Raw genomic sequence first — 57,671 nt, forward strand, 5'->3', positions numbered from 1 at the left:
CGCCGGGTTCGGTCGAACCTCCCTCGGGCTCGGTGGTCACCTGGCCGCACCCGCTGTCCTTCAGGCCCTTGAAGCCGACGGTGGCCTGGGTGTCGGACGGATCGAGCACCTCCAGCGAACTGGCCGAACCACCGCCGGTGGCCTCGACCCACACCTGGTAGGTCTGGCCCTGCGGCGCACCGGAGAGGTTGGTGAGCGTCAACGAGCCGGCGTCCAGGGACTGGGACAGGCGCAGGACCGCGTCGCCGCCACCGTCGACCGCGATCGTCTTCTCGGTGACGTCGGGCGCGGATTTGACCTCGCCTGCCACGTCGCGGGGCATGAGCGCCAGGACCAGGGCCACGATGCCGATCACGACCACCAGGGCGGCGCCGGCAACCAGCATCCACTTCTTGACCGGCGCGCTGCGGCGGGTGGACGTGTGCTGGGCGACGTCGTCGACCAGTTCCAGCCCCAGGTCATCCTGGGCGTCCTCGGGTGTCCCGTAGCGGAAATCCTCGGGCTCTCTGTGGTGCATGGTCCTCATCCCTGGCTGGTGGTGTGGCTTTTTCCCCCACCATCCAGCTTAGGGCAGGCCGGTCACCCGGACGTGGAGGACTTGGCCCGGCCGGTCGATCAGGCGCCTGTGAATCCCTGCTGCCGCCAGGCCTCGTACAGCACGATCGACGCCGAATTGGCCAGGTTCAGGGAACGCCGCGAGGGCAGCATCGGCAAGCGGACGCGGGCCGTGACATGCGGGTCGGCCTTCACCTCGGCCGGCAGGCCCACCGATTCGCGGCCGAACAGCAGCACATCCGAGGGCCGGTAGTCGATGTCCGTGTAGGTGACGTCGCCCTCGGCGGTGTAGGCGAAGACGCGATCCGGGGCCAGCACCTCCCACGCGGCCTGCAGGTCGGCATGGACCTGGACGACGGCGAGGTCGTGGTAGTCCAAGCCGGCGCGTTTGAGCTTGGCATCGGTGAAGTCGAAGCCCAACGGCTCCACCAGATGCAGCTCGGCGCCGGTGACGGCCGCCAGGCGAATGGCATTTCCGGTATTGCCGGGGATCTCGGGGTTCAGGAAAAGTATGCGGAACACCGTTAGATCCTATGCCCGGCAGGTCCCCGCCGGTGGACGGTCAGTACATGCCGCCCAGCAACCGGGCCAGGACGGGCACGTCCACCACGTTCGGGGTGGGACCGGTGCCCAGGAACATCTTGAGTTCGCGCACCAGGTTGGCGGCATTGACCACGTTGACTGTCGTGCCGGAGGCCGGATCCGCACCCCGGGCGTAGTCGATGACCGGTTCGTGCAGGTTGTCATCGCCGGAGTGGATGACCGTCCAGCCGGTGACGTTCAATTCCGGGAAGGCCTCCTGCATGCCGCGGACCATCCCCGCCATGCGCGGTGGCTCCAGATGCTTTCCATCACGCAGCAGCGCGTCCCCATCCCAGCGGTAGAACCCGCGCGGCAACAGCATGGAGCCGACCAGGCAGAGCCGATATCCGCCCAGCACCGCGTGGTCGATGAAACCGCGCTCCAGAGGCGAATGCAGGCCATTGACCAGGCGGGCTGCGGGAAGATGGGGGAGTACCTTGCCGGAGAGCAGGCGCACCGTCCGCGCCTCGCGCGCCAGCCGTGATTGCGAGGTGAAGAATCCGCGTTTGCGCGGAGCACCGTGGATCTGGCGGGCCGCCACCGCCTGCTCGAGGGCCGGTGGCGTGGTGGGGGAAAACGGCGGGACGTAGCGCAGCGGGTCCGTCGCCGTCGGGCGCCGCCCGCCTGGCGGATCGGCCCGCGTCCTGGTTCCGGCGTCGTCGGCGGTGTCCCCTGCTGCGGGGCGGTAGGCGGAGGCGGTTCCGTAGCTGCGGTCATACGTGGCCCGCGCCGTCGGATCCACGAGGGTCTGGTACGCCAGGGACACGAGGCGGAACTGGGCGGCGTCGCCGCCCTGGTCGGGGTGGGTCTGGCGGGCGGCACGCCGGTAGGCGGCCTTCACCTCGGCCACCGTGGCATCACGGGTGACGCCGAGGACCTCGTAATGGGTTCTTGCCGCGGACACGCCTGGCCTTTCAGTGGGCGCCGGGTGGCGCCTGGTGTGTTTTCCTCATCTTCGAACGAACGGCGCCGACCGGGGGTTCCGCTGCGGGTCCACCCTAGCTGGAGGAACTGTCCCGGACGCCGCTCCCGCGCCGGTACTCGGCGAACAGGGCGCCATCCTCCTCCAGCAGCACTGCCAGGTCGAGGGGGCGGAGCCCACCGGCTTCGCCGACGGCGATCCGCCGCTCCCCGCCGCCGACGAGCACCGGGCTGGTCGTCAGGCACAGGCTGTCCACGCGGTCGGCGCGCTGGAACGAGGCAAACAGCGTCGGTCCGCCCTCCGAATGCACCATCCGGTGGCCCCGTCCGGCCAGCAGCTCCACGACCAGTCCGGGATCGACGTCGTCCTGGCCCGCCGTGACGACGTCGGCGACGGATTCCAGGGCGCTGCGACGCGATGCATCGGCCGCCGCGGTGGTCAGGACCAGAACCGGAACGGGGGAGGCGGTGAAGAAGTCAGAGGCGGGGTCCAGATCCAGGGACCCCGAGACGACGGCGATGCCCGGGTGGCCGGGTAGCCCGCGGGCCCGGCGCCACTCCTGCGCCTGGTGATCGAGCAGTTCCCCGGCGTACCCCTCGGCGCGGATGGTCCCGGCCCCGACGAGGATGACGTCGGCATGGCGGCGCAGCAGGGCGAAGATGCGCTGGTCGGCCGCGGTGCCCAGTGGACCCGACGTGCCATTCGACGTCGCGGCTCCATCGGCGGAGGAAACGAAGTTGAACCGCACGAACGGGTCGGGCCCCGGGGCGGGGGCGTAGGCCGCCAGCAGCTGCTCATCGGTCAGGCCGGTGGCGACGGCGTCGGAACGGGTGGGGATCAATTGCTGGACCATGCAACCAACCTAGCCCCTGGCGGCGTGGGCCGGCTCGTTGGCATCGCCCATGTTGTGCCGCAGGTAGGCCGGTGCGCGCCAGCCGGCCACTGCCTCGAACAGGTGGGCGGTCTCCACCGATTCGGCGACCTGGTGCATGCGCAGGATCCGGGCGCCGTTCATCAGGCACATGGTCGCGGCGGCCAGGGAACCGGACAGGCGCCCCGCCTTCGGCCGGTCCAGGGTCTCGCCGATGAAGTCCTTGTTCGAGACTGCGGCGAGCACCGGGTAGCCCAGCGCGGCGATCTCGTCGAGCCGGCGCGTGATCTCCAGGGTGTGCATCGTGTTCTTGTTCAGGTCGTGTCCGGGATCGATGATGAGCTTCGAGTCATCGATGCCCAGCCCCCGGGCCAGCTCCACCTTTTCCTGCAGGAAGGCAGCCACGTCGGCGACGACGTCCGTGTAGGCCGGGCGCGGGTAGACGGTCCGCGGCCGGGCGAGCGAATGCGTGATGACCAGGTGCACCCCCGCGTCGGCCACCACCCGGGCCACCTCGGGGTGGCTGATGCCGGTGGTGTCATTGATGACGTCCGCCCCGGCGTCGATCGCCGCCGCGGCGACCCGTGGCTGGAAGGTGTCGGCCGAGATGACGGCGTCGGTCTGCCGGCGGATGGCCCGGATGACGGGGACCACCCGCTCCGCCTCCTCCTGCCAGGGCAGCTCCGGCCCCGGTGCGAAGGGCACGCCGCCGATGTCCAGCCAGGCGGCCCCGTCCTCCACGGCGTGCAGTGCTGCGTTGACCGCAGCGTCGAGCGCGAAGGTCGCACCGGCGTCGTAAAAGCTGTCAGGTGTCCGGTTGATGATGGCCATCACGGCAACTTCCCGGGAGAAGTCGATGGTCCGGTGGGCGAAACGGTGGACAGGGTGGATGAGCTCGGGCAGATACAGGCTCACGGGTTCACGCTCCTCGGGGTGGCTCCCTCAGTTCTACCAGCATCCCGGCTTGTAGGCTGGAGGGCATGGCCATGACGTTCGCCGGGGCAGCACCCGGACAGTGGATCGCCGACGCGCTCGCCGGGATCCTTTCCCAACGGCCCCCGGTCTCGACCGTGGCCGCACAGATCCCCGCGGGATTCCCCGCCTACGCACGGATCTTCCACCCGGCGGCCGACGAGGATGGCCACCCCATCCGCTGGTCGGACATCGCTGCTGCGCGGGGGACGGTGCTCCACGCCGGCGCCCAGTTCGCCGCCGTGTCGGGGATCGACGACACGGGCATGCCCTGGGCCGAGGACGCGTGGGACGGCGAACCTCCGAGGGGTGAGGGGCTGCCGGCCGCCGACCTGGCGGCCGTGGCCGACATCATCTCCCACCACGCCACCGGCGCCGCGTATCTGGCCCTCTGGGACGGCTACGCGTTCATCCGCGGCGGAGAGGCCGTGGAGGTGCTCACCACAGCCGAGCCCACCGGGAATCCCGAGGCGGCCGAACGCGAGCGGCTCCTGCGCGAACAGCTCAAGCGGCCGGCCTTCAGCGACGCGGTGCTCGACGGCGAACGCCTGGCCCTGGGGCCGGAGGGCTACCGCGGATACCACGTCTTCTCCGGCAGCCTGCAGGACGTGGCGTCCCCGGTGTGGAAGTCCGGCGACGGTTTCGCCGAACGCCAGGCGCCGAACCTGGCCTGGGGAGCGGACCGCTCATGGATGTTCTCCACCGAGCTGTACGAGGACTCCACCATCATCGGCGGTCCGGCGGAGTTGATCCGCGAGGTGGTCCAGGACCCGCGGATCGAGGCCCTGGCGGTGGACCTGGCCACCGATCTGGGCGTCAATGGTGACCGGATCAACCCCGCCCCGGAGATCGACGGGTACTGATTTGCGGGGTGCCGGCGGTAGAATCGTCCGGTGTCCACCACCCAGCCCGTGTATTTCGATCACGCGGCGACCACGCCGATGTCGGCGTCGGCACTCGCCGCGATGACCCAGGAATTGAGCCGTACCGGGAACCCCTCGTCCCTGCACGGTGCAGGCCGTCGTGCCCACCGCGTGGTGGAGGAATCCCGTGAACGGCTCGCCGCAGCCGTCGGCGCCCATTCCTCCGAGGTCATCTTCACCTCCGGCGGCACCGAATCCGACAACCTGGCGATCAAGGGCCTGTACTGGGCCCGCACGGCCGGGGCGCCGGGCCGCCGTCGTATTCTGTGCAGCACCATCGAACACCACGCGGTGCTGGACACCGTCGAGTGGCTGGCAGCCCACGAAGGTGCCGAGATCACCTGGATCGACGTGGACCCGACCGGGCGGATCCGGCTGGACCAGTTCGCCGCAGAAGTGGCCCGCGACCCGTCCTCCATCGCCCTGGCCACGCTGATGTGGGCCAACAACGAGGTCGGCACCGTCCAGCCGGTTGCCGAGGCGGTGGCCCTGGCTGCCGCCCACGGCATCCCCGTGCATTCCGACGCCGTGCAGGCCTTCACCGCCGTCCCCGTGTCCTTCAGGGACTCCGGGCTCGCCACCCTGGCGATCAGCGGCCACAAGATCGGCGGCCCGGTGGGCATCGGCGCGCTGCTGGTGCGCCGAGACATCGTGCTGACCGCCGTCCAACATGGCGGCGGACACGAACGCGCCCTGCGCTCCGGGACCCTGAACACCGCGGCGGCTGCTGCCTTCGCGGCGGCCGCTGAAGACGGCGCCGCCACGCTGGGCCAGGAAGCCGAGAGGCTCGCCGTCCTGCGGGACCGGCTCATCGCCGGGGTCCGCGCCGCGGTGCCCGACGCCCTGCTCTCGGGTGTCGAGGATCCCTCGCACGCGGGGCTGCGGCTGCCCGGCAACGCGCACTTCACCTTCCCCGGCTGCGAGGGGGACTCGCTGCTGTTCGTGCTGGACATGCTCGGGGTCCAGTCCTCGACCGGTTCCGCCTGCACGGCGGGGGTCCCGCGTCCCAGCCACGTGCTGCTCGCCATGGGCCATGACGAGGAGGCGGCCCGCGGGGCCCAACGGTTCACGATCGGGCATACGACGACCGCCGCAGACGTTGAGACGTTGGTGGCCGCCCTGCCCGAGGCGCATGCACGCGCGAAACAGGCAGGAATGGCCGCCAGGAAAAGCAGGATCCAAACGGCAGGAACGGGATTATCGGTATGAGGGTATTGGCAGCAATGAGCGGCGGGGTCGACTCCGCGGTGGCGGCGGCACGGGCCGTGGATGCCGGGCACGACGTCGTGGGCGTGCACCTGGCGCTGTCGCGCATGCCCGGGACCCTGCGCACCGGCAGCCGTGGCTGCTGCACCGTCGAGGACTCCAACGACGCCTGGCGTGCCTGCGACAAGCTCGGCATCCCCTATTACGTCTGGGACTTCTCCGAACGCTTCAAGGAAGACGTCGTCGATGACTTCATCGCCGAATACGCCGCAGGGCGCACCCCCAACCCCTGCATGCGCTGCAACGAGCGCATCAAGTTCGCTGCACTGTTGGAAAAGGCGCTGGCCCTGGGCTTCGACGCCGTGTGCACCGGACACTACGCCAAGGTCACCACCGACGAGGACGGCAACCCCGAGCTGCACCGGGCCGCCGACTGGGCCAAGGACCAGTCCTATGTGCTCGGCGTGCTCACCGGGGAACAGCTGTCCCATTCGCTCTTCCCGCTGGCCGACACCCCCTCCAAGGCCGAAGTGCGCGCTGAGGCCGAACGGCGCGGGTTGTCGGTGGCGAAGAAGCCCGACAGCCACGACATCTGCTTCATCCCCGACGGCGACACCCGTGGCTGGCTCGAGGAGCGCATCGAACTCTCCGAGGGCGAGATCCTGGACCATGAGGGCAATTCGGTCGGCAGCCACCCGGGTGCCAACGCCTTCACCGTCGGCCAGCGCAAGGGCCTGAAGATCGGCCGCCCCGCCGCCGACGGCAAGCCGCGGTTCGTCCTGGAAATCCGTCCCAAGGAAAACCAGGTGGTCGTCGGGCCCAAGGACCTGCTCGCGGTGGACCGCCTGCGCGGGATCAAGGTCAGCTGGGCCGGGCAGCCGCTGGCCCAGGCACTGGCCGGGGAACGCTTCGAATGCATGGTGCAGGTCCGTGCCCACGCGGATCCGGTGCCCGCCACCGCCTGGCTCGAGGAAGCCACCGGGGAGGACGGCGTCGCCACGCGCGAACTCGTCGTCGACGTCTCCGACCCGTTGCAGGGTGTCTCACCGGGACAGACCATGGTCATCTACCAGGGCACCCGCGTGCTCGGGCAGGCCACGATCGACACGGCCCGCAGCCTGGCCTGGGACCCGGCCAGCGTGTCCTGACGTCCGCGCCCCCTGGCGGCTGCCGGTTCTAGCTTCCGGCCTCGTCGACCACGCCGGTGAGGCGTCCGGCGACCTGCTCGTATTCGCAGCGGACGCGCCCGGCGGGAACTGCAGGCAACTCGCGCGGGGAGTGGGAGTCACAGAAGACGAAGTCGAAGTCCGGCCACCACTTCTTGGGGCGGGCGGCCTCTGACCGGCCGCAGACCGTGCACGTCAAATGGACCCACACCGGGCGCTTGCCCTGGCGGTTGGCGCGTGACTGGACGAGCCACGCGGGTGGATCGGCTTGCAGCCCGGCGAATTCCGTCTCCGACATGCGGGAGGGGATCCCGTGCCTGGTCGCCATTTCCAGGGGGATGTCCAGGGCAATTGCGGCGTCTCTTCTACTCATCATGGCCCTCCAACTGTAGGCCATGGGGCGTCCCCGTCCGTCGGCACCGATAGGGTGGACGTGCCCTGTCCCGCACAGATCGAGGTCTCCGCTCCATGTCGTCCCTGCGTCTTCGTCCGATCATCTGGTACGTGGTCCTGGCCTATGCGCTGGCCTGGCTGGTGGCGTTGCCGCTGTGGTTGGGTGGCCGGGGCCTCGGGGACCCGCTGTTCACCGTGTACGCCCTGGTGATGATGCTCACCCCCACCGTCGCAGCGGTGCTGGTGACCCGGTTTGCCGAAAAACCGGCGAACCGTCCCGGCGGGCCGGGGATCGCCCGCAGCCTGGGGCTGTGGCCGCTGAAACCCGTCGGGCCGTTCATTGCGTTCCTCGCCGCCGGCCTGCTGCTGCCGATCCTGTTGGTGCTGGGAGGATTGCTGCTCGGTGCCGCCGTGGGCCTCTACCCAGCGGATTTCGCGCAGCTGACGGCCCTGCGCTCCATCATGGCCCAACAGGCGCCCCAGGCCGCGGCCCAACTCAACGCCCTGCCCGCCTGGCTGCTCGTGGTCGGGCAGCTGTTCAATGTCCTGATCGGTTCGTTCATCAACCTCGTGCCCGCCCTGGGGGAGGAGATCGGGTGGCGTGGGTGGCTGGTGTCCCGGCTCGAACCGCTGGGCAGGACAGCCACCGGGCTTATCTCCGGAGTCATCTGGGGGTTGTGGCACGCCCCGCTGATCCTGCTGGGCTACAACTACCCGGGGGTTCCGGGCTGGCTGGGACTTGCTGCGATGGTGGGCTTCACCGTCAGTTTCGGAGCCGTTCTGGCGTGGCTGCGCCTGGCCTCGAACAGCGTGTGGCCGGCCGCCCTGGCCCACGGCGCCTTGAACGCGGCGGCCGGGTTGTTCCTGGTCTTCGCGGCGACCACCGACCTGGACATGCTCGTCGTCGCCCCGCTGGGATGGACCGGATGGATCCTGCCGATCGTGCTGGCCGGTCTCCTGCTGTGGAAGCTGCCCCGGCGGAATACCCACACCGCGTAACACCGCCACCTGGCACCATACCCACCCGTAGGATGGAAACATGAGCAACGAGCCGGACCCCCAGCCCCCCGTGGACGAGGATTACGACCCCGCCGCATCCTCCCTGGCCGGGAGCGTCGACCCAGCCGTCATGAACGAACTCCTGGATGTCCGTGGCAGCATCGACAACATCGACGCCACACTGATCTATCTGCTCGCCGAACGGTTCAAGGCCACGCAGAAGGTCGGCCACCTCAAGGCCGAACACCAGCTGCCCCCGGCCGATCCGAGTCGGGAAACGGCGCAGATCGCCCGGCTGCGCCGCTTGGCCGCCGAGGCCCATCTGGACCCGGCGTTCGCCGAGAAGTTCCTGAACTTCGTCATCGATGAGGTCATCCGCCACCACCAGGCGATCTCCGCCTCGCGCCTGCCCGGGGGAGGCGACGCACGCTGAGCGGTGTCCGCGTCACCGGCCAGGGCCCGCTGCCGGGAACCGATGCGCCGGAGGCGAACCGCATCGTCCGCGGGGAACTGGGACAGCCACACCTTCCCCACCTGGTGCAGCTGCCCGATCGCGGTGTCGGCTCCGATGCCGTAGGCCGCACCGTGGGCCTGCTGACCGAGCTCTACGCCGACGTCCAGCCCCATGGATGGCGTCTGGTCGACCGGCCCGGCGCCGACCACCGGCGGGCGGTCTCCGCCCTCTCCAGCGATGTCGGCGTCCTGGCCGATGTCATCGGCGAAGCTGGTGTGCCGGCGGGGGCGCTGAAGCTGCAGCTGCTCGGTCCCTTGTCGCTGGCGGCTGCCGTCTCCCTGCACCACGGTGAGAAGGTCCTCTCCGACGCCGGTGCGCGCCGGGATCTCGCCGAGTCCCTCGCGGACGGGGCGGCGGGGCACCTGCGCCACGTCCAACGGGCCACCGGCTCCGCACCGCTGAGCGTCGTCGTCGAGGACGGTGACAGCGCCGGGGTCCTCGGCGGCACCATCCCCACCGCGAGCGGCTACCAGAGCCTGCGCGCCCTCCCACGGCACGAGGCCACCGGTCAGTGGGCCGGTCTGGTCCGGGGTCTGCGCGACGCAGGGGCCGAAACCGTCGTGCTGCGCCCCGGCACGGGATTCCCCTCCACCAGGACCACCGGCGGCACCACCTGGCGTGAGCTCGTCGGCGACGCGCTGGCCGCCGGATTCGACACGGTCATGCTCCCCTTCAACGCCGACGTGGGCGCGTGGGAGCGGATGGCCGAACTCGTCGACCAGGGCGGGGACCTCTGGGTCGAAGCCCTCGCCCCGGGCGTTGACCTGCCCGGTGTCACGGAAGCGGTACAGCGCATCCACCGGCCCTGGCAGATGATCGGCGTACCCGACGCCCAGTTGGGTGCGCTCACGCTCCTGCCGGCCCCGGGACTGGAACGCGGCACCCCGGAGGCGGTCCGCCGCACCCTGCACCGCCTCACCCAGACCGCCGACGCCCTGGACCAGCTGCGCGTCGGCGGCTAGCGAGAACCCCACCGAAACGGAGGCCGCACATGATCGCCGACCTTGCCCTTCCCCGGGCACTCGATCTCCCGGGCGAACCCTGGCAGTTGCGCCGCGCGGTGCCGGACGACGTCGAATCGCTGATGGCACTGCTCGCCGCCGATCCGATCAGTGCGTCCAAGGGCGACGGCGCACAGGGGGTCGATCGGCCGCGCTATGTGGCAGCCCTGGCAGGGATCCTGGCGGATCGGAACAATGACCTGCTTGTCCTGGACGATGCCGCGGGGCAACAGGTCGCGACGTTCCAGCTCACGCGCATCCCCTGCCTGGCCCGACGGGGCAGTGTCCGGCTGCAGGTGGAGGCGGTCCACGTCGACGCCGATCTGCGCTCGGCAGGCATCGGCACGGCCCTGATGCGGTGGGTGATTGAGGTGGCGGCCCCGGCCACGGGGGCCGAACTGATCCAACTGACCTCGGATGCGGCGCGCGGGGATGCCCATCGCTTCTATGAACGCCTGGGTTTCGTTGGTTCACATGTGGGGTTCAAATACACGCGCGGGTCATCCGCCGGCCTACCCCAGTCTTCAGGCCCGGAGTTCTAGCAGGTCCACCGCCTGGCGGGCGCAGAGTTGCTGGTGACGGCGCAGATCCGGGCTGGTGGCGAGCGGATCCCGTGCGCCGGCGGCTGCGTAGTAGATGAAGACCGCCGCCAGCCAGGCATCCAGATCCGCGTCATCCACCCGGGCCGTCAGGTCCCAGCCGGCGATCCGGTCCAACGGCAGGCCGTCCCCGTGCAGCGCGGGCCACTGGACCACCCAATCGGTCCAGGCCGGGCCGAGGGTGAGGAAGTTCCAGTCGCAGATCCAGGCGGTTCCCGCGGGGAAGCCGCCCAGCGCGTGCCCGGCGATGACGACATTGTCGGCGCGCAGGTCGTTGTTCAGCGGAGTCGTCCCGATCAGTGCGGCGGGTGCCCGGGAGGCGGCCTCGAGGATCCACGCGGCCAGCCGGTCACCGTCGGCCGTGCGGAACCAGCCGGGCAGGAAGCCCGGGCGCCGGCCCGGACCGAGCACGGTGTTCCCGCCGTCCAGATCGGCCAGGAGCCCCGTCCATTCACCGGCCAGGGTGCCACGGATACCGAGCGTTTCCGGCGCGACCGGGGCCAGGACCGTAGTGGCCAGCAGGGCCGCGTCATGCACTGCCCGGGCGTCGGCCAGGGTCCACGGTGCGCCGGGCATGCGGCCGATGACCGGCGTCGTGGCGAAGACCCGCCACCCGTCGACGACCGCGTTCTCGAGCAGTGCCGGGACCGCCATCCCGGGCGGCAGGGCCCCGAGGACCTCCACCTCCCGGGCATAGGCGGGGGCGATGAACGGGTCATCGACGGCGATGGCCTTCACGAAGAGGGGCCGGGGTCCCTCGATGAGCGCCGCGAAACCGTGGGTGAAGCCGCCCCCGGCGATCCTGACGGCGTCGATGCGGCCCCCCGCCCACCCGGTGATCGTCCGGTGGACCGCAGCGGGCAACGCCCCGAATCCGGGACGGCGGGCCGTCGCCCCGTAGTCCAGCTCCCGGCGTGCCGGTGCCGCCGTGGGAGGAGCGCCGGTCTTGTCGTGGGGCACGATTTCCACCATTCTGGGACGGGGCCCACCGGCCCGCCGGCAGACCACACAGGAACCGAGGGAGAACATCATGGCCGACGTCGTCCTATTCCACCACGTGCTCGGGCTCACCGACGGGATCGGGGAGTTCGCCGAGCTGTTGCGCGCCGGCGGGCACACGGTGCACACCCCCGACCTGTTCGAGGGCCGCACCTTCGACACCCTCGAGGCGGGCGTCCAGCATGCCTCCACCGAGATCGGCTTCGGGGAGGTCATCGAGCGTGGCGTCCGGGCCGTCGACGGGCTCGGCAACGAGCTGGTGTACGCCGGGTACTCGCTGGGGGTGCTCCCGGCCCAGCAGCTCGCCCAGACCCGACCCGGTGCCGCCGGCGCCCTGTTCATCGCCTCCTGCGTCCCGGTCACCGAGTTCTCGCCCAGCTGGCCCGGCGGGGTCCCGGTGCAGATCCACGCGAGCGAGGAAGACCCCGAATTCGTCGGTTCGGGCGATATCGACGCAGCCCGCGAACTCATCGGCCAGGCGGACCAGGGGGAGATGTTCCTCTACCCGGGCGACGCGCACTTCTTCGCCGATTCCTCCACACCCCAGTACGACGCCGGTGCCACCGATGCGCTGTTGGCCCGGGTCCTGCAGTTCCTCGGCTCCCACTGATCCCGGTGGCAGTACCTCAGAGCCGTCCGGTGGCCTTGAGCCGGATGTAGGTATCGGCCAGCAGCGGCGGCAGTTCCAGCGGGGCCGCGTCGACCACCTCGGCACCGACGGCCCGCAACTGGTCCTTCAGCGCCTCGCGCTGCTGCAGCGTCCGCGCCGCGGCGGCCGCCCGGTACACGGCAGCGGTGTCGGAGACATCGGTTCTCAGCCCGTCCAGTTCCGGGTCCCGCACTGCGGCGATGACCACCACATGCTGGGCGGCCAACGAGGGCAGGATGGGCAGCAGCCCCTCCTCGACGGCCCCCGAATCCAAGGCGGTCAGCAACACCAGCAGCGAACGGTGCGCGGTGATCGCCCGCACCTGGGCCGGAAGCCCCGAGAAGTCGGCCTCGATCAGTTCGGGTTCCAGCGGTGCCATGGCCTCGACCAGTTGGGTCAGCAGCACGGTGCGCGATCCCGATTCCACGCGGGCCCGGGCCCGGCGGTCGTAGGCCAGGAAGTCGACCCGGTCCCCGCCGCGTTCGGCGAGCACGGCCAGCAGCAGCGAGGCCTCGATCCCGGTGTCCAGCCGTGGCTCGTCGGCGATCCTCGCCGCCGAGGTGCGTGAGGTGTCCAGCACGATCACCACCCGGCGATCGCGTTCCGGGCGCCAGGTGCGCACCACCACGTTCTGCCGCCGGGCCGTGGCCCGCCAATCGATGGAACGCACGTCGTCACCGCGCACGTAGTCGCGCAGCGAGTCGAACTCGGTTCCCGCCCCCCGCACCTGGATCGCCGCCCGGCCATCGAGTTCGCGCAGGCGCTGGAGCTTGGAGGGCAGATGCCGTTTGGCGTGGAAGGGAGGCAGCACCCGCACCGAACCGTCGCTGGCATGGGTGAGCTGGCGGGAGGCCAGGCCCAGGGGGCCGATGGACCGGATCGTGGTGTGGTGCACGGCCAGGTCCCCGCGCCGCACCGGCAGCAGGCCGATCGCCTGGCCACGCCGTTCCCCGGCCGGCAGGTCGATCCCGAACCGGGTGCCGGTGGCCCCGGCCGAGGGCTGCCAGCCATCGCGGACGCTGCCGCGCAGCCGACCGGCCCCGGTGTTGCGCAGGTACAGGTGGGCCGTGGCCGGTTCGCCGAGCCGGACGCTGCGCGGGATCGCCCGTTCGATCGCCACCCGGCGCGGGGACGCGGCCAGGGCCACATCGAACCCGGCGGCGGCGGCCAGCACCAGCAACGTCACGGCGATGGACCAGCCGCCGGGCCAGAGCACGACGGGAACCAGCCCGGCCAGGGCCAGCCAGATGAAGCGACGGTGCAGTGCCATGGCCGGTTAGCGGGGGACCGGCACGGTGGCCAGGATGGACTGGAGCACGTCGTCGGCGCCCACCCCGTCCATCTGGGCCTCCGGGCGCAACGAGACCCGGTGGCGCAGGCAGGGCAGGGTGAGGACCTTGACGTCATCCGGTGCCACGAAGTCGCGCCCGGACAGCCAGGCCCAGGCCCGTGCGGTGTTCAACAGGGCCGTCGCCCCCCGGGGGGAGACGCCCAGCTGGAAGCTCGGTGCCGTCCGCGTGGTCCGGACGATGTCCACGATGTAGCCGATCACCTCGGGGGAGAGCGTGACAGCGGCGACCGCTGCACGTGCGGCCTCCAGGTCGGCGGTCCCGGCCACCGCCGTGACACCTGCCGCGGCGAGGTCGCGCGGATCGAATCCGGCACCGTGGCGGCGGATGATCTCGATCTCGTCGTCGCGCCCCGGCAGGTCCATGGTCAGCTTCAGCAGGAAGCGGTCCAGCTGCGCCTCGGGCAACGGGTACGTGCCCTCGTACTCCACCGGGTTCTGCGTGGCGGCGACGATGAAGGGCTGGGGCAGCGGGCGGGACACCCCGTCGACGCTGACCTGGCCTTCCTCCATGGCCTCGAGCAGCGAGGCCTGCGTCTTCGGGGGCGTCCGGTTGATCTCATCGGCGAGGAGGATGTTCGTGAACACCGGGCCCTCGCGGAAGCTGAAGTCGGCGGTGCCCGTGTCGTAGACCAGGGAGCCGGTCACATCCCCGGGCATCAGGTCGGGGGTGAACTGCACCCGCTTGGTGTCCAGTGCCAGGGCCGCCGAGAGGCTACGGACCATCAGGGTCTTCGCGACACCGGGCACCCCCTCGAGCAGCACATGGCCCTGGGCGAGCAGGGCGATGAGCAGCCCGGTGACCGTTGCGTCCTGGCCCACGACCGCCTTGGACACCTCATGGCGCACATCCAGCAGTGCCTGGCGGACCGTGTCGGCCTCTTTGACTTGTTCGCTCACGGGATACCGATCTCCTTTTCGACGGTGTGCAGTTCCTGGGCCCAGGTCACCAGGGCGGCCTCGGTGGCCACCCGGTCCGGGAAGTAGAGGCGCCGCAGCCGTTGGGCGGGAAGACCCGATTCCCGGGCGGCGGTGGCGACGATGGAGTCGGCACTGGTGCCGTGCCCCAGCCGCAGATGGGAGGCCAGCCGGCCCAACGAGGCAGAACGCAACGCGGCCACCGCGGCGTGGACCGCGTGGGCGTCGCGGTACAACCGGGCCCTGCCCTCCGCCGTTTCGGACGCGGGCACGACGACGGGAAGGGGCTCGGGGACCAGTGGCCCGTCGCGGCGGGCCCGCCAGCAGATGGCGAGGATCCCGACGACCATCAGCCAGCCCAGGGCGGGGGACACCCAGGGCGGGAGCAGTTCGAACGGGCTCGCCGCGGGGCCGGTGGAGACGTGGTCGGCGATGGTCGGCTGGTACCAGACGAGGGTGGGTTCGGCGCCGAGGGTGCGCAGCGCCAACGGGGCGTGGTCTGCCTCCAGGACGTGGCCGTTGGCGAGGTAGTCGGGGTTGCCGATCACCGTCGTCGTGCCCTCGACGGCGTAGCCGTACGCCTCTCCGGCGGATGTGCGGTACCCGAAGCAGCCGGTGGCCGCCCGGTACATCTTCCCGCCGGCTGCGGCCGTGCGGGTCGCCGCCGCCGCGGGGACCGTGCAGTGCGCCTCCACGGGGGAGGCGGCATCGTCGGGCACGACGCCGGCAGGGTGGATGCCGGGGGCGAAGGCACGCAACTCGGTGCCTCCCGGGGCCACGAGCACTGTGTGCCCCGACGCCCGCGCCAGGTCCTGGAGCTGGCCGCGGTCCAGGTAGGCCTGCGGGTCGTGCAGCAGCAACGTGGCGTTCCCGCCGGACGCCGCCAGGTCCGCCAGCGCGGCGTCGAGGTCCTCCGGCGTACGCACGGTGACCCCGTTCGCCTCCAGCACCCGGGCGACCGCCTGGCCGCCGGCGGGCTCCGGATTGCGCGGGCTCAGCGCGCGGCCGTCGTCGGCCCCCTGGGCCAGCGCAAAGTAGAGCGCCGCGAGGCCGGCCAGCCCGGCGATGGCCACCCACAACCGGGCAGCCCGCCAGCGGCGCCGCCACGTGCACGCGGCGCCGGCCGGGGCGGGGGCCACCTGCAGCCGTTCGCCGTCGCGCAACTGCGGCATCGGTTGCGTCATCGGGGCACCGCCAGCGTCGCGTCGTGCTGGTGCGCCGTGGGGGCTGCCGTGGCGAGGCGGTCCTCGAATTCCGCGATCCAGCGGGCGTCGGAGGCGGTGGGTTCGTGGTGGCCGTAATGCACCGCGTTGAACAAGGCGGCGGCCCGGCGCAGCTGCGGCGCCTCACCGCCGAAGGGCACGGCCAGGGCCAGGGCGACCTCCGTGGCGGTGCGTCCCGGCTGCGGGTCCAGCAGCGTGCGCTCCTCGGCCCGGGCGACCAGGGCCCTGAAACGTTGCAGGACAGCCGTGGAGTGGTCGGCGGACAGCAGGGCACGTTCGGCCCGCAACCGGTAGGCGGCGGCATCGAGCGCGGCGTCCAGGCCCACGGGCGCGCCCTCCGGCTGTGTTGCGGCGCCGGCCCGGCGGCGCAGGCGTGGCCTGACGAACAACACGACGACGGCGATGACTGCAGCCAGCGCGGCCGCCACCACCAGCCACCCCAGGTTCGGGGCCAGGGAGTTCAGCGAATCCACCCAGGCCAAGAAATCCGACCAGAGCGATGCCAGGAACTCAAGGACCGGGTTCGGCAGTGCCTGCGCGTATTCGCGCCGGGCCAGTTCGCGGGCCAGGTCGCGGGTGGCGGTGTCGCGATCCGGGTCGTAGACCGCGGCGCTGGCCGCGGCGTTGGGCAGCGCGTTCAGCAGGGCGGGGACGGGGATGGGCATGCGATCAGCGCACTCCGGGGGAACCGGCGTCGTGCCCCGGGCGGATCCCGCCGGCCATCCCGGGCAGCGGGGCGTCGATGCCGGCGTCGAATTCGCGCAGCAGCTCCAGGTCGAAGCCGTCGCGGCGGATCCTCAGGTCCGTGTACAGCAGGGTCGTCACCGCGCACTGGTAGGCGAAGCCCAGGCCCGTGGCCACCGCCGTCAGGATGGTGGTGATGAAGCTGAACTTCACCAGGAAGTCCACCAGCGCGCCGGGGTCCTCGGGCGACATGAAACCGCCGATCATCCCCCCGGCCATGCTCAGCGGGGAGGTGATCAGGCTGGTGACGACGCCGACGATGATGCCGGTCAGCAGCAGGATGCCGAAGCAGCGCCACCAGGAGGACTTCACCAGGGTGAAGGAGCGGGCCAGGGCGCGGCGCACGCCCAGGTTCTCCGCGACGACGGCGTGCGCGGTGAAGGTGATCCGGACGCTGATCCACACGGCGGTCGGCACCGCCACGACCAGCACGATGGCCGCCGTGGTGAAGGCGACGCCGGCACTGGAATTCAGTGCGACGACCGTCACGATGCCCGCGCAGACCAGCAGCCCGGCCAGCCCCGCCGCCAGGTACAGCAGGGCCACGAGCAGCAGCCGGCCGATGGACGGGCGCAGGATCCGCAGCGCCTGGCCGAACCGGGTCTTGCGGTTGAGCACGGCCCGCAGCACCGGAATGGTGATCGCCCCCTGGACGATGACCAGCAGGAACACCGAGACCAAGGTGGCCAGCAGGCTGCCCCCGACGAGGGTGAGCAGCGAGCCGGTCAGTGCATTGAAATCGGGGTCGGCGCCCTCGAGCACGTCCGGGGTGCCCACCACGGAGAACAACGGAAGGGTCACCAGCGCGGTCACCACTCCCACGAACAGCTGGACCATCACCGGGAGCCCGAGCGTGGCCCCGGCATTGCGCCGGATCGCCTGGAAGGAGCCATCGAGCAGGTCGCCGATGCCCAGCGGCCGCAAGGGCACGACGCCGGGTTTGGGCGGGGGAGCCCAGCCCCACCCCTGGGTCGGGCCGCCGGGTGCGGGGCCGCCGGGGGTCGGGCCACCGGGGGCCGGCGGCTGGCCCCACGCGTTCGGGGGCGGGGGAGCCCACCCCTGCGCCGGGGGCACCGGGGTACCGCCCCATGCCTGGGGCGATGGCGTCTGGAAGCCCGGGGGGACCGGGGGCGCGAAGTCCCGCCCGGGGTGCCCGGTGGGGGTCGGTTCATCCCGTCCGCTGCCCGGCTCCGCGCCGTCGGTGGCGTCGGGGTCCCGGTGGCGGTCCGGGGTGGTTGGGTCCTCGGTCATGACGGTGGTGCCCCTCGCATCGCGTATCAGTCCAACCAGCCTAGCTGGATGCGGTGCGCCGCAGCCGGTCGGCGCACCGGTTCCCCCTATAGTGGACTGCAGGACTGAAAGACACCGGCGCAACGCATGATCGGAAAAGGGGTGCCATGAAGGCCCGAGTATTGGTGGTCGACGACGACGAGGCGCTGGCCGAGATGATCGGCATCGTGCTGCGCAACGACGACTTCGATCCGGTCTTCTGCTACGACGGCGCCCAGGCGCTGGACACCTTCCGTGAGGTCAAACCCGATCTGGTCCTGCTGGACCTGATGCTCCCGGGCATGGACGGGATCGAGGTCTGCCGGCTCATCCGGGCCGAGGCCGACATCCCCATCGTGATGCTCACCGCCAAGTCGGACACAGCCGATGTGGTGCGCGGCCTGGAATCGGGGGCCGACGACTACGTGCCCAAGCCGTTCAAGCCGGCCGAGCTCATCGCCCGCGTCCGTGCCCGGCTGCGGCCCGGGGAGAAGCACGCACCCGAGACCCTGAAGATCGCCGACCTGGTGATCGACGTGGCCGGCCACGCGGTGACGCGCGGTGGCGAACTGATCTCCCTGACCCCGTTGGAATTCGACCTGCTGGTCGCCCTGGCGCGGAAACCCTGGCAGGTCTTCACCCGCGAGCTGCTGCTCGAGCAGGTGTGGGGCTACCGCCATGCAGCCGACACGCGCCTGGTCAACGTCCACGTGCAGCGGTTGCGCTCCAAGGTCGAAACCGATCCGGAAAACCCCGAGGTGGTCCTCACCGTCCGTGGCGTCGGGTACAAGGCCGGCCAAGGCTGAGCATGGAGAGCCCCGCCGCTCCGGCTCCGGCGGCGGAACCGTCCGGCGAACCGGATTCGTCCCGGCCCTCACGGGTGCGCACCGTCATCGAGCGCGGAACGGCCCGCTGGCGCCGGCTGGTGAGCGCCTGGCGGCGTTCGCTGCAGCTGCGGGCCGTGGCGACCACCGTGCTGCTCTCGGCGTTGGCGATGCTCGGCGCCGGGATCTTCCTGTCCAACCAGATCGCCGACGGCCTGTTCCAGGAACGGTTCGGGCAGGTCCAGGAGGAGTCGGTCCGCGGGCTGAACCAGGTCAAGTCGAACTTCGAATCCGCCGCCACCACGGACCGCTCCAGCACGGTGGCCTTCGTCAACGACACCCTCAAGCTCGTGGAGGGCGACGGGGCCAGCGTCCAACGCGACTTCATCCTGACCCCGCTGCCCAGCTCGGAGAACATCTACGTCACCAACACCGCCAGCGGCGGGCTGACCACCGCGGTCATCCCCGAGACGCTGGCCGTGACGGTGCGCGACAACCCCGGGGTCTACTGGGAGTCCATCAGCTTCCCCCACGCCACCGACGACACCCCGGGCCTGGCCTTCGGCACCAAGGTCCAGCTGCCGCCGGGACGCGAATACGCGCTCTACCTGGTCTACGACCTGGAATCGGTGCAGCAGACACTGGACTTCATCCACCGCGTGCTGGCCATCGGCGGCATCCTGCTGCTGTGCGTCACCGGCGGGATCGCCTGGTACACCACCCGGCTGGTGGTCCGCCCGGTGTCCAACGCCGCACTGGTCTCCGAGAAGCTGGCCGCCGGCGAGCTGCAGGAACGGCTCGAGGTCCACGGGGAGGACGAGATCGCCCGCCTGGGGACCTCCTTCAACCGGATGGCCACGTCCCTGCAGGACCAGATCACGCAGCTGGCCACGCTCTCGCAGATGCAGCAGCGGTTCGTCTCCGACGTCTCCCATGAGTTGCGCACGCCGCTGACCACCGTGCGCATGGCCGCCGAGGTCCTGCACGACGCCCGGGAGGAATTCGACCCGATCAACCGGCGCTCGGCCGAACTGCTGTACAACCAGGTCGAGCGGTTCCAGACACTGCTCAACGACCTGTTGGAGATCTCCCGCTTCGACGCCGGGGTCGCCGTCCTGGACGCCGACGTGCTGGACATGGTCCCGGTCGTCCGCCGCGTCGTGGAGACGGCCAGCCTGCATGCCGAGAACCTCGGGTCGGAACTGCGGGTGCACGTCCCCGACGGCGGGTGCATGGTCGAGATGGACCCGCGGCGCATCGAACGGATCATCCGCAACCTCGTGATGAACGCCGTCGAACACGGCGAGGGCCGTCCGATCGACATCACCGTGGGGCAGGACGAACACGCGGTCGCCGTCACCGTGCGCGACCACGGCATCGGCATGGACCCCGACCAGGCGGCACGGGTCTTCGACAGGTTCTGGCGGGGGGACCCGGCCCGGGCCCGCACCACGGGAGGCAGCGGACTGGGCCTGTCCATCGCCACCGAGGACACCCGGCTGCACGGCGGCTGGCTGCAGGCCTGGGGCGAACAGGGCGAAGGCGCCTGCTTCCGGCTCACGCTGCCCCGCAACCTCGGCGACCCGGTCGGCTCCTCGCCGCTGCCGCTGACCCCGCATGCGCGCCTGACGCTCGGCCAGGCGCTGTCGGTGGAGGAAACAAGCCCGCACACCGCCTCGTTGCCGACCCTGCCCTCCGGCGGGTTCGCCCTGCCCGGCAGCATCCTGCGGGCCGTCCCGCCGGCGGAACGCGCCACGCCGGCGGAACGCGCCACGCCGGCGGAACTCGCCACGCCGGCGGAACGCGCCACGCCGGCGGAACTCGCCACGCCGGCGCCGCAGCCCCCGGAGCGTGGCGAGCAGGAGTCCATCCACCACCAGGGCGCCACGGCCGATGACGAACCGGAGACCGGGACCCAGGGAGGACGGCATGCGTAAACGCATTTCACCGCACGACGGCGGCACCCGCCTTCCGGCGCTGATCGCCGCCCTGGTGGCGGCCCTGCTGGTGCTCTCCGGCTGCGCGGCCATCCCCAGCTCCGGTCCGGTGGGAACCAGTGCGCCGGAGGCTGCTGGACAATCGGATTTCACCTACACCTTCGATCCGCCCGGGCCGGCCAAGGACGCGTCGCCGCAGCAGATCATCGAGGGTTTCATGCGGGCGGGCATCGCCCCCCGGGACGACTACAGCGTGGCCCGTGAATACCTGGCCCCAAAGCTCTCCCGCGAGTGGCGGGCCGCGGACCGGACCGTCGTCTACGCCTCCGAGCCGAACATCGTGGAAAACGTCCAGAAGGGCAGCTACACCGTTGAGGTGGCGGCGACCTCCAGCATCGACGAACACGGTCTGCTCACCCGCAAGGAGAAGCAGTCCACCGTGTCCGCCGACATCAAGCTCGTCAAGGTCGACGGGCAATGGCGGCTGTCCCAGGTCCCCAACGGCACCATGATCGAGGAGGGCAACTTCGCCGTCCTGTTCTCCGCCTACCCGCTGTATTTCTACGATGCCACCAAGAAATACGCCATCGCCGACTACCGGTGGTTCGCGAACCGACAGGGACTGCCGGCCACGATCGTCTCGGCATTGCTGGCCGGTCCCGCACCCTACCTGCGCAACGCAGTCACCAGTGCGTTCCCCGAAGGCAGCGCCCTGGCCCGGGCCTCCGTGCCGGTGGACTCCCGCCGGGCCACCGTGGATTTGAACACGTCGACCTTCGCCGATGCCACGGAACTGCAGCGCCAACTGATGCAGCAGCAACTGGAATTGACGTTGGGCGAAGTGCAGAACATCAGAACGGTGTCCATGACAGTGGGCCAACGTGCGGTGAGCCTGGGCAATGAGGCGCAGGGATTCGACAAGGCCATCGTCGACGCATCGGTGCCCAACACGCAGATCGCCATCGCGAACCAGACACTGGTCTTCTACCAGGGCAACGGGGTGGTCCCGGTCGGCGGGATCCAGGACATCTCCGCCTTCAAGCCGCGGGATCCTGCCATGGCCCCGGCGGACAACCGCTTCGCGTTCCTCAACGGTGACCGCACCAAGATGATCACCGTCAACGAGTCCGGTGCAGCACGGGTTGCGGCGACCGGAACCGACCTGCTCCCGCCCAGCATCGACATCCACGGCTGGACCTGGACCGTCGGCGACAACGGGCGCACCAGGATCCGCGCCACCCCCGCCGATCGCGACAAAAACGGCCCGTCGCGCCAGGTGAACTCGGGCTGGATGGGCAACGCCGACGTGACCTCGCTCCGGGTCTCACCCGATGGTGCCCGTGCGCTGGTCATCGCCACCGTCAACGGCAAGCCCGGGGTCTATGTCACCGGGATCATCCGTGACAGCGAGGGGGTCCCGCGCGGCTTCACCGATCCGCTGCATCTGGATGCCTCGGTCCCCGTGCAGCAGGGCGTGTGGAATTCCTCGGACTCGGTCATCGTGATGAAGCCCAGTGACTCGCAGGCCGTGCAGGCCGAGGAGATCTCGCTCAACGGCAAGGCGACGACCTTCGAGCCCCTGTTGGGGATGACGAACATCTCCGCGGGCCCCGGGGACCAGCGGACCGTCTACGCCGAAACCCCCGACGGCGTGTATTCCCGGGTCTTCTCCACCTGGAAGAAGCGCGAGGGCAAGGCCTCCGAGCTCGCCTACCCGGGATAGGACCGGCCCGCGTCCACAGCCTGCCCGGGGGCCTTCACCGTGCCGGAGGGACCCGGGACGATGGACACATGGAATATCCGCGCATCCCGCCACGACTGGCCGCTGGCCTGGATCGGGTCAGCGGCGCGTCGTGGACGCGCGGTCCGCGGGAGGCCCTCGCGGAACTGGCCACGGTGCTGGCTCCCAGCGAGTGCGTGTACTGCCAGTGTGACGATGCGGTGATGTGTCCGGCCTGCCGGGGAGCCTTCCGGGCGGCCACCCTGCGGCCCTTCGCGGCACAGGAGGGCGCTGAGGGGCTGCCCCTGCTGCCCGATGGGGAACCGCTGCCCGTGACGGCGGCAGGTGTGTATGCCCGTGAGGTTTCGGCAGCCCTGCTGGCGTTCAAGAACCGGCAGCGCATCCCACTGGCCGGCGTCCTCGGACCGGCACTGGCCGGTTCCATCCGTGCTGCTGCGCAGGCGCACCCGGGGCCGCTGGCGCTGGTTCCCGTCCCGTCCAGCCGCATGGCCAGGGCCAGGCGCGGCTACGCACCAGTGGACGTGCTCATCAGGTGGATCAGCCGCCGGGGCCTGCTGCCTCCGGGCGTCGCCGTCGTGCCGGCCCTGCGGGTGGTCCGGCGCCCGCCCTGGGCCGTCGCGGAGCAGAAAAGCAGGGGTCGGCGTGCCCGCAGCTCCGACGCCGCCGAATTCGTGGTGCGCCCGGGGCACCCGGTGTCCGGAGCGCCGGTGCTGCTGGTCGACGACGTGTTGACCACCGGTTCGACGCTGGCCCGTGGATACCTGGGTTTGCTGCGGGCCGGTGCGTGCGTGCAGGGGGCCGCCGTCCTGGCCGCCACCGCACCTCCACGGGGAGGCGAACGCGGGCCCCTGCCCCCGGCAGGCGGCCCAACACCGGACGACACGCCGGGGCCAGGGGCCGGCGCTGCTGCTCGATGAGGCCTCCGCCGTGCTCCGGGGTGGGGACGGGTGGCTCGGCACAGAAATAGGCACGGGGAAGGGCTTGATTATTGGGTGCCCTGGATTACGGTTGAGTATGGGCACCTCACCAAGAGGAGAAGAACCCATCTTCAGCGGCTGGAAGGAGGAACTTTCAGCCGCTGTCGTGTCACCCGAGGTCAGTAGGAGGACACCATGGAGATGAACATCACCGGGCGCAATGTGACGGTATCCGATCGGTTCCGCGAATACGCGGACGAGAAGACTGACAAGATCGGGCAGCTGACGAGCAAGGTCCAGCGCCTCGATGTCAAGGTCACCAAGGAACCCAACGCCCGGCAGGCCGAAGCCCAGCTGACAGTGGAGATCAGCGTCGTGGGCAGTGGACCGGCCATTCGCGCGGAAGCCAAGGCCGCCGACAAATTCGCCGCCTTCGATACGGCATTCACCAAACTGCTCGAGCGGCTGCGCCGGGCCAGGGACCGGAGGAAGGTCCACCACGGCCGGCAAACCCCGCAGGCCGTGTTCCAGGCGACCTCCACGCTGGAGCCAGCCAGCAGCAGCCTGCCGCTGCACCAGGAGACGTTGAACGAGCAGGAACGCGAGGCAGCGGAAAATGCGGCCGACAACCCGGTCGAAATCCGCCGCAAGGTCTTCCCCGCCGAAACCATGAGCGTGGACGACGCCGTGGACCGGATGGAGCTGGTCGGCCACCCCTTCTACCTGTTCGTGGACTCGGAGACGGGCGCCTCCTCGGTGGTGTACCGGCGCCAGCAATGGAACTACGGGGTGATCACGCTCGATGGCAACCACGCCGACGCGGAGACCGTGGAGACCCGTCATTACCGTGAATCCCAGACCGCGTCCTAGCGGCCGTGCGGGCATCTAGACTGTCCGCATGACTCGACGGATGACCCTGGCACAGGCGCGGCGCGTGGCGTTGGCCGCCCAGGGACTGCATCAGGCACGGCCCACCGGCCCGGCGACAGCCCGGCAGGTGGGCCTTGCCTTTGACCGCCTCCACTTGCTGCAGATCGATTCGGTCAACGTGCTCAGCCGCTCGCACTATCTGCCGATCTTTGCCCGGGTCGGCCCCTACGACCGGACGGTCCTGGACCGGATGGCGGCGCGTTCACCCCGGCGGATGGTCGAATACTGGGCGCACGAAGCCAGTTTCATCCGACCCGCCCACTTTGCCGACCTGGTGCCCTGGCAGCGCCGGACCTGGATGGGCAGCTTTTCGACGGAACGACCCGAACTACGTGAACTCGCCGACCGGATCCTCGTGCTGTTGGAGTCCTCCCGTCCACTCACCGCACGCGAGGTGGCGGCCCGGATCGGCCATCGCGAGGAGATCGACAGGTCGAACTGGGGCTGGAACTGGTCCACGGTCAAGGAATCCCTTGAGGCGCTGTTCGCCGGTGGCGAGGTCGGTTCAGCCGGGCGGACCGCGCAATTCGAGCGACGCTATGCACCGATTTCCCGGGTTCTCCCGAGCTCGGTGGCGCTTCCCGACGGCAATGATGTGGACGCGTCCGCCGAGCGGTTGGTCGAATCGGCGGCCCAGGCCCACGGAATCGGCACAGTTCGCTGCTTCGCGGACTATTTCAGGTTGCCGTTGCGCGCCGCGGCGCCGGCCGTGGACCGGCTGGTCACCCGCGGTGTGCTTGAACCGGTGGAGGTGGCCGGTTGGCCGGGGCAGCAGTTCCTGCATGCCCAGGCGGCTCGTCCCCGTTTGGCGCGTGGTCGAGCGCTCTTGAGCCCGTTCGACTCGCTCGTCTTTGAACGACGGCGGCTCGAGGACCTGTTTGGCTTCCACTACCGCCTGGAGATCTACACCCCGGCGCACAAGCGCCGGTACGGCTACTATGTGCTGCCGTTCCTCCTGGGCGACCGGATGGTTGCGCGGGTGGACCTGAAGGCAGACCGTGCCAACCTGGAGCTGTCGGTCCGTTCCAGCCACGCGGAAGCCGACGCACCCGCCGAGACGGCCGCTGAACTAGCTGCTGAACTGTCGCTCATGGCCGGATGGCTCGGTCTGGAATCGGTGCGCATCGATCCGGAGGGTAACCTGTCCCATGAACTGGCCCGTGCGGTGCGGACACGGTGCGGGGGAACCTAAACCGGGTCCCGCACGTGTCTCCCGTAGACTGGCCAAGCCAGAATTCCTGTGCCTGAGATTTGGAGCTACCACGTGGCATCACTGCTAGAACGCGTCCTGCGGACCGGCGACAAGAAGATCCTGAAGCGTTTGCGCGGATACGCCGACGCAATCAACACGCTTGAGGATGAATTCCGGGCCATGTCGGATGCGGAACTGCGGGGCGAAACGGAGGCGTTCAAGAAGCGTCACCAGGAGGGCGAATCCCTGGACTCCCTGCTGCCCGAGGCCTTTGCCGCCGTGCGCGAGGCAGCTGACCGCACCCTGGGCATGCGCCACTTCGATGTCCAGCTGATGGGCGGCGCCGCCCTGCACCTGGGCAACATCGCCGAGATGAAGACCGGTGAAGGCAAGACCCTCGTGGCCACCGGGCCCGCCTACCTGAATGCCATTTCAGGCAAGGGCGTGCACGTGGTCACGACCAACGACTACCTTGCCGAATACCAGTCGGACCTCATGGGCCGGGTGTTCCGGTACCTGGGCATGACCACGGGGTGCATCCTGGCCAACCAGGACCCCGCGATCCGCCGCAAGCAATACGAAGCGGACATCACCTACGGGACGAACAACGAGTTCGGGTTCGACTACCTGCGCGACAACATGGCGTGGAGCAAGGACGAACTGGTCCAGCGCGGGCACAACTTCGCCATCGTCGATGAAGTCGACTCCATCCTCATCGATGAGGCACGGACCCCGCTCATCATCTCCGGCCAGGCCCAGGGCGATGTGAACCGCTGGTTCGGGGAGTTCGCGCGGCTGGTGACCAAACTGGACCGGGACGATGACTATGAGGTCGACGAGAAGAAACGCACCGTCGGTGTCCTGGAGACCGGGATCGAGAAGGTCGAGGACCACCTCGGCATCCACAACCTCTACGAGGCGGCGAACACGCCCCTCATCGGCTTCCTGAACAACGCCATCAAGGCCAAGGAGTTGTTCAAGAAGGACAAGGACTACGTCGTGATCAACGGCGAGGTCATGATCGTCGACGAGCACACCGGCCGCACCCTGGCCGGTCGACGCTACAACGAGGGCATGCACCAGGCGATCGAGGCGAAGGAAAACGTCGAGATCAAGGCCGAGAACCAGACCATGGCCACGGTGACCTTGCAGAACTACTTCCGCCTCTACGGGACGCTGTCCGGCATGACCGGCACCGCGCAGACCGAGGCTGCGGAGTTCATGGGCACCTACAACCTCGGCGTCGTGGAGATCCCCACGAACAAGCCGATGCAGCGCAAGGACCAATCCGATCTCATCTACAAGAACGAGATTGCCAAGTTCGACGCCGTTGCCCAGGACATCGTTGAACGCCACGCCGCAGGGCAGCCGGTCCTGGTGGGCACGACCAGTGTCGAGAAGAGCGAGTACCTCTCGCGGAAACTCGCCCAGGAAGGCGTCCGCCATGAGGTACTGAACGCGAAGCAGCACGCCCGCGAGGCCGCGGTCGTGGCCCAGGCCGGCAAGAAGGGCGCGGTCACCGTGGCCACGAACATGGCCGGCCGTGGTACCGACATCATGCTCGGTGGCAACGCCGAGTTCCTGGCGGTCGCCGAAATGGAACGGCGGGGCCTGGACCCCGAACGCGATTCCGAGGAATACGAGCGGGTCTGGGACGACGTCTTCGCCGCAGCGCAGGACCAGGTCAAGGCCGAGTCCGAGGAAGTTCGCAGTTTGGGTGGGCTGTACGTGCTGGGTACCGAGCGCCACGAATCCCGTCGGATCGACAACCAGCTGCGCGGTCGTTCCGGTCGCCAGGGCGACCCCGGTGAGTCGCGTTTCTACCTGTCGATGACCGATGACCTGATGCGCCGCTTCAATGCCAATGCCGCCCAGCGGATCATGAACAACCCCTCCATGCCCGACGACATGGCGCTGGAGTCGAAGATCGTTTCCAAGGCGATCGAGACCGCGCAGGGTCAGGTCGAGTCGACCAACGCCGAACAGCGCAAGAACGTGCTGAAGTACGACGACGTCATGAATCGACAGCGCGAGGCGATCTATGGTGATCGGCGGCGCATCCTGGAGGGCGGTGACCTCCAGGAGCAGGTCCAGCACTTCATGGAGGACGTCGTCAAGGCCATGGTGGCCGAGGCAACGAGCGAGGGCCACGGCGATGACTGGGACCTCAAGCAGCTCTGGACGAACCTCGGGCAGCTGTACCCGATCGCGCTGACCATCGACGAGGTCCTGGAGGAAGGCGGCGGTCCGGGCCGCATTACTTCCGAGTTCCTCCAGGAGGAGATCCTTTCCGATGCGAAGGTCCAGTACCAGGAGCGCGAGCAGGCCATCGGCGAGGAGAACCTGCGTGAGCTGGAACGCCGAGTCGTCCTCAGTGTGATCGGCCGCAAGTGGCAGGAACACCTCTACGAGATGGACTACCTCAAGGAAGGGATCGGTCTGCGGGCGATGGCCCAGCGCGATCCGCTGGTCGAGTACCAGCGCGAGGGGTTCGTGATGTTCCAGACCATGATGGAGGCCATCCGGGAGGAAAGCGTCGGATTCCTGTTCAACCTCGAGGTCGAGGTCGCCCAGCCGTCTCCCGTGTCGCTTCCCGGTGTCACCGACGCCAGGTCGGCGACGACGACTCCGACCCTGAACACCCCGGGGCTGGAGGCTCCTGCGCGACCCGCGTCCCTGCAGTACACCGCCCCGAGTGAGGATGGCGAGGCGGAATCCCGCGTCGAGCGTGCCGCGGCGGATGAATCCAAGGCGAAGGGGAACCGGTCGGACCGGCGGTCCAAGAAGTCGAAGCGCCGCTAGCCGATTTGTAGTTCCACGACGCTCCAGTGTCCGTGCCGCCGCTCCACCCGGAGCGCTGCGGCGCGGACACGGTCGTTTTCTGCCACCACCAGGCTTGCCTCGTAGGCCCCTGGAGCGACCGGGCACAAACGGGTCCTCCGGATGGCGGTATTGCGGTGCAGACGCTGCCCGTCGTCGGGCTGGGTGGCGGCGACCAAAGCCACCCGGCAACGCAGCTTTTCATATTGTCCGGCTTCCAGCCACCGGGCCAGCTGGTGGACGGGACGGATGCCCGATAGGGATTCGAAGGCGGCCAGCCCGACCATTCGCACGATGGTGTGGACGTGCGCCCGTTCCTCCCGTCGTTCGGACTCGGAGGCCTGGTGCACCGGTGTCCCGCTCCGCGTGGAGGCGGTTCCCCGACCGGGGGCTGGTCCGAACCGCGCCTCGCTGGAAGGTAGCAGATCGGCGAACTTGCGGACCGGCAGGGGCCTGATGGCGGGGACGAGTGTGGGCCTGTCGGGCCCCAGCCCCCGTCTGGGGGCGTGGTCTGGGAAGTCTTCCTCGGGACGTGCTGACTCGGTCATGGCTCCTACCTTCTGTTCTGGTCTTGTTCTGCCCGTGGAGGGGTCAAGACGGTTCCGATGTCCAACATGTCGGGATCCGGCCCGATGGCTGCGCGGTTGATTCGATACCAACGTGGCCAGGCCCTGGCGATTTCGGCGTCGGTGGCCCCGGGGCCCGCGCTTCGGGCGGCAATCGACCAGAGGGTGTCCCCGGCTTCGACGACCACCGATTCCCTGGTCTCGGTTCGGGTGCGCTGACCCATCAATCGGTTCAGGGGAGCCGCCGGGCGCTCCGGGCTCCAGGCGGGTGACGGCAGCTCGCTGTTGCCCCAGGAAGCCGCAGGCAGTTCGGCCCCCGCTGCCGGAACCGACCAGGAGACCGCACTCGTGGGCGGTGTGGTCGTCGCGGGAAGGCCCGTTCCGCCAGGGGCGGCCGCCTGCGCGGCAGGGATGACCAGGAGATGGGCCCCCAGCAGCACGGCGGCCAGTCGTCGCATGAAGGCCGGGGAACACCGTGCGGCCCGGGCAGCGGCATGGTGGTGGCCTCGTCGGCCGAGAAGCTCAGCCAGAAGGCCGATCAGCAGGCTGAAGAGCCACCAGGCCAATATGAGGAGGCCCAGACCGATGAAGACCAGGGCCGCGGCACGGTCCCATCGGGTGGGGGAGAGCAGGACGAGGGGGCCGGGTGAATCGGTTCCGAGGGCCATCGAGATTCCGCACGCGGTGAGCAGCACACCACACAGGCCGACCACGAGCGCGGGGACGGCCGAGGCCATCCCGGGGCGAGGACTCACTGAGTTCATCTTCGTCACCCTCATTCATTTTGATGTCATTTGATGTTGTTTGATGATTATTGATAGTGATCATGGCACTTGTTGTTTTAGTTGTCCAGTGCTTCGCGACAATTCGTCCACCCGTGCGGCATAAGGTGGTGCCATGCGCTGGGAATCGTTGTTCGCCGATCTGGAGTCTCAACTCAATGCCGTCCGAGCCCGCGAGCGGACCGTTGAAATCCAGGAGATGGTTCGCATCGAGCGCTCGCAACTGCGTCTGTGGGATCATCTGGCCGGTCAACTTGGGACTGAGCTCATCGTTGATCTGCTCGGCGGGCACAGATTGCGGGGAATGCTGCAGCACGTCGGGGTGAACTGGCTGTCGCTGCGTGAGGGGCCGGCGGAATACCTGGTGGTCGACGCCGGAATCAGGTCATTGGAGATCGCCGGGCACCGTGCCGCTGTCGCGGAGGAGTCCACGGTCCGCCGGCGGGTCAGCCTGGGGGCCGCGTTGCGTTCGCTCGTCCGCGATCGGGCCCGGGTGACGGTGTGGGCCGTGGATGGGGCCCTACTGGGCACCGGGACGCTGGATCACGCCGGGGCCGACCACCTGCGCTTGGCGCTTCATCCGGTCGATGGCTACCGCCGGGAAGCCGAGGTGCGGTCGGTGGCCCTGCTGCCGCTGGGCTCCGTCGCCGCACTCCGTCACGAGACGTAGCGAAGGGCCCATTGTCCACAGATGCAGCACGGGGTCTTGGGCCAGGGGCCTTTGATCATTAGGGTGGACGATCAGGGGGACCCGTCTTCGTGGTTTCCCCGGCAACATGGAGCGTGTACCGGGGTTCCCGGGGAGGCGGAGGCAAGGTGGCAACTGAGGCGGAACACGCCGGACCGGCGCGAAGGCTGCGCAAACCCGGGTGGAAGGATCCCCGGCTGCTGGTCGGCATCCTGCTCGTTGTCGTCTCCGTGGCCGGGGTGCTCACCCTGGTTTCGGTGCAGAACCAGACCGTGCCGATGTATGTGGCGCGCCAGGATATTGCCCTGGGGCAAAAGATCGATGCCGACGCGCTGCGGGTCGTGGACGTGCGCCTCGACACGGTCCAGGACCGCTATCTCGCCGCCGACGAACCACCAGCGGCGGATCTGCACGCCAACACCTTGATCCGGGGCGGGGAACTGCTGCCCCTGGCGGCCGTTGGCGGCCGTGACCCGCAGGGGCGCAAACCCCTATCGGTGGAGCTGCCACAGGAGCTGCCCGTAGCCGTCGGCGTGGGTACCCGCGTCGACGTCTGGGCAGCGGAGCGAGGCTCGAACTCAACCACCTATGGTGAGCCCAAGCGCCTGCTCCAATCCGTCGAGGTCAGTTCCGTGCGCGAACTCGACTCAGGATTCGGCGGGTCCTCCGGGCAACTAGTCGAACTGCTTGTCATGGACAAGGACCTGCCGGCCATGCTCTCGGCCATCGCCAATGAAGCACGGCTGACCATCGTGTACAACCCCGGCAAGGCCGACCAGTGAGCGTTGCAGTGGTCGTTTTCGGCCGGGTGGGGGATCTGCCCGACCGTCTGGAGCGGCTCCGCGGACCGGTCACCATCGTGCGCCACTGCGACGAACTCACCGAGGTCATCGCCTTGGCGGAAACAGGGCTGGCAGACGCCGCCTTGCTGTTGGGTCCCGCCGATGAAATCGATGCGGCATTTGCCGACGAGCTCGCCTTCCATGGGGTGCCCGCAGTGGCCATTACCGATGATCCCGAAGTTGCCGAACGTCTGACGGGCCTTGGCCTGGGCGTAGAACCCACCACGACAGGAGAGCAATCCGTAGCGGATCTGCTGGAGTTGCTCGTCTCCGGTTCACACCGGCCAGCGCGGGGAGCCCGCCATGCGTCGCAGACCGTGGAGGCAACCCCCGTTGAGGTACGCGATCCCGGGCGCATCCTCGCGGTCTGGGGCCCGACCGGATCCACGGGGAAGACGGTCGTCGCGGTCAATCTGGCCGCCGAGGCAGCCATGGCCGGCCAACGCGTGCTGCTCGTCGACGCCGACACCTATGGCTCCAGCGTCGCTGTGCACCTCGGACTGCTGGATGAGTCGGCCGGCATAGCCCAGCTCTGCCGGCTATCGGATCAGGGCATGCTCGACGAATCCGGGTACGAACGTTCCTGCGCTGTCGTCGCCGTCGGCGGAACCACCTTGCGGGTGGCCACCGGGCTTCCGCGCCCGCAGCGGTGGCCGGAACTGCGCGCCGCTGCGCTCACTCGTGTGCTGGACTTCGTTCGACGACGCGTTGACCTGGTGGTCGTCGACGTGGCGTCCCTGCTCGAACGCGACGAGGATCTGACCTACGACACGTCGGCACCACAACGCAACGGTGCAACTCTTGCGGTGCTCGAGTCTGCCGCTGAAATCATCGCGGTGGGCGCCGCCGACAGTGTGGGCGTACCGCGCCTGGTGAAGGCCTTGGAGGATCTGCTCGAGATCCTGCCCGAGGCCGAACCCCGGGTTGTCTTCAACCGCGTCCGCCGTTCGTCGGTCGGGCCGTCGCCGGAACGCGCCTTGCGCGAGACGTGGGAGCGCTTCGGCCCGGGGCCCGCCCTGGCCGCCCAATTGCCCTCGGATCCCGAAGCCGCCGACCGGGCGCTCCTGCAGGGAAGTGTCCTGGCCGAGGTCGCTCCGGACAGTGAACTCAGGGCACGTATCGCAGAACTGGTGGCGGTGACGGTACGCCGCAGAACGGGGTTGCTCGGCAGGGCCTCCGGCGCATTGGGTGCTGGTCGAAGCGCGGGTTAGTCTTGAGGGGTTCGGGGCCGCAACGGAGCGGCCCACATCGCTACACGGAGGCGTTAATTGATGTCGTCGGGGTCGGGCATGCCTACAAGGTTCATTGCCGAGACAAACACTCCCAAGTTCACCGAGGCCTACTACGGGCACCTATCGCCGGAGGATGCGCAATCATATTCTCCTGAGGCGCTGGGGGAGCGGGTTGCAGTACACCTCGGCATCGGCCACCAACGACAGCCCGGGCACGCGAAGGTCGCAGTCGACGCCACGGCAGGGACCACCGTCGTGTACGTGGTCACCGACGACATGCCCTTCCTGGTCGACTCGGTCACTGCCGAGATCGTGCGGCAGGAACAAGCCATCACCCTGGTTGTCCACCCGACCTTCGTGGTCCGTCGGGACGACGAAGGCTGCGCCCTAGCCGTCGAGCCCGTCTCAACGCGTGCTGCCACCTCATCGGGGGACACCGCAGCGCTTCCGAACCTGGCCAGTTTCATGTCCCGCGAGGGCGAGAAGTCCACCGTTGAATCTTGGATAGCCATTGAAATCGGCGGAACCCCCGGCGAAGAGCAGGTCGCGTCGCTGGTGGAGGGACTTGAGCGCGTCCTCGCTGATGTCCGTGACGCCGTGGAGGACTGGCAGGCGATGCGCTCGAAGGCCGGCGAGATCGCCGATTCGCTCGCAGACGTTGCCGATGGCGCGGACATCCCAGATCTGGAGAGTGCAGCGGAGCTGCTGCGCTGGCTCGACGACGGGAACTTCACCTTCCTCGGCTACCGCGAATACGATCTGGTCACCGAAGGCGGGGAGGACGTCCTGCACGTGCGCCCGAACAGCGGGCTGGGTCTCATGAGGCGATCCGGGACCACCATGCTCCGGCAGGAACTGACCGAATCCGGCAAGGAAAAGGCGAGGGAGAGGCGCGCCCTGGTCATCACCAAGGCCAACTCGCGTTCCACCGTCCACCGTGCGGTCTACCTCGACTACATCGGCGTCAAGAGCTTTGACGCCCAGGGCAACGTCAACGGCGAACGCCGGTTCATCGGGTTGTTCGCTTCCAGTGCCTACACCCGCCCGGTGCGCAGCGTACCGGTTGCCCGTGAAAACGTGGAACGGGTGCTGGAAGCCTCCGGGTTCGCACCGGACTCGCACTCCGGCAAGGACCTGCTGACCATTCTGGAGTCCTACCCGCGCGACGAGCTGTTCCAGATCGCCACCGATGACCTCCTGCGCATCGTGACCGGCATCCTGGGACTCCAGGAACGGCGACGCACCAGCCTGTTCCTGCGGCCCGACACCTATGGACGTTTCATGTCCGCACTGGTCTTCCTGCCCCGTGACCGTTACACGACCGCCGTCCGGCTCCGGATCGAGGCCGAACTCACGAAGGCCTACGAAGCCGAGTCCACCGAGTACGAGGTGCGGATGAGCGATTCGGCGCTGGTGCGCCTGTTCTATCGCATCCGCCTGCCACGTGGCGGCGAGACTCCCGAGGTGGCCCCGGCAGACCTCGAGCAACGGCTGGTCCGCGCCGTCCGTTCCTGGTCCGAAGGCGTGGATGAGGCAGTGCGCAGCCGGTTCAGTGGTGATGAGGCAGCCATGCTTTCGCGGCAGTGGGCCGAAGCCTTCCCCCAGGCCTACCGTGTGGACTTCGAAGTCGAAGATGCGCTGGAAGACATCGAACGCTTCTCAACCTATGACGACCCGCAGCACGAAGGGCCCGTCGTGAAGGTCTACGTGCCCACGGACATGAGCCGGCAACACGGCATCGATGCGCGCCTGAACCTCTACCTCACCAAGCCACTGTCGCTGAGCCGGATCCTGCCCGTGCTCTCGAACCAGGGCCTGGAAGTCGTTGACGAAAAGCCGTTCGCGATCCAGCGGGGCGATGGCACCGAGTTCTTCCTCTACGATCTCGGCCTGAAGTATCCCGACGGCATTGATCCGCTGCAGACCCGCGACCTGCTGACCGAAGCGTATGCCGCGGTCTTCACCGGGCGCGCCGAATCAGATGCGTTTGACCGGCTGATCCTGGCTCAGGGTCTCTCCTGGCGCGAGACGGCCATCCTGCGGGCCTATGCCAAATACCTGCGTCAACTCGGCGTCGCGAACTCCTACGGGTTCATTTCCGACACCATGCTGGCGAATCCGGACGTGACCCGCTCGCTCATCGAACTCTTCGAGGCCACCTTCGACCCCGACTTCGATGATGCCGACCGGAGCCACCGGATCGAAGCAGCGCGAACGGCTCTGGATACCGGGCTGGAAAGCGTGGCAACGCTTGACGCCGACCGGCTGTTGCGTCGGTTCATCAACGTCATCGACGCCACCACCCGCACGAATTACTACCAGGACACCATCCACCTGTCCTTCAAGCTCGAACCGGGACGGATTGACGGCGCGCCGTTCCCCCGGCCACGCTATGAAATCTGGGTCTATTCACCACGAGTCGAGGGCGTGCACCTTCGCTTCGGCAAGGTCGCCCGAGGGGGACTGCGCTGGTCCGACCGCCGTGAGGACTTCCGCACGGAGATCCTGGGTCTGGTCAAGGCCCAGATGGTCAAGAACGCGGTGATCGTCCCCACCGGCGCCAAGGGCGGGTTCTTCGCCAAGAACTTGCCGGATCCCACGGTCGACCGCAATGCCTGGATGGAGGAAGGCAAGGCGGCCTACCGGATCTTCATCTCTGCCTTGCTGGACATCACCGACAACCTGATCCAGACAGCGGACGGCGAGCAGGTGGCTGTTCCCGACCAGGTGGTGCGCTTGGACGACGATGACAGCTACCTGGTCGTCGCCGCCGACAAGGGCACGGCCAGCTTCTCGGATATCGCCAACGAGATCTCCTTGTCACGGGGACACTGGCTGGGCGATGCGTTTGCCTCGGGTGGCTCCGTCGGCTATGACCACAAGGCCATGGGCATTACGGCCCGCGGTGCCTGGGAGTCCGTCAAACGGCACTTCGCCGAGCTGGGCATTGATACCCAGAAACAAGAATTCACGGTCGCCGGCATCGGGGACATGAGCGGAGACGTGTTCGGCAACGGACTCTTGCGGTCCCCGCATGCCAAGCTGGTGGCCGCCTTCGACCACCGCCACATCTTCCTGGACCCGCACCCCGACGCGGCGGCCTCCTTCAAGGAACGACAGCGGCTCTACGACCTGCCGCGCTCGAGCTGGGGCGACTATGACACGACGTTGATTAGCCAGGGCGGAGGAGTCTACCCCCGCCAGTCCAAGACGATTCCCGTCTCTGACGAGGTCCGCGAGGTCCTGGGCCTCCCCAACGGCACGACATCCATGTCTCCGCCCGACCTGTTGCGCGCAGTGCTCTCGGCGCCCGTCGACCTGCTCTACAACGGTGGCATCGGCACGTATGTCAAGGCCTCCGGCGAGACCCACGCCGATGTGGGAGACCGGGCCAATGACGCGATCCGTGTCGATGGCGGGGACCTGCGGGCCCGCGTCATCGGTGAAGGCGGAAACCTGGGCATGACCCAGCGCGGTCGCATCGAGGCTGCTCTCAACGGGGTCATCCTCAATACCGACGCCATTGACAACTCGGCCGGCGTCGATTGTTCGGACCACGAGGTCAACATCAAGATCCTGGTGGACCGGATGGTCCGGGCAGGAAAGCTGGATGCCAACGACCGAGCCGACTTCCTGCACTCCATGACCGAGGAGGTCTCACGGCTGGTCCTGCGAACCAACGTTGACCAGAACATCCTTTTGGTCAACGACAAACAGCACCTTTCGGAATGGAGCCCAAGCTTCGAGAGGCTGATGGACTTCCTGGAGGAGCACGCCGACCTGAATCGGGAGATCGAGTTCCTGCCCAGCACCGACGAGCTGGAGGATCGGTTGGCCGAAGGGAAATCCCTGACGGCGCCGGAACTGTCCGTTCTCGTCGCCTACGCCAAGATCCAGCTGGCCACGGCACTGGCCAAGACCGATCTCTCCGATGATGCGTACTTCGACCAGACGATGCGCGACTACTTCCCGGTGCAGTTGGCCGAAAAGTTTCCCGAGGACATCCTGGCTCATCCGCTGCGCAAGGAAATCGTCAGCACCGTCGTCGCCAATGACATGGTCAACATGGGTGGCATCACCTATGCGTTCCGCGTCATGGAGGAAACCAGTGCCACCGAGGCATCCGTGGCACGGTCATTCGTCGCCCTGCGTGAAATCTACGACTTGGACGCCTTCGTCGACGCGGTGACCGGGTTGCCGGCCAGTGTGCCGACCGAGCATTGGTGCCGGATCCAGCTGGACATGCGGCGGTTGCTGGACCGCGCCACGCGCTGGTTCATCACGCACGTCGGCCGGGGTACCAGCATCCAGGAAGACATCGACGCCTTCAAACCGACCGTGTCCACCTTGAATGCAGAACTCGGAAACCTGCTGCAGGGGAAGGACGCACAACGCGTCGCAAGCTGGAAGGCAGATGGGCTGTCGTGGGGACTGCCCGAGGACCTTGCAGCACGGTGGTCACAGCAGTTCGAGAGCTTTGCCCTCTTGGACATTGCCTTGGTTGCCCGCGACCAGGACAAGCCAGTGCGCGAAGTTGCCGCCGTGTACTACCTCGTCTTCGAACGGTTCGGCGTGGACGGCCTGCTCGAGCGCATCACCAAACTCCCCCGGGGAGACCGGTGGGAGGCACTGGCCCGCGCTGCCCTGCGAGACGACCTGTACTCCACGGCCGTGGACATCACCGAAGCGGCCCTGGACGCAGCACCGGACGCGAATGATCCAGCCACGTGCCTTTCGGCGTGGGAGGAACAGAACTCGGGCAACCTGGATCGGGCCAAGAAGATGTTCGATGAGGTCAACAGCCTGGAGCGGGACGACATGGCGTCGCTCTCGGTGGCCCTGCGCCTGCTGCGCTCGATCGTCCGGCGGTAGCACTTGGCGACGTTCACCGATCCCATCAGGGAGCTGGCCGACTTCGGTCCCGGAGACGAGGAATGGCTCCATCTCCTGGTGGGGGACTGGCAGATGGTCGCAGACCTGGCCTTTGCCGATCTGGTGCTGTGGCATCCTTCGGCTGGCGGGACGTACATGGCCCTGGCCCATGTGCGTCCCTCCACCAGCCACACGGTTTTCCACAGTGACTTCGTGGGAGAACGGATTCGTCGTGATCTGCGGCCGCTGGTCGACCAGACCTGGTCCTCAGGGGAAATCCAACGGGCCGCCGAAGACCACTGGACCCGCGAGTCGGCCATGAGGATCGACGCCTATCCGATGGTGCGCAACGGCAGGACCCTGGCGGTGGTCACCAGCCATCAGGACCTGTCGACGTCGCGGGTGGCCTCGCGGCTGGAACAGACCTACAAACAGTGCGCCACCGACCTGCTGCGCATGGGCACGCAAGGCCTGTGGCCGGATTTCGCGACGCCCACGGGCTCGCGCAGGGGTGCCCCGCGGGTCGGTGACGGACTGATCCGCTTGGACGCCGAGGGGATTGTGCAATACGCCAGTCCCAACGGCGTCTCCGCGTACCGCCGACTGGGTGGAGTGGACTCCCTCGAAGGCCGGTCCCTGGCCGAAGTCACCACGGGATTGCTCAGGGATCGACGCCTGATCGACGAGTCGCTGGCCCTGGTCGTGACCGGGAAGATGCCGTGGCGCACCGAAGTTGAATCGCGGGGCGTCAGCCTGTCCCTGCGTGCCATTCCCCTGCGCGACGGAAAGACGCGTTATGGCGCCTTGGTCTTGTGCCGTGATGTGACGGAACTCCGGCGTCGTGAGATGGAACTGGTTTCCAAGGATGCGACGATCCGGGAAATCCACCACCGCGTGAAGAACAACCTGCAGACGGTGGCCGCTCTGTTGCGGATGCAATCCCGGCGCATGGTCAGCGAGGACGGAAAACTCGGCCTGGAACAAGCGATGCGTCGTGTCGCCACGATCGCGCTGGTCCACGAGACCCTGTCCCAGGGGCTCAGCCAGAATGTGGACTTTGATGAATTGATTGACCGTCAGTTCCGGTTGGCGGCCGAAGTGGCCTCGCCCGGCCAGGTGGTGCGCACCGAGCGGTCCGGGTCGTTTGGCGGACTGCCCAGCGAGCTGGCCACCCCCCTGTCCCTGGTCATCAACGAACTGGTGTCCAACGCCGTGGAACATGGTCTGGGTGAACGCGACGGAACGGTGAGCCTTGACGCCACTCGGCGCCCGATCGCCGACGGCACCGAAAGACTGCGGGTCGTCGTGTCCGACGACGGGAAGGGCCTGGGCACCGAGCCCGGCAAGGACGGGCTGGGGTTGCAGATCGTCAAGACACTTGTGACCAGCGAACTCGCCGGCTCGATCGAATGGGAGCCGCGGGAACACGGAGGCACCAACGTGATCCTGGACCTTCCGGTCCAACGCTGACCGGTTCCCCCGGCGCACCGGGAGGAAGAAACAGCAGGCCGGGACCCCCTGGGGGTCCCGGCCTGCTGTTGCGACTGCACGTTATCGGTTAGCTGAACGTCTTCTGGTGTGCCTTCACGGAGCGGACGTATGCCTTCGTATCCGTATACATGCCATTGCGCTTCACCGAGCCCTGTCCCTGGTAGTACGAGGCAATGCCGACCTCCACCGACGAACTGGTGCGCTGCAGGGAGCGGATGATCGCGACTCCTGCGGTGACGTTGTCGCGCGGGTTCAACAGGTCAAGCTTGCGACCAACCAACTGGGACGCCCACTCACCGGAGGTAGGGATGACCTGCATGGCGCCGATTGCGTTGGCGGGGGACACCGCCGCCATGTTGAAGCCCGATTCCTGGTAGGCGTGTGCCAGCGCCAGGGACGGGTCGACACCCATCTGGCGGGCCGTGCTGACGATCAAGGACTTCATCTCGGCCCGGGACGGCAGGTTCCGCGACAGCAGTTCATATTTGTTGTCGTTGGCCGATTTCACCGTTTCCGACGGGTACTTGTAGTGAAGGAAGGTGTCCGAAACCAGTTGCTTGCGCGAGGACGTGGCGGAAACCGAGGCCCCTGCGCCCACTTTGAGTTTCTGTCCCACACGGATGACCGAGGACTTGCTCAGGTGGTTGGCCTCCAGGAGCTTGGAGAGTCCCATGCCGGCCTCGGCCGCGATGCCCGAGAGGGTATCGCCCGACTTGACCGTGTAGGTCGACGTCTTCGCCTTCGGGGCGCTCGTGGACTTGGCCGGTGCAGCCGAACCGCCGGAGAGGCGGATCTTCTGGCCGGGGTAGATCACTGAGGAGCGGCTGAGGTTGTTGGCCTTCAAAAGCGAGGAGAGCCCGACGCCTGCCTTGGAGGCGATTCCGGAGAGCGTGTCCCCTGACTTGACCGTGTAGCTCGAGGTCCGAGGCGTAGCGGAGGGCTTGCTCTGCTTCGCGCTGCTGGTGGCGACCCGCACTGGTGTAGGGGAACCGCCGGAGAGGCGGATCTTCTGGCCGGGGTAGATCACCGAGGAGCGGCTGAGGTTGTTGGCCTTCAAGACCGAGGAGAGCCCGACGCCTGCCTTGGAGGCAATTCCCGAGAGCGTGTCCCCTGACTTGACCGTGTAGGTGGCCCCGGTACCGGGGGAGGACTTGGCAGTAGTCTTCGAGGCGCTGGAGGACTTCGCCGGTGCGGAGGAGCCGCCACTGAGGCGGATCTTCTGACCCGGGTAGATCGTGGTGCTGGCCTTGAGCCCGCTGGACTTCAGCAGCTCGGAGAGCGAGAGGTGGTGTTTGTGGGCGATCCCGGACAGGGTATCCCCGGACTTGATGGTGTAGCTGGTGGCCTTCGATGCACTCGACGACGAGCGCGATGAGGACTGCTTGGCCGATCCGTGCGACGTCGCCAGCTTCAGCTTTTGGCCGGGGAAGATCAGGTCATTGACCGAAAGGTGGTTCGCCTTGAGCAGGGTCGAGAGCGAAACATGATGGCGGTGGGCGATGCCCGAGAGCGTATCCCCGGACTTCACCGTTACCGTCTTCGGTGCGGCAGTGGCCACTGTCAGGCGGGCCGGGATGTGGGACGCCACCAGATGCGCGGCAATTCGTTGCTGTGCGGCGGCGATATTGACGCTCGTCGCCGGCTTCGGAAGAAGGAGGGCTCGTGTCGTGGGGACTTCGGCGGCTACGGCCGGGGCAGCTGCAGCCATCCCCGAAATGGCAACGGCGGGGATTGCCGCGGCCGCGACTGCGCCGTAGATGGACCGGTTGCGGGGTCCCTGAACGATGTCGTTCGAGGAGCGCGCACCGCTGGAGCGGAGCTCGGGCATATAGATATCCTCTGATCGCGACGGCCGGGGCCGAAGAAGTCCCAGCGAGTGGAGCCAGGCAGGGCTCCGCGATACTCGTGTGACTTATGTTGCAAGTGTGACTCAAGTGAATTTACACCATTTCGCCGACGACCAAAAGTCTTAAGCGGCTCGTCACGCCCGGATTGCCACCGGGAAGGGCGGCCGTGTGGCAGTCTTGTCCCGTGAGCTCTCTTAATAACCTCGTGACCGAATGGTTGTCATTGCCTGACCTGGCCGATCAGCTGGGTGTGTCCATCAAGGATGTCCATCGCCTGCTCGACGAGCGTTCGATCGTCGAAGCGCGGGTGGGCGAACGCCGGGTCCGTTCAGTGCCCGCGGCCTTTGTCCTGGACGGGCGCGTGGTGGACAGCCTCAAGGGCACCATCACCGTGCTGGTCGATTCCGGCTTCACCGACGAACAGCTGATTGCCTGGCTGTTCACCCCCGATGAGTCGCTTCCCGGTACGCCGATCGAAGCACTACGCCAGGGCAGGAAAACCGAGATCCGTCGCAGGGCCCAGGCACTGGCCTGGTAGGCGGTCCCCGCAGGAGCCGGGCTTGCCGTCCCCCGGGGGCAATGGGCCGTGGCTAGGCCGAACGATTGGTGACGGCTTCGCCCAGATGGCGCAGCTGAAGCCTGACGTCCTGGGCCACGGGAAGTCCGGCCAGCGCGGAAAATCCCCGCTCCGACAGCTCGGCAATCGTCGATTCCGTCGCCTTCAGGGCGCCTGAGCTCTCCAGGATGTCGGTCATGCGGCTGATTTCAGCGGTGGTGAGGTCATCGGCGCCCAGGCGTTCCTGGATGAAGTCCCGGTCGGGGGTTGAAGCGCGCAACAGGGCATGGGCGATCATTTCCGTCCGCTTTCCCTCACGGAGGTCATCGCCCGCCGGCTTGCCAGTCACTGCAGGATCCCCGAAGACGCCGAGCACGTCGTCCCGCAGTTGAAATGCCTCGCCGATCGGCAACGCAAAGGCCGAGTAGCCCGCCAGTAGCGCACTGTCAGCGCCAGCCAGGGCTCCCCCGAGCAGTAGGGGGTTTTCGGTGGTGTATTTGGCTGACTTGTAGCGCAGTATGGTCCGCGCCCGTTGCAGGACGTCCTCATCGGGCGACGAGGACCCGGCCGACTCCTCCAGGACATCGAGGTACTGGCCGGCCATGACCTGGGTTCGCATGCCATCGAAGATCACCCGGGCCGGAGCTCCGGCCGGGGCAGCGGTCGCGAAAAGCTGCTCGCTCAAGGACAGGCACAAATCACCAACAAGGATGGCCGCCGCCTCGCCGAATCTGGCGCCGTCTCGCGCCCAGCCTTCACGGGCGTGGATGTTTTCGAAGGATTTGTGCACGCTGGGGCGGCCGCGACGCGTAGCCGAGCGGTCGATGACGTCGTCGTGGATCAGGGCCGCTGCCTGGAACAGCTCGAGGGCGGCAGCCGCACGCACGATGCCATCGTCTCCACGGTCTCCTCCGGCTCCGGCATAACCCCAAAAGGCAAAGCGGGGACGCAACCGTTTGCCGCCCTGGACCAGGGACGCAATGGCTGTGACCAGATCGGCTGCTGAAGAGGAGATTTCCGCCACGATGTCGTGCTGCTCGGCCAGGAACACCGCGAGCGCTTCGTCGAGGCGTTCGGCGAAACCGTGGTCATTTGTTCCATCGGCAAGGGGAAGTGGGCCGGTGGCATCGATGTGGTTCATGGCATCCATTGTGTGGGCGATCGGGGTTGGCTCCACTCTATCTGTCACCGAACGTCCCTAGAATTGAAGGCATGTCCGATGCCCCCCAACACCGCACCGTCCTCCACGTGGATATGGATGCCTTTTATGTGTCGGTGGAGTTGCTCGAACGGCCGGAACTGGTGGACCGCCAGGTCATCGTCGGTCATCCGGGATCGCGTTCCGTTGTCTTGTCGGCTTCCTACTCGTGCCGGCGCCTTGGCGTGCGTTCTGCCATGCCCATGAGTGCTGCCATGCGGTTGGCCCCCTCCGCGACGGTCATCGAGCCGAGCATGGGCTCCTATCGTCGCTACTCCGCACGCATCATGGACATTTTCCATGAAGTGACGCCCTTGGTTGAACAAGTCAGCGTCGACGAGGCCTTCTTGGACGTCACCGGCAGCCTGCGTCGCCTGGGTGGGCCGCTGGAGATCGGAAGGATGATCCGCCGGCGGATCCACGATGACCTGGGGCTGCCTGCCAGTGTTGGCATCGCCCGGAACAAGTATGTCGCCAAGGTCGCTTCGACCCGTGCCAAGCCCGACGGCCTGTTGCGGATTGCACCCGAGGACACCGTCGCCTATTTGCATACGCTTCCGGTGGGCGCACTGTGGGGCGTCGGGGCCAAAACCGCTGCGGTGTTGGCCCGGGCCGGAATCTCGACGGTCAGTGAGTTGGCGCAGACGCCGGTGGCCACCCTCGAACGGCTGCTGGGCTCACATGGGTCGCATTTATATGAATTGGCCTGGGGGCGCGATCCGCGGCCCGTCGAGCCGGTGCGGGAGGAGAAGAGCATCGGGGCAGAGGAGACCTTTGCCACGGATGTCGGAGACGATGCGTTGCTACGCCGGGAACTCCTGCGGTTGGCCCACCGAGTCGCACAGCGGCTACGGGAGGCTGGACGCCAAGGACATTCGATTGCGCTCAAGATCCGCTACGAGGACTTCACGACCACCACGCGCAGCCGCCGCCTGGTGCAACCGACGAATTCGGCCCAGGCCATCCGCGAGGCAGCCGAGGGACTGCTGGACGGACTCGGTCCGCGCCCGCAAAAAGTCCGTTTGATCGGAGTCCGCGTTGAACAGCTCTCGGACGCCGGGGCCGGCTTCCAGATGAGTTTCGAACGCCGGGATGGCAATTGGCGCCAGGCAGAAGAAGCCATGGACCTGGTCCGTCAGCGCTTCCCCTCGGGCCTGCTGCGGCCGGCCACCTTGATGCCCCCGCGGAGGGGGAAGGATACCGAAGGGTAATCCGACTTCCCGGAGGTACCGAAGCGGACTATCCTAGATAAACCACGGTATTGAAGATCACGTTGGACATCCCCGAGAAAACGGGAACAATGGAGTTGCTAAAACCGTTGAAAGATATATAGGGGCTTCCTATCGGAAGCCGAATGGGACACGAGGGATTGGGGAAGGGATCATGCCACTTTCCGAACACGAGCAGCACTTGCTCGAGCAGCTGGAGAAGCAACTGCACGAGGACCACAAGTTTGCCTCCTCAATGAAGTCCAATGCTTCTCCCGGGGGGTTCTCGACTCGAAACATCGCCATTGGTGCGTTGGTTGGAGTCATCGGAATCGTCGTCCTCCTGGTGGGTGTTTCCAACCAGTGGATCCCCTTGGGCGTCGTGGGATTCGCGCTGATGTGTGTCGGCGTGTACGCCGCCTTTTCCAAGAGCGCTTTGGGCCGAGTCGGCAGGGGCCGTGCCAAAAACGGGGCCCAGAAGAGCTCCTTCATGTCGGACCTTGAGTCCAAGTGGGAAGCGCGGCACCGCGACGACCACTAACTAGCTGGCGTACGGGCGCGACACAGCCCACCCGCCGATCCGCTTTCCGCAGGGCGCGAACCTTTTCAGGTTGGCGCCCTTTGTGTTGCCCGGCCCCGGACCCGCAGGCCGCGGCATGGAACCGGGCGAACCCGCATCATCAACATCCCCACGTGCCCCCAGGCACCCCTGCCGCCAGCCAACGCTTGCCCCGACCCTGGCCGTGCCGCAGGTCTTCCTCCACCCGGTCCCACGGGATCCTCCACTTTCCCCCACCGGTGTCCCCTGGCCCCTGGATCCCGCCCGATCCCGCCGTTCTGGGCGTCGATATCGGGTGTGGACACCCCACGGCTCAAAATATCCCTCCACCTTGCACCACCCGCGTCCTTCCCAGTGATGGCGCGGAAAATTTTTTGCCCTTTGGTGGAACAACCCTCCAATGTGATTGACAGTGGGGGTAAGTGGAGTAAAGTGGGGGACTGTAGAGGTGAATGGGGATGACGGGGTGAACGTGGCTCCTTGAAGACGGGAAGGCGGTGCGTATGTTCCTCGGGACGTACACGCCGCGCCTGGATGAAAAGGGACGCATCATCCTTCCTGCCAAATACCGGGATGAACTGGCGAACGGGCTGGTCTTGACCCGGGGGCAGGAGCGCTGCATTTACGTCTTCAGCCAGCGGGAGTTTGAAAACGTGCATGAGCAGATGCGCCAGGCTCCGTTGGCATCGAAGCAGGCGCGGGATTACATCCGCGTTTTCCTGTCCGGCGCTTCAGACGAAATGCCGGACAAGCAGGGCAGGGTCACCATCCCGGGGGCATTGCGCAGCTACGCAGGGCTGGACCGCGAGGTCACGGTTATCGGTGCGGGATCGCGAGCCGAGATCTGGGACACCCAGGCTTGGAACGCATATCTCGAGGAACAGGAGAACTCGTTCTCCGAGACAGATGAAGAAGTACTGCCGGGCATCTTCTAGCAAATGCTGGAAGGACCGGTGGGGTTGGACCTGATCTCCAGCCGCCCGACGAGCACCATCCTGGCTTCACTTCCCCGGAGCCAGGCCGGAGCCAATCGGGTCGGAGGGGGATCTGGCCCAATCCCCACACCACGATTGCAAGCTGTGACACGCTGAAAGGGGACAGGGCATGACCGACGACAACACGCCCCGTCCCACCTCCGAGCGGCACTTGCCAGTGCTGCTCGAGCGTTGTGTGGGGTTGTTGGCGCCGTCGATCCAGGCAGGGATCGACCAGCGCGAACGGGCCGTCGTTGTGGATTGCACACTGGGCATGGGGGGGCATTCCGAGGAGATGCTCAAGCGGTTCGAGGGTCTCCACCTGATCGGGCTTGATCGAGACGAGCAGGCCCTGGCGCTGGCCGGGGAGCGGCTGGCCGCATTTTCGGACCGCACCGATCTGGTCCACGCGGTCTATGACGAAATCGATGAAGTGGTGGCCGACCTCGGGTTCGAGGCCGTTGACGGAGTCCTTTTCGATCTCGGGGTTTCGTCCCTCCAGTTGGACGAACGCGAACGGGGATTCGCCTATTCATTCGACGCGCCGCTGGATATGCGGATGGACACCTCTCGCGGCCCCACCGCGGCCGACGTCGTGAACACCTACGACGAGTCGGACCTGGTGAGGATCATCCGGGGTTGGGGCGAGGAGAAGTTCGCCGGACGCATTGCCTCGGCCATGGTCCGGGATCGCGCCACACGTCCCTTCACCACCACCGGGGAGCTGGTCGAAAGCATCCGCAGCGTGGTCCCCGCGGGGGCAGCCCGGACCGGAGGGCATCCGGCCAAGCGGACTTTCCAAGCCCTGCGCATCGAGGTCAACGAGGAACTCGACGTCCTGGACCGTGCGTTGCCCGCCGCGATGGACGTGGTGGGCATTGGCGGACGAGTCGTGGTGATGAGCTACCACTCGCTGGAGGACAAGCTGACGAAGAAGCATTTCTCCGCCGGATCCAAGTCATCGGCACCTGTCGGGTTTCCGGTGGAACTCGAGGAGCACAAGGCGCGCTTCAAAAGCCTCACCAAGGGCACCGAAAAACCCACCGAACGCGAAATCGACGAAAACCCCCGCGCGGCCTCGGCAAAACTGCGAGCCGTTGAACGAATCCTGAGGAGGAGCCCAGCATGAGCACCGCAACCCAGTCGCGTGCAGTTCACGCCGACCACGGCCGCGTCGGCGTCAACGATGGGGCAAACGCCCGGGCCTGGGCTCCGTCACCCCTCCGGCACGCAGAATCAAAGCAGCGGACGCCGCTGTCGCTGGTGCCAGCGACCAGGCGCAGCCGACGCGCCGGGTTCGCGGCATTTTGCTTCGCCCTGCTGCTCGCCGCGCTGGTCGGTGTGCTCGTGATCAATGTCAATGTTGCCAACTCCCAGTACGACATTGTGGGCCTGAACGCCGACGAGCAGGCGCTGACCCAGCAGAACGAAGCGCTGACACAGGAACTGCAAAATCTCCAGGCTCCCCAAAATGTGGCTGCCAAGGCGGCAGAATTGGGTATGGTCACGCCCGGAGCGGTGGCCTCGATCAACCTGAAGAGCCAAAAGATCACCGGAACGTCCACTCCCGCGGAGAAGGGCAAGACGCCCACCTCGCTGGTGGCCGCACCGGAGGCACCCGGCGACCAGGCTGAACGCGGGGCTTCCGACGGGAAAACCGCCGACAGCAGCACCAGCACGACGTCGGATGACAAGGCACCCGAGGGCAATGCCGTTGCCGGAGGGGCATCGGCCAACGAGAGCACGACAACAGAGAACACCCAGGATTCTTCGGCGAAGGAACTGAACGGCGGAACCATCCCGGCTCCGGCGCAGCAGGACTCCGGACAGTAGGGCAGCCAGCCAGCCTGTTCGGTCCGGAACCCGGGGGAGTACCGATCAGCAACGCAAGCAAGGGATGAATTATGGCCAGGCCGCCCGCCCGGAACACTACGAAGAAGCCACCGCGCACTGAACCGCGTCGGCTACGCACCGGCTTGGCCATTGCCATGGTGCTCCTCGTCCTGCTGGGAGGCCGGCTGTTCCTGGTGCAGGGGTTGGACCCCGCGGCCGAAGCCAACGACGCAGTGAAGCAGCGCACCCGCACCGTGGACGTCCAGCCCGTGCGTGGCAGCATCCTGGACTCATCCGGCAAGATCCTTGCCGCGAGCTTCGAACGGTATGACCTGGTCGTGGACCAGCGACAGGTCAAGACCGAATTCAAGCGCAGAAACGACCAGGGCGGCCGCGATGTCGTGCAGACCCAGGATGCGATCAAGGACCTCTCATCGATCCTGGGCATCGACGAGCAGGAGCTGACCACCTCGATCGTCGGGGCGGAGGGGGCCAAAAAGAAGGGCTACTCCGTGGTGGCCAAGGGGATCACCCCGGAAACGCGCAACAAGGTGCTCAAGGTCGGCCTGCCCTGGATTACCAGCCAAAACCGTTTTGAACGCGAATACCCCAACGGCACCATCGCTGGTTCGGTGTTGGGCTTCCTGCGTTCGAGCGAAGACGGAACCTCCCAAACCGGAGCCGAAGGACTGGAGCTGAGCCAGGACCGGGCGTTGTCCGGCACCCCGGGCAAGAAGACCTATGAAATCGGCGCCGACGGGATCAGGATTCCCATGGCCACGCTCAAGGAAAAGGAAGCCGTTGACGGCAAGGACGTCAAGCTGACCATCAACAGCGACGTCCAGTGGGCCGCGCAAGAGGCCGTGATGGCCAAGCAGAAGCAGTTCAACGCCGAGTGGGTCAACGCGGTCGTGGTCGAGGTCAAGACCGGCAAGATCCGAGCTCTCGCCGATTCCACCACGGTCGATCCCAATGACCCCGGGGCCACGGACGCCAAGTTCCGCCGGTCCACCACGGTGTCCCAGGCATTTGAGCCGGGTTCCACCGGCAAGGCGGCAACCTTCTCTGCGGCACTCGAGGAGGGAGTGGTGAAGCCCACCGACCACTTCAAGGTTCCGCACTCGTTCAAGATCGGCGGCGAGGTCATCCACGATTCGCTGAAACACCAGACGTTCAACATGACTGCCGCGGGCATCTTCGCACGGTCCTACAACACCGGCACCACGATGATCGGCAGCAAGCTCACCAATGAGCAACGCTACGAATGGATGAAGAAGTTCGGCATCGGCCAGGACATCGACATCGGACTGCCCGTGAACAAGGGCATCTTCGTCACACCTGACCGGTGGGACCGCCGCCAGCAGTACACCACCATGTTCGGCCAGGGCTACAGCCAGACCGCGCTGCACACCGCCAAGATCTTCCAGACCATCGCCAACAACGGCGTCCAGATCGAGCCGTCCCTGATCGAGTCGTACATCGACCCGGATGGGACCGAGCACGAACGCAAGGACGTCGCCAAGACCCGTGTCATTTCCAAGAAGACCTCGCAGGAAATGCGGCGCATGATGGAAACGGTCGTCACCGACGGCACCGGCTATGCGATGGACATTGACGGCTACCGAGTCGGCGGCAAGTCCGGCACCGGCCAGGCAGCTGGCCCGACCGGCAAACTCGACGGCTACACCAGCTCCTTTGCCGGCATGGTGCCCATCGATGACCCCCAATACCTGGTGGTCGTCACCATGCAGCGTCCACAGGGCAACTGGCGCAGTTTCAGCGTTGCCGATACCTTCAAGACGATCATGTCCCAAACCCTGAACAGCTACAACGTTCCGCCCACGACCGAGAAGCCGAACCCCTACAAGGTCTTCGTCGGCAAGCGGCAGAAGTACGGATGGTAGGCAACGTGGAGCCCACGCCCCAAGAAGCGGAACGCGCGTTCCGACCCGATCCCGCCCCCCGGGTCACGATCCGAGAACTGGCGGCACGCCTGGCAGAACGCGGCATCTCGGCCCGGGTGGACGGCGACGCAGACGTGGTGGTCTCCGGAGTCTGCCTCGACTCGCGTGCCGTACTCCCGGGTGACCTCTACGCTGCAGTACCCGGCGCGCGCAGCCACGGAGCGGACTTCGCCGCTGCGGCTGCCGCTTCCGGGGCCCACGCCCTGCTGGCAGATCCCGCCGGGGCCCAGCGTGCACAGAATGCGGGCCTTCCGGTCCTCGTCGTCGACTCAGTGCGCGCCGCAGTGGGTCCGCTGGCAGCCTGCCTGTACGACCAAGGGGAAAGCGGACCGGCACTGCTCGGCGTCACGGGGACCAACGGCAAAACCACGACGACGTACTTCATCACCTCCCTGCTGGCAGCGTTGGGCCAGCGCACCGGACTGATCGGCACCATTGAGATCCTGGCCGACGGCACGCGCATCCCCAGCGTGCTGACGACTCCGGAGGCCCCCCAGCTCCATGCCCTGCTCGGACGCATGCGCTCGGCGGGGGTCGACACGGTGGCGATGGAGGTCTCCTCGCACTCCATCGACTACGACCGCGTCGGGGGAATGCGCTTCGACGTCGCCGGCTTCACCAACCTCACCCAGGACCACCTGGACCTGCACGGCAGCATGGAGGCGTATTTCGCCACCAAGGCACGGCTCTTCGACGTCGGGCGCTGCGAGCGGGCCGTCATCACCGTTGACGACGACTGGGGGCGACGGATGGCGCGGAGCTCCAGCGCCGAGGTGTTCACGCTGCGGACCCACACCACGAACCCCGGCCACGAGGACCTGCCCGGCAGGGCCTGGCACGTGGCATCCCTGACCCCCAGCGGGCTCGGCCACGACTTCGAACTGCGCGGACCCGGCGGCGTCGTCCTGCGGGCACACACCGGTCTGCCGGGACTCTTCAATGTCTCCAACGCCGCGTTGGCGGTGCTGATGGTCCACGCCTCCGGAGTCCCCGCCGCGGACCTGCAGCACGTGCTGGATACCGCCGACCCCCTGACCGTGGCGGTACCGGGCCGGATGCAGGTGATCAGCCGCGAACCAGCAGGCATCGTTGATTTCGCGCACAACGCGGATGCGCTCGAACGGGCCATCGACGCCGTCCGCGGGGACCGCCCCGGCGCCCGGGTGATCGTCGTCTTCGGCGCCACGGGGGACCGCGACGCGACCAAGCGCCCCACGATGGGATCCGTCGCCGCCCGACACGCCGATGTCGTCATCGTCACAGATGATGATCCCCACGGCGAGGAGCCCGGGGGAATCCGCCGGCAGGTCCTGGACGGTGCCCTGGACGCGATCGCCGCCGAGGGGCTGTCCAGCCACGCCGTCGAGGTCTTTCCCCGGGCCGAGGCCATTGCCGCTGCGGCCGCCATGGCCCGGCCGGAGGACACCATCCTGGTCGCCGGCCGGGGCCACGAGGTCTGGCAGGAGGTCAACGGGGTGAATGTCGCGCTCGATGACCGGGTCGAGCTGCGTCGTGCCCTCGACGCTGCAGGATCCGGCCGCGGCCCCGCCGCGACAGATGCCGCCGACCCCGCGGGCAACGGGTAAAGTCGGAGAGCCATGATTGAACTGACTACAGCCGACCTTGTGTCCATCACCGGTGGCCGCATCACGGCCACCGCCGACCCCGGTGCCACCGTCGCGGGCGTCGCCACCGACTCGCGCGAGTGCTCCGAGGGCTGGCTCTTCGTCGCCAAGCCCGGCGAGGTGTCCGACGGGCACCACTTCATCGACCGGGCCTTCGCCGCGGGCGCCGTCCTGGCGTTGGCCGAACACGAGACGCTCGACCCCGACGGCGCGGTGCATCCCGCGGTGATCGTTCAGGACGCCGTGATTGCCATGGGGCAGGTGGCGGCCCACCTCGTCGCGCTGCTGCGCCAACAGGGCACGCAGGTCGTGGGGATCACCGGTTCGGCCGGCAAGACCACCACCAAGGACCTGCTCGCCGCCATCCTGGCGACGGCAGGGCCGACCGTGGCGCCGATCGGCTCCTACAACGGAGAGGTCGGCGTCCCGCTGACAGTCTTCGGTGCGACCACCGACACCCGCTACCTGGTCATCGAGATGGGTGCCACCGGCATCGGGCACATCACCTACCTGACGGACATGGTCAAGCCGGACACCGGCGTCGTCCTGTGTGTGGGCACCGCCCATGCCGGGGAATTCGGTGGCGTGGAGAACATCGCCCGCGCCAAGGGCGAACTCGTCGAGGCATTGCCCGTGGACGGCACTGCCATCCTGAACCTGGACGACCCCCGGGTGGCAGCCATGGCATCGCGCACGCGGGCCACCGTGCTGGGCTTCAGCATGGACGACGACGGCTCCGGCGCTGCAGTGTCCGCCACGGACATCGTGATCGGCGCCGATGGCTGCCCCGAATTCACCCTCACCTTGCCCGGTGGCCACTCCCATCGGATCCGCAGCGGGCTGATCGGGCGCCACCACGTGGCGAACCTGCTCGCCGCCGCGGCGGCAGCCCACGCGCTGGGGATCGATGGCGCCGTGATTGCCGGGACCCTGCAGGACCGGGGGCCGGCCAGCCGGTGGCGCATGGAACGCACCGAACGGGCCGACGGTGTGAGCATCATCAACGACGCCTACAACGCGAACCCCGAATCGATGCGGGCGGCCCTGCGGACGCTGGCCGAGCTCGGCCTGCCCGGAGCCGACGGCACGGCCCGGCGCACCTGGGCGGTCATCGGGGAGATGCTCGAACTCGGCGCCGATTCCATCCACGAACACGACCTCATCGGCCGCCTGGCCGTGCGGCTCAACATCAAGAAGCTGGTGGTGGTCGGCCGGGGGGCGAAGGCCGCCCACAACTCCGCGGTCCTCGAAGGCAGCTGGGGGGACGAGGCCTACTTCGTCGAGACCCCCGACGAGGCCGAGCAGTTGCTGCAGGAACAGCTGGAACCCGGAGACATCGTTTTGTTCAAGTCCTCCAACTCATCGGGCCTGCGCCACCTGGGCGACCGGGTGGCCGCACACGCCGTGCCGTCCGGACCCACCGGCACGCCAGCCACCGGGATCGGGGGTGCCCGGTGATCGCACTGCTCGTCGGCGCCTCGATCGCCCTGGTCATCACGTTCGTGGGGACCCCCGCCTTCATCAAGCTGCTCACCCGCAGGAGCTACGGCCAGTTCGTCCGCGACGACGGTCCCACCTCCCACCACACCAAGCGCGGCACCCCCACCATGGGCGGGGCACTCATCGTCTTCGCAGTGCTCGTGGCCTACTTCGGCACCCACGGCATCCTGATGCTCACGGCCGATCATTCGCCCGGGCCCACGGCCAGCGGCATGATCCTGCTGTTCCTGATGGCGGGGATGGGCTTCGTCGGTTTCCTGGACGACTTCATCAAGATCTCCAAGCAGCGCAGCCTCGGGCTGCGGGCCTGGCAGAAACTCACCCTCCAGGCCGCCGTCGGCATCGTCTTCGCCGTCCTGGCCCTGCAGTTCCCGAACGGCAAGGGACTCTCCCCGGCCTCCACCCACATCTCCATCACGCGGGACACCGCCATGGACCTGGCCTTCTTCGGTCCCGTCATCGGCGTCATCCTGTTCATCATCTGGTCCAACGTCATCGTCACCGCAGCCACCAACGGCGTGAACCTGACAGATGGCCTGGACGGACTCGCCACCGGTGCATCGATCATGGTCTTCGGGGCGTACACGCTCATCGGCATCTGGCAGTTCAACCAGGCCTGCGGCTCCTCCCGGTCCATCGGCTCCGTCTGCTACGAGGTCCGCGACCCCATGGACCTGGCGCTGCTGGGGGCGATCCTCAGCGGTGCGCTGGTGGGCTTCCTCTGGTGGAACACCTCCCCGGCGCAGATCTTCATGGGCGATACCGGTTCGCTGGCCATCGGCGGTGCCGTCGCGGCGTTCGCGATCCTCTCACGCACCGAGATCCTGCTGATCGTGCTCGCCGGGTTGTTCGTGATCATCTCGCTCTCGGTGATCATCCAGGTGGGCTTCTTCAAGCTCTCCGGCGGCAAACGCGTCTTCCTCATGGCCCCCCTGCAACACCACTTCGAACTCAAGGGCTGGGCCGAGGTCACCATCGTCGTGCGCTTCTGGATCCTCTGCGGGCTGCTGGTCGCCGCCGCAGCGGGCATCTTCTACGGTGAATGGGTGCTGGGGCTGTGAGCACGGCACTGGAGCACCTGACCAGCTGGGACGCCGACTGGAAGGGCCTGCGGGTGGTGGTCGCCGGGCTGGGCCTGTCCGGATTCTCGGCGGCCGACACCCTGATCGAACTCGGCGCCGACGTCGTGGTGGTGGACTCCGGCACCGGAGGGGAGAACCCCTCACGCGCCGATACCCTGAAGATAGTCGGCGTGCGCGAGGTGCTGCTCGGCGCCGAACAGGCCAAGACCCTCCCGCAGGTCAACGGCCAGGCCGCCGACCTGGTCATCGCCTCCCCGGGCTGGCCCCCACACCACCCGCTGTTGCGTGCCGCCGCCGAGGCGGGGATCCCCATCTGGGGCGACGTGGAACTGGCCTGGCGCGTGAACCAGCGCGCCGGACGCAAGACCGCCGACTGGCTGGTCATCACCGGCACGAACGGCAAGACCACCACCGTGGGCATGACCGAGGCCATGTTGCGGGCCGCCGGGTTGCGGGCCATCGCCGCCGGCAACGTCGGCACACCGATCCTCGACGCTGTCCGCGACCCCGAGGGCTACGACGTCATCGCCGTGGAACTCTCCAGCTTCCAGCTGCACTACACCCACACCATGTCCCCGCTGGCTTCAGTGGTGCTGAACATCGCCCAGGACCACGTGGACTGGCACGGTTCCTTCGAGGACTACATGCAGGCCAAGTCCAGGATCTACGAGCGGACCCGCGTCGCTGCCGTCTACAACGTCGAGGCCCCCCGGACCGAGGCCATGGTCGAGAACGCCGACGTGGTTCAGGGATGCCGTGCCATCGGCTTCACCACCGGGGTGCCCGCCCGCAGCATGCTCGGTGTCGTGGACGACCTGCTGGTCGACCGCGCCTACATCGACAACCGGCACGACTCCGCCGCCGAGCTCGCCTCGTTGGAGGACTTCGGGGGAGTGGCGCCGCGCCACATGGTCGCCAACGCCCTGGCCGCCGCCGCGCTGGTGCGCGCCTACGGCGTGGGCGTCGAAGCCGTCCGCGCCGGCCTGCGCGGTTTTGACCGCGGCGAGCACCGCATCCAGGCGGTGGCCCGTCGCGATGACATCCTGTGGGTCAACGATTCCAAGGCGACCAACCCGCATGCCGCCGCCGCCTCGCTGGCGGCCTTCACCTCGGTGGTCTGGATCGCCGGAGGCCTGTCCAAGGGCGTCGACTATACCGACCTGGTCACCCGGTTTGCCGGGGCCCTGCGTGCGGTGGTCCTCATCGGCACCGACACCACCTCGCTGCGGGAGGCATTGCGGCGACACGCGCCCACGGTGCAGGTGATCGCGGTGCCGGTGAGCGAAACTGGTACACAGGGCGCGGAAGACCGGAAGGCCACGGGCACTGCGGTCATGACGGCGGCCGTCCAGGCGGCGGCCGGGGTGGCACGACCCGGTGACACGGTGCTCATGGCGCCGGCAGCCGCGTCGATGGACCAATTCACCTCCTACGCGCACCGCGGCAACGCCTTCATCGAAGCCGTGAGCCGGCTCATGGAGGACGAAGAGAACTAAGGAGAACGCGTGGAACCCCCCACAACACGCCCACCCGGAGGGACGGGACGCAAGCCCCGGATCCGCAGGACGGGCGCCAACGGGGGAAACGGCCGGCCCACCGGCCAGGAACGCTCCACCACGCGCCAGCCGCAGGAGCCGGCCCAGCCCCGACGCACCGCCGTCGTCTCCCGCACCACCACCGGCAAGACCCAGCGCCACGGCACCGGCGAACGCCCCGTGGCCCGGTTCTGGCGCTGGATCGAAGGCGACCCGGGCAAGGACGGACGCACCGGCTACTACCTGATCCTGGGCAGCACGCTGGCCCTGACGGTGATCGGGCTGATGATGGTCCTCTCCTCCTCCTCGGTCGAGGCCATCAGCAAGAACCCGGATGCCTCCTCCTACGACCAGGTCATCAAGCAGGGCACCTGGGCGGTGATCGGCGTCGTGCTGATGCTGGTCATCTCACGTTTCTCCCTGCCGACGTTCAAGAAGCTGGCCTGGCCGGCGTTCTTCATCGGTGCGTTCCTGCTGCTGCTGGTGCTCACCCCGCTGGGCCTGACCGTGTACGGCAACCGCAACTGGATCCAGCTCGGCCCCTTCACCGCCCAGCCCTCCGAGGCGGCCAAGCTGGCACTGGCCGTCTGGTCGGCCTCGGTGCTGAGCAAGAAGGCCAAGCTGATCGACCAGACGGGGCACGCCCTCATCCCCGTGCTCTTCCCCGGGGGGCTGCTGTTGATCGGGCTGGTCATGCTCGGCCGCGACCTCGGCACCGCCATCGTCATCGGCCTGGTGCTGGTCGCCACGCTCTTCCTCGGGGGCGTGCGGCTCAAGCTCTTCGCCGTGGCCGGGGTGGTCGGCGCGATCGGCGCCATCCTGATGGTCCTGGTCTCCGGAAACCGCATGACCCGCATCTACGCGTGGCTCGGACTGAACTGCGACACCGATCCGGCGGCCTGCTACCAGTCCACCCAGGGCCTCTACGCGCTGGCCTCCGGCGGCTGGTGGGGCGTGGGGCTGGGCCAGTCCCGGCAGAAGTGGAACTACATCCCCGAGGCCTCGAACGACTTCATCTTCACCATCCTCGGCGAGGAGCTCGGACTGCTGGGCACCATCGTGGTGCTGCTGCTCTTCGCGATCCTGGCCGTGGCGATGTACCGGGTCGCGGCCCGCCACCAGGACAACTTCGTGCGCATCGCCACCGGCGGCATCATGGCCTGGATCATCGGCCAGGCGTTCCTGAACATCGGCATGGTCACCGGCCTGCTGCCGGTCATCGGTGTCCCGCTGCCCTTCATCTCCTCCGGCGGTTCGGCCCTGATGCTCGCGTTGATGGGGGTCGGCGTCGTGCTCTGCTTTGCCAGGCACCGGCCCGACGCCAGCTCCGAACCGGGCACGACCCCGGCCAACCGCACCCCCAGGAAGGGCACCCGATGACCCCCACCACCTCCGCGGTGATGGCCGGCGGCGGCACCGCAGGCCACGTATCGCCGCTGTTGGCCATGGCCGACGCGCTGCGCACCGCCCGCCCCGGAATCAACGTGCGCGTCGTCGGAACCCCCACGGGGATGGAGACCCGCCTGGTCCCCGCAGCGGGCTACGACCTGGAAACCATCGCCCGCGTCCCGCTCCCGCGCCGGCCGTCGCTGGACCTGCTGAAGCTGCCGTTCCGCTTCGCCGCGGCGGTGCGCGGGGCCAAGGACATCCTGCGCCGGGCCGAGGCCGATGTGGTCGTCGGGGTCGGCGGCTACGTCTGCACCCCGGTCTACCTGGCGGCCCGCAGCCTGCGGATCCCCGTCGTCGTGCATGAGGCCAACGCCAAGGCCGGTCTGGCCAACAAGGTCGGTGCCCGGTTCGCCGCCCGGGTCGGGACCGCCTTCGAGGGCACAGGGCTCCCCGGCGCCGAACTCGTGGGCATGCCCATGCGGCCGCAGATCGCCGGATTGGACCGTGCGGCAGCCCGCGCCGACGCGCGCCGGGCCCTGGGCCTGGACCCCGACCTGCCCACGCTGGTGGTCACCGGCGGATCCTCCGGCGCCCTGTCGGTCAACACCGCGCTGATCGGCGGCCTGCGCCGGCTGGTGGGGGGCCCCGGCGCCGCGGTCCCCGGCTTCCAGGTGCTGCATGTCACCGGTGCGGGCAAGGGGATCCGGGACGACGACGGTGCCCCCGTGGCCTGGCCCGGCTACCACCAGGTCGAATACGTCGACGGGATGGAACAGGCCTACGCCGCGGCGGATCTGCTGGTGGCCCGCGCCGGGGCCGGGACGGTGTGCGAAATCGCCGCCGTCGGGTTGCCCGCGGTGCTGGTGCCGCTGCCGATCGGCAACGGCGAACAGGCGCTGAACGCCAGGGGGCTGCAGGCCGCCGGGGCGGCACGGGTGGTGCCCGACGAGGAGTTCACCGAAGACTATGTCGCGACAGTGCTGCCCGGGTTGCTCGGCGATGCCGCGGCCCTGCACACCATGGCGGAGGCCGCCCGCGGCCAGGGGATCCGTGATGCAGCGCAGCGGATGGCCGCGATGGTGCTCGACGCCGCGGCCGCACCCGGGACCACGCCGACGAGGGGAAACTAGCACCATGCAGCAACGACACACCGTGGCCGAACTGGGCCGCGTCCACCTCATGGGCATCGGCGGAGTGGGCGTCTCCGCCGTCGCGCGGCTGATGCTGGCCCAGGGGGTCACCGTCACCGGCAGCGACGCCAAGGACCTTCCGGTGCTCGATGAACTGCGCGCCCTGGGGGCCGAAATCCACGTAGGCTACTCCGCGGAGGCCCTGCCGGATGCCGATACAGTGGTCGTCTCCTCTGTCATCAAGGACGGTAACCCCGAATACGATGCGGCCCGCGCCCGCGGGCTGCGCATCCTGCACCGCTCCGAGGGCCTGGCGGCGACCATGGACGGCCACCACGTCGTTGCAGTCTGCGGCACCCACGGCAAGACCACCACCACGTCCCTGATTGCCGTCATGCTGCGCGAGGCGGGACTCTCCCCGTCGTTCGCCATCGGCGCCAACGTCGCGGGGCTCGGGGTGAATGCCGAGCACGGCTCGGGGCGGATCTTCGTGGCCGAAGCCGATGAGTCCGATGCCTCCTTCCTGAACTACCGGCCCGACGCCGTCGTGGTGACAAACGTCGAGGCCGACCACCTGGACCACT

Annotated in this window: 50 protein-coding genes (1 of these 50 running past the window's edge); 34 read left to right on the forward strand and 16 right to left on the reverse strand. The window is 68.0% G+C overall.

Features of this window, described 5'->3' with window-relative positions:
- The 5 genes from ACN0TP_RS10830 to folP form a co-directional block, all read right to left on the reverse strand.
- Positions 1-517 (reverse strand): anti-sigma factor domain-containing protein (locus ACN0TP_RS10830; protein ID WP_417218873.1); only part of this gene is annotated, 517 nt, incomplete at its 3' end.
- Positions 518-615: 98 nt separating this feature from the next.
- Entirely contained in the window at positions 616-1,077 is a 462-nt protein-coding gene (locus ACN0TP_RS10835) for a tRNA (cytidine(34)-2'-O)-methyltransferase (RefSeq protein ID WP_417218875.1), read from the reverse strand.
- Between the two features lie 40 nt (positions 1,078-1,117).
- On the reverse strand, positions 1,118-2,041 hold the full coding sequence (locus ACN0TP_RS10840; protein WP_417218876.1) for a J domain-containing protein: 924 nt from the start codon (positions 2,039-2,041) through the stop codon (positions 1,118-1,120).
- Positions 2,042-2,135: 94 nt separating this feature from the next.
- Positions 2,136-2,912 (reverse strand): pyrimidine reductase family protein, encoded by a 777-nt coding sequence (locus ACN0TP_RS10845; RefSeq protein WP_417218878.1) that lies wholly within the window; start codon positions 2,910-2,912, stop codon positions 2,136-2,138.
- Positions 2,913-2,921: 9 nt separating this feature from the next.
- Entirely contained in the window at positions 2,922-3,845 is a 924-nt protein-coding gene (gene folP, locus ACN0TP_RS10850) for a dihydropteroate synthase (RefSeq protein WP_417218879.1), read from the reverse strand.
- A 65-nt stretch (positions 3,846-3,910) separates the two neighbouring features.
- Between folP and ACN0TP_RS10855 the strand changes: the two genes are divergently transcribed.
- From ACN0TP_RS10855 to mnmA, 3 genes are read left to right on the forward strand one after another with little or no spacing between them, the layout of a single operon-like run.
- A complete protein-coding gene (locus ACN0TP_RS10855; protein ID WP_417218880.1) occupies positions 3,911-4,765 on the forward strand; it encodes a hypothetical protein in 855 nt (284 codons plus the stop codon).
- A 30-nt stretch (positions 4,766-4,795) separates the two neighbouring features.
- Positions 4,796-6,034 carry a cysteine desulfurase family protein gene (locus ACN0TP_RS10860; RefSeq protein ID WP_417218881.1) on the forward strand — a complete coding sequence of 413 codons (1,239 nt, stop codon included), beginning with the start codon at positions 4,796-4,798 and terminating at the stop codon, positions 6,032-6,034.
- Positions 6,031-7,179: a tRNA 2-thiouridine(34) synthase MnmA gene (gene mnmA, locus ACN0TP_RS10865; RefSeq protein WP_417218883.1), complete on the forward strand. Its 1,149-nt coding sequence runs from the start codon at positions 6,031-6,033 to the stop codon at positions 7,177-7,179. The genes ACN0TP_RS10860 and mnmA overlap by 4 nt, the downstream gene beginning before the upstream one ends.
- Positions 7,180-7,207: 28 nt before the next feature.
- On the opposite strand, the gene ACN0TP_RS10870 is transcribed toward mnmA, so the two are convergent.
- Positions 7,208-7,573 (reverse strand): hypothetical protein, encoded by a 366-nt coding sequence (locus tag ACN0TP_RS10870; RefSeq protein WP_417218884.1) that lies wholly within the window; start codon positions 7,571-7,573, stop codon positions 7,208-7,210.
- 92 nt (positions 7,574-7,665) lie between these two features.
- On the opposite strand from ACN0TP_RS10870, the gene ACN0TP_RS10875 reads away from it, so the two are divergent.
- From ACN0TP_RS10875 to ACN0TP_RS10890, 4 genes are all read left to right on the forward strand, one after another.
- The gene (locus ACN0TP_RS10875) at positions 7,666-8,589 is read left to right on the forward strand and encodes a CPBP family intramembrane glutamic endopeptidase (protein ID WP_417218886.1); all 924 of its coding nucleotides are present in this window, start codon (positions 7,666-7,668) and stop codon (positions 8,587-8,589) included.
- A 40-nt stretch (positions 8,590-8,629) separates the two neighbouring features.
- On the forward strand, positions 8,630-9,022 hold the full coding sequence (locus ACN0TP_RS10880) for a chorismate mutase (protein WP_417218887.1): 393 nt from the start codon (positions 8,630-8,632) through the stop codon (positions 9,020-9,022).
- Positions 9,023-9,126: 104 nt separating this feature from the next.
- Complete coding sequence (locus ACN0TP_RS10885; RefSeq protein ID WP_417218888.1) at positions 9,127-10,065, forward strand: hypothetical protein; 939 nt, start codon at positions 9,127-9,129, stop codon at positions 10,063-10,065.
- Between the two features lie 29 nt (positions 10,066-10,094).
- A complete protein-coding gene (locus ACN0TP_RS10890) occupies positions 10,095-10,646 on the forward strand; it encodes a GNAT family N-acetyltransferase (protein WP_417218890.1) in 552 nt (183 codons plus the stop codon).
- Here ACN0TP_RS10890 and ACN0TP_RS10895 read toward each other — a convergent pair.
- Complete coding sequence (locus ACN0TP_RS10895; RefSeq protein WP_417218891.1) at positions 10,629-11,663, reverse strand: hypothetical protein; 1,035 nt, start codon at positions 11,661-11,663, stop codon at positions 10,629-10,631. The genes ACN0TP_RS10890 and ACN0TP_RS10895 overlap by 18 nt on opposite strands.
- A gap of 70 nt (positions 11,664-11,733) precedes the next feature.
- On the opposite strand from ACN0TP_RS10895, the gene ACN0TP_RS10900 reads away from it, so the two are divergent.
- Entirely contained in the window at positions 11,734-12,312 is a 579-nt protein-coding gene (locus tag ACN0TP_RS10900) for a dienelactone hydrolase family protein (RefSeq protein WP_417218892.1), read from the forward strand.
- 16 nt (positions 12,313-12,328) lie between these two features.
- On the opposite strand, the gene ACN0TP_RS10905 is transcribed toward ACN0TP_RS10900, so the two are convergent.
- The 5 genes from ACN0TP_RS10905 to ACN0TP_RS10925 are packed head-to-tail and all read right to left on the reverse strand — an operon-like array spanning position 12,329 to position 17,835.
- Entirely contained in the window at positions 12,329-13,621 is a 1,293-nt protein-coding gene (locus ACN0TP_RS10905; RefSeq protein ID WP_417218893.1) for a DUF58 domain-containing protein, read from the reverse strand.
- A gap of 6 nt (positions 13,622-13,627) precedes the next feature.
- Positions 13,628-14,599 (reverse strand): AAA family ATPase, encoded by a 972-nt coding sequence (locus ACN0TP_RS10910; protein ID WP_417218894.1) that lies wholly within the window; start codon positions 14,597-14,599, stop codon positions 13,628-13,630.
- A complete protein-coding gene (locus tag ACN0TP_RS10915; RefSeq protein WP_417218895.1) occupies positions 14,596-15,801 on the reverse strand; it encodes a DUF4350 domain-containing protein in 1,206 nt (401 codons plus the stop codon). Before ACN0TP_RS10915 ends, ACN0TP_RS10910 begins: the two co-directional genes overlap by 4 nt.
- On the reverse strand, positions 15,798-16,505 hold the full coding sequence (locus ACN0TP_RS10920) for a DUF4129 domain-containing protein (protein WP_417218896.1): 708 nt from the start codon (positions 16,503-16,505) through the stop codon (positions 15,798-15,800). Before ACN0TP_RS10920 ends, ACN0TP_RS10915 begins: the two co-directional genes overlap by 4 nt.
- A 4-nt stretch (positions 16,506-16,509) precedes the next feature.
- A complete protein-coding gene (locus ACN0TP_RS10925; RefSeq protein WP_417218897.1) occupies positions 16,510-17,835 on the reverse strand; it encodes a glycerophosphoryl diester phosphodiesterase membrane domain-containing protein in 1,326 nt (441 codons plus the stop codon).
- A gap of 146 nt (positions 17,836-17,981) precedes the next feature.
- On the opposite strand from ACN0TP_RS10925, the gene mtrA reads away from it, so the two are divergent.
- The 7 genes from mtrA (at position 17,982) to secA (ending at position 28,196) form a co-directional block, all read left to right on the forward strand.
- Positions 17,982-18,659, forward strand: a complete 678-nt coding sequence (gene mtrA, locus ACN0TP_RS10930) for an MtrAB system response regulator MtrA (protein ID WP_417218898.1) — start codon at positions 17,982-17,984, stop codon at positions 18,657-18,659.
- A gap of 2 nt (positions 18,660-18,661) precedes the next feature.
- A complete protein-coding gene (gene mtrB / locus ACN0TP_RS10935) occupies positions 18,662-20,614 on the forward strand; it encodes an MtrAB system histidine kinase MtrB (RefSeq protein ID WP_417218899.1) in 1,953 nt (650 codons plus the stop codon).
- Entirely contained in the window at positions 20,607-22,337 is a 1,731-nt protein-coding gene (locus ACN0TP_RS10940) for an LpqB family beta-propeller domain-containing protein (RefSeq protein WP_417218901.1), read from the forward strand. The genes mtrB and ACN0TP_RS10940 overlap by 8 nt, the downstream gene beginning before the upstream one ends.
- A gap of 68 nt (positions 22,338-22,405) precedes the next feature.
- On the forward strand, positions 22,406-23,272 hold the full coding sequence (locus ACN0TP_RS10945; protein ID WP_417218902.1) for a ComF family protein: 867 nt from the start codon (positions 22,406-22,408) through the stop codon (positions 23,270-23,272).
- Between the two features lie 195 nt (positions 23,273-23,467).
- Complete coding sequence (gene hpf, locus ACN0TP_RS10950; RefSeq protein ID WP_417218904.1) at positions 23,468-24,142, forward strand: ribosome hibernation-promoting factor, HPF/YfiA family; 675 nt, start codon at positions 23,468-23,470, stop codon at positions 24,140-24,142.
- Positions 24,143-24,170: 28 nt separating this feature from the next.
- The gene (locus ACN0TP_RS10955; protein ID WP_417218905.1) at positions 24,171-25,394 is read left to right on the forward strand and encodes a winged helix-turn-helix domain-containing protein; all 1,224 of its coding nucleotides are present in this window, start codon (positions 24,171-24,173) and stop codon (positions 25,392-25,394) included.
- 72 nt (positions 25,395-25,466) lie between these two features.
- Positions 25,467-28,196, forward strand: coding sequence for a preprotein translocase subunit SecA (secA, locus tag ACN0TP_RS10960; RefSeq protein ID WP_417218907.1), 2,730 nt, complete (start codon positions 25,467-25,469; stop codon positions 28,194-28,196).
- Here the strand turns inward: secA and ACN0TP_RS10965 are convergent.
- Both ACN0TP_RS10965 and ACN0TP_RS10970 read right to left on the reverse strand, forming a co-directional pair.
- Positions 28,193-28,762: an Rv3235 family protein gene (locus ACN0TP_RS10965; protein ID WP_417218909.1), complete on the reverse strand. Its 570-nt coding sequence runs from the start codon at positions 28,760-28,762 to the stop codon at positions 28,193-28,195. The two genes, secA and ACN0TP_RS10965, sit on opposite strands and share 4 nt — an antisense overlap.
- Positions 28,763-28,767: 5 nt before the next feature.
- Positions 28,768-29,535: a LysM peptidoglycan-binding domain-containing protein gene (locus ACN0TP_RS10970; RefSeq protein ID WP_417218910.1), complete on the reverse strand. Its 768-nt coding sequence runs from the start codon at positions 29,533-29,535 to the stop codon at positions 28,768-28,770.
- Positions 29,536-29,677: 142 nt separating this feature from the next.
- Here ACN0TP_RS10970 and ACN0TP_RS10975 point away from each other — a divergent pair, with 142 nt between their 5' ends.
- The 5 genes from ACN0TP_RS10975 (at position 29,678) to ACN0TP_RS10995 (ending at position 38,666) form a co-directional block, all read left to right on the forward strand.
- Entirely contained in the window at positions 29,678-30,232 is a 555-nt protein-coding gene (locus ACN0TP_RS10975) for a hypothetical protein (RefSeq protein WP_417218912.1), read from the forward strand.
- 146 nt (positions 30,233-30,378) lie between these two features.
- Positions 30,379-31,032, forward strand: a complete 654-nt coding sequence (locus tag ACN0TP_RS10980) for a hypothetical protein (RefSeq protein ID WP_417218914.1) — start codon at positions 30,379-30,381, stop codon at positions 31,030-31,032.
- Positions 31,029-32,303, forward strand: coding sequence for an AAA family ATPase (locus ACN0TP_RS10985; RefSeq protein ID WP_417218915.1), 1,275 nt, complete (start codon positions 31,029-31,031; stop codon positions 32,301-32,303). The genes ACN0TP_RS10980 and ACN0TP_RS10985 overlap by 4 nt, the downstream gene beginning before the upstream one ends.
- A 60-nt stretch (positions 32,304-32,363) precedes the next feature.
- A complete protein-coding gene (locus ACN0TP_RS10990; RefSeq protein ID WP_417218916.1) occupies positions 32,364-37,196 on the forward strand; it encodes an NAD-glutamate dehydrogenase in 4,833 nt (1,610 codons plus the stop codon).
- Between the two features lie 3 nt (positions 37,197-37,199).
- The gene (locus ACN0TP_RS10995) at positions 37,200-38,666 is read left to right on the forward strand and encodes a sensor histidine kinase (RefSeq protein ID WP_417218917.1); all 1,467 of its coding nucleotides are present in this window, start codon (positions 37,200-37,202) and stop codon (positions 38,664-38,666) included.
- 88 nt (positions 38,667-38,754) lie between these two features.
- Here ACN0TP_RS10995 and ACN0TP_RS11000 read toward each other — a convergent pair whose 3' ends face one another.
- The gene (locus tag ACN0TP_RS11000) at positions 38,755-40,515 is read right to left on the reverse strand and encodes a LysM peptidoglycan-binding domain-containing protein (protein ID WP_417218919.1); all 1,761 of its coding nucleotides are present in this window, start codon (positions 40,513-40,515) and stop codon (positions 38,755-38,757) included.
- A 224-nt stretch (positions 40,516-40,739) separates the two neighbouring features.
- Between ACN0TP_RS11000 and ACN0TP_RS11005 the strand changes: the two genes are divergently transcribed.
- Positions 40,740-41,072 (forward strand): Rv2175c family DNA-binding protein, encoded by a 333-nt coding sequence (locus tag ACN0TP_RS11005; RefSeq protein ID WP_417219397.1) that lies wholly within the window; start codon positions 40,740-40,742, stop codon positions 41,070-41,072.
- A 52-nt stretch (positions 41,073-41,124) separates the two neighbouring features.
- Here the strand turns inward: ACN0TP_RS11005 and ACN0TP_RS11010 are convergent, their stop codons facing one another.
- Positions 41,125-42,231 carry a polyprenyl synthetase family protein gene (locus ACN0TP_RS11010; protein WP_417218920.1) on the reverse strand — a complete coding sequence of 369 codons (1,107 nt, stop codon included), beginning with the start codon at positions 42,229-42,231 and terminating at the stop codon, positions 41,125-41,127.
- 71 nt (positions 42,232-42,302) lie between these two features.
- On the opposite strand from ACN0TP_RS11010, the gene dinB reads away from it, so the two are divergent.
- The 13 genes from dinB to murC all read left to right on the forward strand — a co-directional run.
- A complete protein-coding gene (dinB, locus tag ACN0TP_RS11015; protein ID WP_417218922.1) occupies positions 42,303-43,499 on the forward strand; it encodes a DNA polymerase IV in 1,197 nt (398 codons plus the stop codon).
- A gap of 172 nt (positions 43,500-43,671) precedes the next feature.
- Positions 43,672-44,037 (forward strand): DUF3040 domain-containing protein, encoded by a 366-nt coding sequence (locus tag ACN0TP_RS11020; protein ID WP_417218923.1) that lies wholly within the window; start codon positions 43,672-43,674, stop codon positions 44,035-44,037.
- Positions 44,038-44,558: 521 nt separating this feature from the next.
- Complete coding sequence (gene mraZ / locus ACN0TP_RS11025) at positions 44,559-44,990, forward strand: division/cell wall cluster transcriptional repressor MraZ (protein WP_417218924.1); 432 nt, start codon at positions 44,559-44,561, stop codon at positions 44,988-44,990.
- A 169-nt stretch (positions 44,991-45,159) separates the two neighbouring features.
- Positions 45,160-46,158: a 16S rRNA (cytosine(1402)-N(4))-methyltransferase RsmH gene (gene rsmH, locus ACN0TP_RS11030; RefSeq protein ID WP_417218925.1), complete on the forward strand. Its 999-nt coding sequence runs from the start codon at positions 45,160-45,162 to the stop codon at positions 46,156-46,158.
- Positions 46,155-46,862 carry a hypothetical protein gene (locus ACN0TP_RS11035; protein ID WP_417218926.1) on the forward strand — a complete coding sequence of 236 codons (708 nt, stop codon included), beginning with the start codon at positions 46,155-46,157 and terminating at the stop codon, positions 46,860-46,862. Before rsmH ends, ACN0TP_RS11035 begins: the two co-directional genes overlap by 4 nt.
- 71 nt (positions 46,863-46,933) lie before the next feature.
- A complete protein-coding gene (locus ACN0TP_RS11040) occupies positions 46,934-48,766 on the forward strand; it encodes a peptidoglycan D,D-transpeptidase FtsI family protein (RefSeq protein ID WP_417218927.1) in 1,833 nt (610 codons plus the stop codon).
- Positions 48,760-50,412 (forward strand): UDP-N-acetylmuramoyl-L-alanyl-D-glutamate--2,6-diaminopimelate ligase, encoded by a 1,653-nt coding sequence (locus tag ACN0TP_RS11045; RefSeq protein WP_417218929.1) that lies wholly within the window; start codon positions 48,760-48,762, stop codon positions 50,410-50,412. Before ACN0TP_RS11040 ends, ACN0TP_RS11045 begins: the two co-directional genes overlap by 7 nt.
- Positions 50,413-50,424: 12 nt before the next feature.
- Positions 50,425-51,909 (forward strand): UDP-N-acetylmuramoyl-tripeptide--D-alanyl-D-alanine ligase, encoded by a 1,485-nt coding sequence (locus ACN0TP_RS11050; protein WP_417218931.1) that lies wholly within the window; start codon positions 50,425-50,427, stop codon positions 51,907-51,909.
- A complete protein-coding gene (gene mraY, locus ACN0TP_RS11055; protein ID WP_417218933.1) occupies positions 51,906-53,012 on the forward strand; it encodes a phospho-N-acetylmuramoyl-pentapeptide-transferase in 1,107 nt (368 codons plus the stop codon). The genes ACN0TP_RS11050 and mraY overlap by 4 nt, the downstream gene beginning before the upstream one ends.
- The gene (gene murD / locus ACN0TP_RS11060; RefSeq protein WP_417218935.1) at positions 52,994-54,529 is read left to right on the forward strand and encodes a UDP-N-acetylmuramoyl-L-alanine--D-glutamate ligase; all 1,536 of its coding nucleotides are present in this window, start codon (positions 52,994-52,996) and stop codon (positions 54,527-54,529) included. The genes mraY and murD overlap by 19 nt, the downstream gene beginning before the upstream one ends.
- A gap of 9 nt (positions 54,530-54,538) precedes the next feature.
- A complete protein-coding gene (gene ftsW / locus ACN0TP_RS11065; RefSeq protein WP_417218936.1) occupies positions 54,539-55,948 on the forward strand; it encodes a putative lipid II flippase FtsW in 1,410 nt (469 codons plus the stop codon).
- On the forward strand, positions 55,945-57,087 hold the full coding sequence (murG, locus tag ACN0TP_RS11070; protein ID WP_417218938.1) for an undecaprenyldiphospho-muramoylpentapeptide beta-N-acetylglucosaminyltransferase: 1,143 nt from the start codon (positions 55,945-55,947) through the stop codon (positions 57,085-57,087). The genes ftsW and murG overlap by 4 nt, the downstream gene beginning before the upstream one ends.
- Positions 57,088-57,091: 4 nt before the next feature.
- Positions 57,092-57,671: the 5' portion of a UDP-N-acetylmuramate--L-alanine ligase gene (murC, locus tag ACN0TP_RS11075; protein ID WP_417218941.1), read on the forward strand. It continues 818 nt past the right edge of the window; only the first 580 of its 1,398 coding nucleotides appear in the window; the start codon lies at positions 57,092-57,094; its stop codon lies beyond the right edge, outside the window.

The organism is Arthrobacter sp., from assembly GCF_048266065.1.
Classification (GTDB): domain Bacteria; phylum Actinomycetota; class Actinomycetes; order Actinomycetales; family Micrococcaceae; genus Arthrobacter_H.

Excerpts from the sequence above, each read along its gene's own strand:
- ACN0TP_RS10845 (WP_417218878.1), bottom strand. The coding sequence starts at position 2,912 with ATGGTCCAGCAATTGATCCCCACCCGTTCCGACGCCGTCGCCACCGGC.
- ACN0TP_RS10855 (WP_417218880.1), top strand. The coding sequence starts at position 3,911 with ATGGCCATGACGTTCGCCGGGGCAGCACCCGGACAGTGGATCGCCGAC.
- mnmA (WP_417218883.1), top strand. The coding sequence starts at position 6,031 with ATGAGGGTATTGGCAGCAATGAGCGGCGGGGTCGACTCCGCGGTGGCG.
- ACN0TP_RS10870 (WP_417218884.1), bottom strand. The coding sequence starts at position 7,573 with ATGATGAGTAGAAGAGACGCCGCAATTGCCCTGGACATCCCCCTGGAA.
- ACN0TP_RS10875 (WP_417218886.1), top strand. The coding sequence starts at position 7,666 with ATGTCGTCCCTGCGTCTTCGTCCGATCATCTGGTACGTGGTCCTGGCC.
- ACN0TP_RS10880 (WP_417218887.1), top strand. The coding sequence starts at position 8,630 with ATGAGCAACGAGCCGGACCCCCAGCCCCCCGTGGACGAGGATTACGAC.
- ACN0TP_RS10890 (WP_417218890.1), top strand. The coding sequence starts at position 10,095 with ATGATCGCCGACCTTGCCCTTCCCCGGGCACTCGATCTCCCGGGCGAA.
- ACN0TP_RS10900 (WP_417218892.1), top strand. The coding sequence starts at position 11,734 with ATGGCCGACGTCGTCCTATTCCACCACGTGCTCGGGCTCACCGACGGG.
- ACN0TP_RS10905 (WP_417218893.1), bottom strand. The coding sequence starts at position 13,621 with ATGGCACTGCACCGTCGCTTCATCTGGCTGGCCCTGGCCGGGCTGGTT.
- ACN0TP_RS10915 (WP_417218895.1), bottom strand. The coding sequence starts at position 15,801 with ATGACGCAACCGATGCCGCAGTTGCGCGACGGCGAACGGCTGCAGGTG.
- ACN0TP_RS10920 (WP_417218896.1), bottom strand. The coding sequence starts at position 16,505 with ATGCCCATCCCCGTCCCCGCCCTGCTGAACGCGCTGCCCAACGCCGCG.
- ACN0TP_RS10925 (WP_417218897.1), bottom strand. The coding sequence starts at position 17,835 with ATGACCGAGGACCCAACCACCCCGGACCGCCACCGGGACCCCGACGCC.
- mtrA (WP_417218898.1), top strand. The coding sequence starts at position 17,982 with ATGAAGGCCCGAGTATTGGTGGTCGACGACGACGAGGCGCTGGCCGAG.
- mtrB (WP_417218899.1), top strand. The coding sequence starts at position 18,662 with ATGGAGAGCCCCGCCGCTCCGGCTCCGGCGGCGGAACCGTCCGGCGAA.
- ACN0TP_RS10940 (WP_417218901.1), top strand. The coding sequence starts at position 20,607 with ATGCGTAAACGCATTTCACCGCACGACGGCGGCACCCGCCTTCCGGCG.
- ACN0TP_RS10945 (WP_417218902.1), top strand. The coding sequence starts at position 22,406 with ATGGAATATCCGCGCATCCCGCCACGACTGGCCGCTGGCCTGGATCGG.
- hpf (WP_417218904.1), top strand. The coding sequence starts at position 23,468 with ATGGAGATGAACATCACCGGGCGCAATGTGACGGTATCCGATCGGTTC.
- ACN0TP_RS10955 (WP_417218905.1), top strand. The coding sequence starts at position 24,171 with ATGACTCGACGGATGACCCTGGCACAGGCGCGGCGCGTGGCGTTGGCC.
- ACN0TP_RS10965 (WP_417218909.1), bottom strand. The coding sequence starts at position 28,762 with ATGACCGAGTCAGCACGTCCCGAGGAAGACTTCCCAGACCACGCCCCC.
- ACN0TP_RS10975 (WP_417218912.1), top strand. The coding sequence starts at position 29,678 with ATGCGCTGGGAATCGTTGTTCGCCGATCTGGAGTCTCAACTCAATGCC.
- ACN0TP_RS10990 (WP_417218916.1), top strand. The coding sequence starts at position 32,364 with ATGTCGTCGGGGTCGGGCATGCCTACAAGGTTCATTGCCGAGACAAAC.
- ACN0TP_RS11000 (WP_417218919.1), bottom strand. The coding sequence starts at position 40,515 with ATGCCCGAGCTCCGCTCCAGCGGTGCGCGCTCCTCGAACGACATCGTT.
- ACN0TP_RS11010 (WP_417218920.1), bottom strand. The coding sequence starts at position 42,231 with ATGAACCACATCGATGCCACCGGCCCACTTCCCCTTGCCGATGGAACA.
- dinB (WP_417218922.1), top strand. The coding sequence starts at position 42,303 with ATGTCCGATGCCCCCCAACACCGCACCGTCCTCCACGTGGATATGGAT.
- ACN0TP_RS11020 (WP_417218923.1), top strand. The coding sequence starts at position 43,672 with ATGCCACTTTCCGAACACGAGCAGCACTTGCTCGAGCAGCTGGAGAAG.
- mraZ (WP_417218924.1), top strand. The coding sequence starts at position 44,559 with ATGTTCCTCGGGACGTACACGCCGCGCCTGGATGAAAAGGGACGCATC.
- rsmH (WP_417218925.1), top strand. The coding sequence starts at position 45,160 with ATGACCGACGACAACACGCCCCGTCCCACCTCCGAGCGGCACTTGCCA.
- ACN0TP_RS11035 (WP_417218926.1), top strand. The coding sequence starts at position 46,155 with ATGAGCACCGCAACCCAGTCGCGTGCAGTTCACGCCGACCACGGCCGC.
- ACN0TP_RS11040 (WP_417218927.1), top strand. The coding sequence starts at position 46,934 with ATGGCCAGGCCGCCCGCCCGGAACACTACGAAGAAGCCACCGCGCACT.
- ACN0TP_RS11045 (WP_417218929.1), top strand. The coding sequence starts at position 48,760 with ATGGTAGGCAACGTGGAGCCCACGCCCCAAGAAGCGGAACGCGCGTTC.
- ACN0TP_RS11050 (WP_417218931.1), top strand. The coding sequence starts at position 50,425 with ATGATTGAACTGACTACAGCCGACCTTGTGTCCATCACCGGTGGCCGC.
- murD (WP_417218935.1), top strand. The coding sequence starts at position 52,994 with ATGGGTGCTGGGGCTGTGAGCACGGCACTGGAGCACCTGACCAGCTGG.
- murG (WP_417218938.1), top strand. The coding sequence starts at position 55,945 with ATGACCCCCACCACCTCCGCGGTGATGGCCGGCGGCGGCACCGCAGGC.